The following is a 57,671-nucleotide window of genomic DNA, read 5'->3' on the forward strand; positions in this document are numbered from 1 at the left end:
ACAAGCTGTAATTCAGATAATTACTCACTCCCTTTGTAATCATTTGACTATCAACGTATTATATAATGAGTAAGAATTTCCTTTACGCTTTGCTCTTCGCGGCAACGTGTGGCGCGGCCCTACCAGCAGCGGCCCAAAGCAAGGTGAAGATCAAGAGCAAGCCGGGAAAAACGCAGGCAGCAACACCAGCGCCTGCTCCCGCGCCTGCCACCGATTGGTCGGAAACTTATGCCCAGACCATCACGCAGGAAGACCTGCGCAAGCACCTGTCCGTCATCGCTTCGGATGAGTACGAAGGCCGCGAAACCGGCGAGAAAGGCCAGAAAATGGCGGCTGAATACATTGCCAAGCAATTCGCTGCGCTGGGGCTAGTAGGTCCGGTGAAAAACTCGGATAATCCTTATATTCAGCATTTTAGCATGGAGCGCTCGCGCTGGAACAACGATATTTCGTTGCGCGTGGGCAAGCAAAGCTTCAAGTGGCTCGAAGACTTCTATTCGATTGCCGACTCACCTTTCGCCGCTGATACGGAGATTCAGCCCGTGTTTGTGGGCTATGGCATCGAGCAGGACGGCTACTCCGATTATGCTACCGCTGGCGACCTGAAAGGCAAGGATATCCTGATGCTTTCGGGCGAGCCGATGTCGGCCGACGGCAAAGCGGTGTTGGGCACCGACGGCAAGCCTAGCAAGTGGGGCAGCAACCAAGCAAAAATAGCGCTGGCCGCCCAGAAAGGCGTTCGCAGCATCTTTGTAATTAACCCCAACGCCGAGGCTTTCTCCAAGGTCATGACGCGCGTGAAGCCGTATCTGCAACAGCCTCGCATGACCTTGCCCGGCGCCGAAAAGGCGCCGCAAGGGCCTACGCCGGCCATCTTTGTAGTATCGCCGGCCATTGGCTATCAGCTTCTTCGTACCGATGAAGCGGGCCTGAAGAAGTACCAAACCGGCGTGGCGCAAGCTGGCAAACCCGGAAAATCGCCGTTCAAAGTGGCAAAAGCCAACATCAAGGCCGCTCGTCAGAAGGAAACCTTCACGACGGAAAATGTGCTGGGCTACTTAGAAGGCACGGATAAGAAAGACGAAATCTTGGTGCTCTCGGCCCACTACGACCACTTGGGCATCATGGACGGCAAGGTGTTCAACGGCGCCGACGACGATGGCTCGGGGACGGTTTCGGTGCTGGAAATTGCCGAGGCCTTCACCAAAGCCAAGCAGGAAGGCCACGGTCCGCGCCGCAGCATCCTCTTCATCACCGTAACGGGCGAGGAAGAAGGGCTGTTTGGTTCGGAGTACTATACCAGCAACCCCGTGTTTCCGCTGGAGCAAACTATCGCCGACCTGAACATCGACATGGTGGGTCGCATCGACACCAAACACAAAGCCGGCGACAACTACGTGAGCCTAGTGGGCTCCGACAAGCTTTCGTCGGAGCTGCACGCCATCAACGAGGCGGCTAATGCCAAATACACGAAGCTAGACCTGGACTACCGCTATAATGATCCGAACGATCCGGAGCGCATTTATTACCGCTCCGACCACTACAACTTCGCCAAACATAAAATCCCGGTGATCTTCTATACCACGGGCGAACACGCTGATTACCATCAAGAAACGGACGAAGTGAGCAAGATTGAATTCCCGCTCATGGAAACCCGCGACCGGCTGGTTTTTCATACGGCTTGGGAGCTGGCCAACCGTGACAACCGCATCGTGGTCGACTCGAACAAACCGTAAACGCAGACGTTAGAGGCGCAAGACTTGCTTGAAGCGTGGCCGTTGGGAAAAAGCACAGTGCTTTACCAGCGGCCACGCTTTATATTTGTTATAATCCTGTTTCGCTACTTACCTGTGCTATGACTAAAGTTGCCCAATTTCTGACCGACGCCGAACGCAAGGCTTTCGACCTCGAGCATCGGCGCAAAATCCGTTTCAACATCGGCAAATACAATGCGGCTGTTGAAACCGGCATGGGCTGGTACCAGGATCACGAGTTGGCCCGGGCGCGCGCCTCTTATCTTAAGTCCAAGATTGTCAATAACTTAGACCACTACCTGCTAGAGTTTGAGAAGAACTTTACCGCGCGCGGTGGCAAGGTCATTTGGGCACAGGACGCCGACGAAGCCCTGCACGAGATCGGCAAAATCATGCAGCGCCGCAAAGCGCGCACCGTAGTGAAGGCCAAAAGCATGACCACCGAAGAGATTCACCTAAACCATTACTTGGGCAAGCTGGGCATCGATTCGTTGGAAACCGACTTGGGCGAGTACATCGTGCAGCTCAACGGCGAACGTCCTTACCACATCGTGACGCCGGCTATGCACTTGAGTAAGAAGGACATAGCAGACATCTTCGTCAAGCATCTGGGCATTGAATACACTGACGACGCCCAAAAACTCGTCCTGACAGCCCGGCACTTGCTGCGCGACAAATACACGTCAGCCGAGGTAGGCGTGACGGGCGGCAACTTCCTGATTGCCGACACGGGCGCCATTGCCGTCACCGAAAACGAAGGCAATGCCCGCTTATCGGCTACATTTCCGCGCACGCACATTGCCATCGTGGGCATCGAAAAGCTCATTCCGACGATGCAGGACCTGGACTTGTTCTGGCCGTTACTAAGCACCAGCGGCACCGGCCAGCAGGTGACGGTGTACAACACCATCTACACCGGTCCGCGTCAGCCGCTGGAAAAAGACGGCCCCGAGGAAATGTATGTGGTACTACTCGACAACGGCCGCACCAACCTGCTGGCCCAGCCCGATAAGAGGGAAGCCTTGCAGTGCATTCGGTGCGGTGCGTGCCTGAACATCTGCCCGGTTTACAAAAACATTGGCGGTCATACGTACGAGGCAACGTACTCTGGTCCAATTGGTTCGGTGATCACGCCCCACCTTTCGGGCATGGCCGAAAACAAGCACCTGAGCTATGCGTCGTCCTTGTGCGGCGCCTGTACCAGTGTATGCCCGGTCAAGATCAACATTCACGGCATTCTGCTGCGCAACCGCCAGCAAAGCGTCAGCGAACACCTCAACGACCGGGAAGAAAAGGTGGCCATTCAGCTCTGGATGCGCACGATGCTAAGCCGCCGATTGCTCAACCTGCTGCCGGCCCGCGCCAAAAACTACGCCCTCTTCCGCATGCTAAGCTTGGTAGGCTGGAGCAAGCGGCGTGAGGCGTTGGAAGTCGCCCCGCGGTCATTTAATAAGATGTGGCGCGAACGCAAGAAGTAAGTTAACGCAAGAAGTAAGTTATTGATTGTTAATATTTTATAAAAATCCATTGTCGCTGAAGTGACGATGGATTTTTTGCTTTTAGCCCGTGCCTCCTGCGCCAACCCAAGGCGGCTACGCTTGCGCCTCTAACTATTCTGCCGCAATCTTAGTACAAGCTCTGCCGCACGGCGCGGCTCCTATTAGCACTGCTATATGCCTGAGTATCTGTTTCGTTTCCTGGCTTTCGTGGGCGGCGCTTTTCTAATTATCAGCACCGTGCTGGCGGCGGTGCGCTCCTTTATTCTGCCGCGCAACGAATCGGTGCTGATCAATAATGTCGCTTTCACCGGCGTGCGTTATATATTCAATTTGATGGCCTCGTGGCAGAATACCTACGCTCGCCGCGACCGGCTCATGGCCCTATACGCCCCAATTGGGCTGGTGACGCTGCCCATTGTGTGGCTGGCGCTGGTCTCTTTTGGATACATCTTGATTTTCTGGGCTTTAGGAGAAGAAGACATCATTCAGTGCTACCGCCTGAGTAGCAGCGCCTTGCTCACGTTGGGCGCCGAAAATGCTGAATCAGTCTGGATTAGCGCGTTTTCTTATTCTGAGGCAGGCCTGGGTCTGCTGCTGATTACGCTGCTGATTTCGTATTTGCCCACGATGTACCAAGCGTTTTCGCGGCGCGAACTGGTGGTAGCGCGGCTGGAACTGCGCGCCGGCGCCGACCGCTCGGCCTGCGACCTGATCATGTGGCTCAACCGCACCGGTTCGCTTACCGACGACGGCATTCAATGGGAGCGCTGGGAAGAATGGTTTGTCGAGATTGAAGAAACGCACACTTCGCTACCGATCCTGTCGTTTTTTCGGTCGCCGCAGCCCGGCCGCTCGTGGGTGATGGCCGCCAGCATCATTCTGGACGCCGCCGCTGTCATCCTCAGCAGCGTAGACCAAGCCCGCGATCCGCAGATTGAACTGACCTTTAAAGCCGGCTGCGTAGCCATCAACCGGGTATTTCGGTTTTTTCACGTATCTGCTCAATCCGAGCCCTCCAGCCTTGTCGACACGGATCACACGGTAGAAGACCCGACCCAAGCCGATTTCTTCAAAGTGTACGATCAGTTGGTTAAAAATGGCGTTGGGGTTAAGCCCGACCGCCAAGAAGCGTGGAACCACTACCGGGAATTGCGCTCCCGCTACGCCGAAGCCATTGAGTATATGGCCAAGCTCACTATGGCTCCGGAAATGAAGTCCATTAGCGGCCGGTAAGCTATCCTTCGGATAGAATTTTACCCCTTTGGCATAGTTCAACTGGCAGTTGAGCAACAGACTTCCTAACTTGCGATATTATTTTTTTCCAATTTATCACCCGTCTTTTGCTCTTGCTACCTACTTCTTATAGCAACTACAACTGCGCTATAACGCTTCCAACAACAATACAAGTAGCTAATAATCAATTATTTACATAACTACATCCTGCCTAAGCGGCGAGATCTATACTATTTATGGAGCAATCTTAACGGCTCCGAAAAACGCCCCTAAAACGTTTTATCCTATTTCTTCCTCCACAGCATTAGCTGTGGAGCGCTCCCCCTTGTTTCTCCACACTTACCTATAGTTCATGATAAATTTTTTACCCGCAATTTCTTTCTACAAAACCATCCGTAACCTGCCCCATCCGACTCGCGCTTTGGCGCTTCGCATTGGTATGGGCAGTGTATTCGTCCTAGGCACCTCGGCGGCTTGGGCCGCGCCGCTCAATGGCACCTACACCATCGACAAGACCCAACCAACTGCCGGCACCAACTTCCAGACGATGAATGAGGCCTTCGGCAGCCTGAATTCGGAAGGAATCACAGGCAACGTTGTGTTTGAAGTAACTGCTGGTCAAGTATTTGACGTAACCCCACTTATACTGGCTGCCTCAGGTACCAGCGGGGCGACCATCACTTTTCGCCGGACGGGCAGCGGCACCAATCCCTTGATTCAGGGGAGCAATGGCAGTGGTGCGGCCGATGCCATTATCACACTCCGAGGCAGCGACTATGTGACATTCGACGGCATCGATCTGAAAGATAAGGCGACTAACTCTACCGACGTGCTACGCATGGAGCGGGGATTGTTGTTGCAAGCCATTGCCGCAGACAATGGCTGCCAGCACGTTACCTATAAAAACGGAACTGTAACGCTTACGAAAACCAATGCCAATACTACGACGGGCATCGGCTCGGAGTGGTATGTATCCAACACGGGTGAGGCAACTGTAGCCGCTGGCACCAACAGCTATTTATCGTTTTTGAGCAACACCGTGCAAAGCTGCCAGCGTGGCTATTCGCTGAGTGGTGGCAACGCTACAGTGCCCGACAACAGCAATTATATTGGTACGGAAGGCGCGCAAACCAGCAGCATAACCGATCTGGCTGGCGGTACCTCTGGCGCTAGCGGTGTGGCGGTGGTTGGGGTCAATTATTCCAACCAAACGGAGTTGCAAATCCTGAATACAACCATCAGTTCGGGCACGGCGGCGGGCCATATGTACGGCATCAACAGCGGCGGGGGCGCCAACAACACGGTCAGCATCAAGAACAACGTGATCTCTGGCCTGACCAAAGCCAAAACCAGCGGCGCCGGCGACGTGTGCGGCATTAACCTCGGCTTTGGCTCCGCGGCTGTCATTGCCGACAACACCATCTCCGACCTGACTAACTATCACGCCGGCGGCGTGCAAGGCATTTCCGTTACCAAGGGCCGCGCCGACATCTACGGCAACGGCATCCACGATCTGAGCACCAATCTGGCGGGTTCGAACAGCGGAGCACTTGCCGGCATCGAGCACACACTCGTTACGGGGCAAACCAGCAACATCTACCGCAATAAGATTTTCAGCCTGACGCATACAACGACTTCAACCGGCGTGCTCTACGGCATTCAGATCAACAGCGGGGGCGGATCTTCTTCCGCCTTAAATCTCTACAACAACCTGATTTCGGGCCTGCGCAACGATGCTTCGACTGGCGCCCCTTGTATTCGCGGCGTTCAGGTATTAAGTGGCGGAACTAACAACTTGTATTATAATACGATATCCATGAGTGGTACAGCCACTAATACCGGACATCAATCGGCAGCGCTGTATTTTAACAGCTCCGCCAAAACGCTCGACTACAGCAACAACATTTTGGTTAATGCCTATGAATTGCCCGCAGGTGCGGCAGCCACTGCGTATGCTGTAGCCATTGCTCGCAATACTGGCACCAGCATTACCTTGTCGGCTAACATCAACAACAACTTGGTGTACGGACGCAGCGGCGTTTTCTTCGACGGCACCGCGCTCCAAGCTTCTTTAGACAATTACCGTACGGCGATGGGTGGCAACCGCGAGTCGCGGGCCGTATCCGAGATTCCTACTTTTGTAGATGCCGTGACCAATCCGCATTTGAATCCCAAATCAACTAACCTGGCAAAAGGCGGAGCCAAGCCAATTACGGGATATGAGACTGATTATGATAACGACACACGTGATATCACGACCCCGGACATAGGTGCCGACGAAATAAAAGCAACCTTGCCCGTCTCGCTGGTTAGCTTCCTGGCCGTTCGCCAAGGCACCAACGCGTTGCTTACCTGGACGACAGCGCAGGAAAAAAACTGCCGTGGCTTCGCCGTGCAAGTTTCTATTGACGGAAACCACTACCACGAGTTAGGCTTCGTTCGTAGCGAATCGGCTAACAGCGGCACGCAACGCTCTTACCGATTTCTTGACACGGAAGCGGGCAAGCAAGGACTGCGCTACTACCGCTTGCGCCAACTTGATGTTGACGGTGCGGAAGTGTTTTACAACCCCAAAGCCGTTGTCTTTCAAGTTATTGATAATCAAATATTTGCAACACCCATCCCTTTTAGGCACGATCTGACGCTGACCGTACAAACTCGTTCGGCCGCCACCGTTACGGCAGTATCGCTGACGAACGCGGCGGGTCGCACCGTAATAACCCAGGTGGTTAACCTTCCGCCCGGAGCTTCGCAAGTGACTCTGCAGGATTTAGACAAGCTGCCCAGCGGCGTTTATATCCTGCACCTTGATCTCGACGGCCAGACGCAGCACCTGCGGGTAATGAAAGAGTAAGCAATTTTTATTTCAAGCAAAAAGCCTCCCGCTGTGCACAGCGGGAGGCTTTTTGCTTGATGACACCTACAAAATCTATTGCTGACTTTCCTCATCCGGCAGAATGTCAATGTCCTGCACGAGCACGCGTTTCTCGATTTGGCGACCCATGGGGGTGTTGGCCAGCCCGCCGAGGGCAGTCTCCTTATAGCGGGTTTCCATGCTTTGGCCAACTTCGCCCAGCGCCGCCACGCACTGATCGACGGGAATCACGGGGTTGACGCCGGCAATGGCAATCTGGGCGGAGGAAAACGCGATGGCTGCCGCCGAGGCGTTGCGCACCACGCACGGCACTTCCACGAGGCCCGCCACCGGATCGCAGATCAGGCCCAGCATGCATTGAATCGTGATAGCTACTGCCGCAAAAGTTTCCGGCACGCCACCACCCAGGCAGTACACAATAGCTCCCGCGCCCATTGCAGCGGCGCTGCCCGTTTCAGCCTGGCAACCGCCTACCGCCCCGGCCAGCGAAGCATTTTGTTCGATGATAAGGGCAATACCCGCTGCCACTAGCAGGCCTTCCAGAATACGCTGATCCTCAAGCTTATGCAAATCCTGCAGAGTCACCAGCACGCCGGGCAAGATGCCCGAAGCGCCAGCCGTAGGCGCAGCCACCACGCGGCCCATGCAGGAGTTTACCTCTTTAGCCCCTAAGGCTCTGGTAATAAGCTGCTTGAACTCAGGCGACAGCACCGTAACGGGCGAAGCCGCAATTTTTTTGGCGCCGTTGTTAATCATGCCCGAGCGCGAAGTCATGTCTTCGGTCAGGCCGGTATGCACGGCATCGCGCATCACGTCGTAGGCCCGCTGCAACCCCGCCCAGATTTCGGCTTCGGTGCGGCCTTTCTGCTCGATCTCATAATCGAGCACGGGTTGGTACAGCGGCTCGCCAGTTTGGGTGCAGTGTGCTTCCCAGCTAGCAAAATCAGTGAATAGTAAGGACATAGCGGGTGGGAGCTGGTAAAGGGTGGATGTAGAACGAACAAGTTGCGGTGAGAGAGGGTGCGAAAATCGGCATAATTTCCTCGCCACCGCGTTGGCGCTGTGCTTCCCTGCTTCTCCGCCTTTACGTACTTCTCTGCTGTCGTTAAACTACAAAAGCGACTGGCCGGGCCAATCGCTTTTGTAGTAAATAATTCATAATCAACTACTTATACTAAGCTTCTTTTTCTTCAGCTACCAACTGAATAGAAGCCGAATTGATGCACAACCGCAAGCCGCCGGGCGGGGGGCCGTCGGGGAAAACGTGGCCTTGGTGCGCATCGCAGACGTTGCAGAGCACTTCCACGCGGGTCATGCCGTAGCTCGTGTCTTTCTTGTACTTGATGGCGTTTTCCTTCACCGGCTGCGTGAAGCTAGGCCACCCCGTGCCCGATTCGAACTTGGTGCGGGAATCGTAGAGCGGCGTGCCGCAGCAGATGCAGGCGTAGAGACCCGCTTCGTGCGCCTCGCAATATTCGCCGGTGAAGGCCCGCTCAGTACCGTGCTGGCGGGTAACGTGGTATTGTTCGGGAGTCAGCTGTTGCTTCCATTCGGCATCGGTTTTCTCGACGCGACGGTCGGGAGCAGGGCTGCCGTGGTTGGCAAGGCGAATGACGTCGTTCCAGGTTTGCATGGTTTGGGGGAAATGAGGCTGGGCAGTATTTCTATGAAAACGCAGATGTTGGATCGGATGTTTTAACGCGCCATTTTGGCCATACCAGTAGGCCTTCATCACTTGCCCAAGCCGTGCTGCGCAACTGTTTGCCCGCCGTTCACGCTACACAGCACTATGAAAATCCTGACTGCCGACCAGACTCACCAAGCCGACCAAGCAACCATCCGAGAAGAAAAAATCACGTCGGAGGTCCTGATGGAACGGGCCGCAACGGCCTTCACCGATTGGCTGACGGCTCGGCAATCGCCGGCGGAAGCGGGCGAAATCATGGTGCTGTGTGGCCCCGGCAATAACGGCGGCGACGGGCTCGTGGCGGCGCGGCGGCTGCACGAGCGCGGCTACCGCGTGCAGGTGGGGTTGCTGCCCGCCAGCAAGCATTCCGATGACTTCACAATTAACCGCCAACGTCTGCCCGCCGCGGTACCCGTTACAGATTTGGCGGCGGGCCTCCCTTCTATTCAACCGAATGCACTGGTGCTTGATGCGCTGTTTGGAACTGGCCTGAGTCGTCCGCTGGATGGAGCGGCTGCGGCCATCGTGCAGCAACTAAACGCAGCCCAAGCCCGCGTAATAGCCATAGATATTCCGTCGGGCTTGCTGGCCGATGCGCCGCAACCCGCCGACAGCGCCGTGGTTCGGGCCCGCCATACCGTGAGCTTCGAGCTGCCCAAACTGGCTTTTCTGTTGCCCCAAAATGCGGAATACGTGGGCCACTGGCACTTATTACCCATTGGGCTGAGTCGTGAATTCATTGAGGAAACCGACGCGGCCATGCACTTTGTGGACGCTACAATGCTGGCGGGTTGGCTGCCCGAACGACCAAAATTTGCGCACAAAGGCACGTACGGGCATGCGCTGCTGCTGGCAGGCAGCCATGGCAAAATTGGGGCCGCCGTGCTGGCTACGAAAGCCTGCCTGCACAGCGGCGCGGGGCTGCTTACGGTACGTGTGCCGGGCATTGGCTACGACATCCTCCAGATTTCCGCCCCCGAAGCCATGACGCTCACCGATCCGGCCACGGACTTTATCACGGAACTGCCGGACCTCAAGCCCTATTCGGCCATCGGCATAGGGCCAGGGCTGGGCAAAGAAAAGAGCACTAAAGATGTATTAGTCAAGTTGTTGCGCGAAGCTCAAGCACCGCTGGTTATCGACGCCGATGCGCTGAACCTGTTGGGAGAAAACCGCGAGTTGCTAGCCCAGTTGCCCGCCGATTCCATTCTGACTCCGCATCCGAAAGAGTTTGAGCGCCTTACCCAACCGGCCCGCGACGATTACCATCGGCTGGAGTTGCTGCGCACGTTTTGCCAGCAATACCGCTGCTACACCGTCCTGAAAGGAGCTTACACTTGCCTCGGCGCCCCCGAGGGCACGTTGTATTTCAATAGCACCGGCAACGCGGGCATGGCTACCGGCGGCAGCGGCGACGTGCTGACGGGCGTAATTACGGCCCTGCGCGCTCAGCACCTAAGCCCGCTGCACGCGGCCGTGCTGGGCGTGTACGCGCACGGTCGGGCTGGCGACTTAGCAGCGCAGGAAACCGGAGAAGCCGGCCTGCTGGCGGGCGATATTGTTCGGTTTCTGGGCCCGGCTTTTCGGGAGGTCACGACACGAACGGAGTTCTGAAAAGCTTAATTCACAACCTATTAATAATCAAATTGTTATGAATCAGACTTTTCAGAAAGTCAGGTATACGGCGATGAACTGAATGACCATGATGCCGTCGGCTAGGATGGAAAAGTAGTAATCGGGCCGGCTTTCTTCGGCAAACCACACCAGGATGGCCGTGAGCAACAAGGGCAAGGTGAGCACCACAATGTGAACGGCGCTAAGCCCTTCGGGGACAAACACCGCCGCCAACGCCAACGCTGCCAACGCCAACAACTTAGCCCATTTTACTCCCAGCAATACCGGAAATGTGCGGGTGCCGCCCAGCCGATCTTTGGTGTAATCGCGAATGTCAAATACCACCGCGATGGCCAGAATGAAGAAGAAGCGGCGCGCAAATAGTAGCATCACTACCGCCGAGCCCACTGGCTTGCCTAAGTATAAGGCTGGCACCCAAACGGTTACGGCCGACCACACATAAGCAATCAGGAAGGCCTTGAGCAGGGGCACATCGCGCAGGCCACGCCATTGGCCTTGGCGCTTCACAACGGGCAACGAATAAAAAAGCGAGATAGCAGCTAGGTGTCCCAGAAAGCCCGTGAGGTGCGTCCAGCCATCTCGCAAAAACAGCACGCCCGCCACCCCCAACGACAGCAGCGCCAGCAACAGCAGTTGGCGGCGGTGATGGAGCATCCAGAGCTTGCGCGTAGAAAGCACCTGCTGCTCCGTGTACTTGTAGGGTAGTACGCTGTCGAGGTTATACAGAAACAGCGTAGCCGAAAAGATCATGGCGGCCAGGTGCAGCGGAATGTGCACGTGCCAAAACAGAAACGTTGCCCAAGTAAGGGCCATGGCGGCCGCCGCTACCAGCCCGCTGCTGTACAGCACAGCATCGGTGCAGCGCCTGACGGAGGCGTACGCCGACCTGGCGGACGGTTGGTCGCTGCTGAGGTGCATGGGTACCGGAATGCTAATTGGCGAAGCGTGAGGAGAAAGTAAGCACAACAAATAACGCTAAGCCGCCGCAACAATTCACCCAAGCTTTCGGCCTTGCACACCTTGGCCTCGTTTGGTGCGGGCAGTTAATTACCGGTTTCGTCGTTGGCAGCATCTACCGCCTTGGATTCCGGAGAATGTTGCTGCCGCAGAAAAATAGACAGGACTACAATGGATACAATGGACAAAAATTCGCTCTGCCAGTTCTGAAACGACTCAAACCAGAACCGCGAAGTTCCCATATACTCCAGCGTGGTTACTGTGGGCTTGCCTTCGTGCGCCTGTTCGATGCTGTATACCTCGGCACCGCCCTTGGCATGCAGCCAAACGGAAACGAAAAAGAGCAAAAAAAACGCCAGGCTCAGCGAGTTTTTGTAGAGGAGCAGCCACAGGCCGCCGGCTTTAACGGGCCACGGCGCATCGGGCTTGTTGGGATCGGGCTCTTTGTCGCAATCCTCATCCTCGTAGAGCTTTTTCGATTCGGAAGAGCCTTTCTGCCGCAGTCCTACCGTGAGCAGCACGTACAGGCCCATTTGCAGAAATTCGCTTTCCCAGTTCTCAAAAGTCGCTTCCAGAAAATGCCCCGAGCCGAGATATTGCCCCAAAGTAAGTTCGGGCAGGTCCATTTCCTGGCGGTCGTCGTTGTTGTCGTGCCAGCCCGTCAGGCACTGCCCCAGTAACGTGCTCAATACCAAGACAATACCCACAAGGGTCAGACTATTCTCGTAGAGAAATCGCTTAACGGGCGACGAGGAAGGATGTTTGGGCATGTCGGCCCTTACGCGGGTCCGCGCAAAAAGGTATGGTTGAGCTTTCTGCCCTGAGTACAAAAAAATCCCCTGGCTGCCTTGACAACCAGGGGATTACTGCCGAAAACGGCTATTTATTCGGTAAGCAAACGGTATGCTTTACAATTCTATACCAGCTGTCTGAGTTTCGGGCGAAGCCGAGCTGTTTTGGCGGAACGTTTCGTCGTAGAGTTTAATGCTCTTCTCGATGATGCCGTAGGCATCCTCGCGGCCCATAAACCGCTCTACTACTACTTGCTTGTGTTCCAAGGCTTTATAGTCTTCGAAGAAGCGCTGCATTTCCAACAGCGTATGCGGGGGCAGGTCGGCAATGTCGTTGTAGTGGTTGACGGAGATGTCGTTGGCGGCCACCGCAATGATTTTGTCGTCTTCCTCGTTGCCGTCGATCATCTGCATGACCCCGATCACTTTGGCTTCCACCAAGCACATCGGCACGACATCAACCGAGCAGATCACCAGAATATCAAGGGGGTCGTTATCGTCGCAGTAGGTCTGCGGAATGAAGCCATACGCTGCCGGATAGTGCACAGCCGAAAACAGTACGCGGTCGAGTTTTAGCAGGCCGCTTTCTTTGTCCAGCTCGTATTTGCCTTTCGAGCCTTTCGGAATTTCTATAATGCCTGTAACGGTTTGGGGAGCATTATCGCCAAGTGCTACGTCGTGCCAAGGGTTGAAGTGAGCCATTTTTCTTGAGAAAGTGTAGGGGCGCGTTGTACGCACCCACTGTTAAAGATGTTGTGGTAAACTAAATATAACAAGCTCGACGGGCCGGTGCCAGCGTCGCGCTTACCGGCCCAAAACTTCTTGGAGTGGTTGGCCCGTGCAACCATTGGGTTCCTGAATGTGCAGCCACCGCGCTACTGTAGGTGCAATGTCGGTAATCTTGGCCGGCGCATTGGATTCGCCCTTGCGCACATGCCACCCCCAGAAGACGAGCGGCACGTGGGTGTCGTATGTATTCATAGACCCGTGCGTAGTGCCTTTGTTTACGGGATACGAATAAGATTCCAGCCAGCCCGGCTCCAGCACCAGCATCACATCGCCGCTGCGCTTGGGGAAGTAGCCATTTTCAAGGTACATCAACATGCCGCTTTCCCAATGCGATTTCTGCAAATCGTCGGCGGCAATGGCGCGGTTGACGCCCGTGAGCCGAACGGCGGCATCCACGACCTCATCCTGCACTTTACGCAGGTCCAGTTTCCGTTCTGCGATCAGGGGGCGGTTCAGATACACCTGCTGATTTTCGTACGACAGCACCCAATTGCCAGCGCCGTGGCGCCGCACCAGCATTTGCTGCAGGGAATCGCGCATGAGAGCCGGCCCTACCGAACCAGCAGGAATATGCTTATCACGCATAAAATCAGGCGATTGCGCCGCCGCGTGGTCGGCCGTCAGGAAAACCAACGCATTGCCTTTTCCGACCGTTTTGTCTAGAAACGCCAGAAAGCGCGCCAAATCCTGGTCGAGGCGCAGGTAGGTATCTTCTGTTTCGATGGCCGTGGTGCCAAACTGGTGGCCAACGTAATCGGTCGAAGAGAAACTCAGGGCCAGAAAGTCGGTTTGGCCGCGCTGCCCGAGCTTTTCGGCTCGTACGGTTTCCATGGCAAAGTCAGCCGTTAGGGAATTCCCGAAAGGCGTCGAGCGAATCAGGTCGTAATTGGCTGATTGAGTGGCCGCCGACGCATCGACTCCCGCCCGCTCCCCGGCTTTTTCCGCCGCAATGTTGATCCCGCTGAGCAAAGGCAGATTGTGCGGAAACACCGGTTTTGCTTCGCCCTTGAAAGCACCTTCCCAGGCAACATCATCGGCCGAACTTTCCGTGTATTGCTCAATGGGCAACAGCGTTTCCCAAGGCTTCGAGAGGTACTTTTCGGCTAGCTTCCGGCTATTAAATTGCATAACCCACTCTGGCAGAGCACTTTGGTAATACGTACTGGTAATAAAGGCTCCGTTGGCACCGTCGTACCAGTACGCAGCATTGGCTGAGTGCCCGGCTGGCAGAATGGAGCCACGGTCTTTGATGCAGACACCAATTACTTTGCTCTGGAAGTTTGTAGCCAGGCGCAGTTCATCTGTGATGGTGGTGGTGAGCATGTTGCGCGGCGACTGCTGCCCGGCCAGCGCCGTTCCGCCCACGGGCTGTACGGTTTTGTCCTCGGTTACGTACGTTTCCCGGCCCGCTGCGCGCACATACCAGTTATTGCCCACGATGCCGTGCACCGAGGGCGTAGTGCCCGTATACACGCTCGCGTGGCCTGGGCCAGTGTAGGTTGGCACGTAGTTGTAATGCGTGTTTTCGTAGCTAAACCCCTGCCCTAGCAAGCGCTTAAATCCATCGTTGCCGTACTTGGCCCAGTAGCGGTACAGATAATCGTAGCGCATCTGGTCGACAACGATGCCCACCACCAGCTTGGGGCGGTCAACCGCCTTGGGGTTCTTTTGCGCGAGCGCAGGCCCCGCCAAAGCAGCGGCCAGCAGCAGAATCAGGCACTTTTTCAAATCAAAGCAAATTTTAAACGGTCCAACGCCCGGAAGCAGCCGTTGGTAATGGCTGTAAATATAATTCGCCGCCGCTGTACTCACCCCAGCGGCAGCTATTTCCAAAGGGTTCGCGTACAGGATACGAGTATTTTCCTCAGGTTGTCCAGTCCCTTTTTTTGCCTCGCCAATGCCTACAGAACTTCCTTACGCGCTCATTTTCGACATGGACGGCGTGCTGATCGACAACACGCCGTATCAGGCGCGCGCTTTCCAGCTGCTTTTCCGCGACCTCGGGCTCACTACCAACGCGCGCAAGCTGCTGGCCCGCTTGAATGGGATGCCGGCTACCAACATCCTAAAAACGGTTTTTCAGCACCCAGTACCCGAAAAGGACCTGAAGAAGTACGCCGATCAGCGCGAATTTCTGTATCGCGCGCTTTATTGGAGCAAGCGGAAAGAAGTCAAGGGATTAAGTGATTTTCTGCAATCGGCCCGTGATGCGGGGTTCAAGATTGGTCTCGGAACCAGTTCGCCGCCCGAAACCATCAGCTACATCATCGACCACCTGCACTTACGTCGTTTCTTCGATGTGATCACGGGGAAAGAGGACGTCGACAAAGGGAAACCCCACGCCGATACGTTCAGCGTGGTAGCTCAAAAGTTAGGCGTTGAGCCGGAGCGCTGCGTGGTATTTGAAGATGCCATTCTCGGAGAACAGGCGGCGTATAAAGCCCAAATGCATTGTATCTGCCTGAGCACTTTCGTGAAAGCCGAAAAGTTTCAGGCACCCCTGCGCGTGATCAACGACTTTACTGCAATTACTCCCCAACAAGTGCTCGACCTCTTGGCACAGCACCCCCAAACGCCTAAGCCCAGCAAGCAACGGGCTCAGCGGAACTACATGAAGCTGTAAAGCAGCGAATTGAGCAAAACAAAAAGGTCTGCCCAAAACGAGGCAGACCTTTTATAACTATTTGACAGTCAATTGCTTACCTACTAGCAGCCAAAGCTTCCGCGCCGCCTACAATTTCGAGAATCTCGGTGGTAATGGCAGCTTGACGAGTACGGTTGTACGTCAGCTTGAGCGACTTGAGCAATTCACCGGCGTTTTCGGTGGCTTTGTCCATGGCCGTCATGCGGGCGCCATGCTCCGAAGCGTTGCTTTCCAAAACTGCTTTGTAAAGCTGCACTCGTATCGACTGCGGAATCAACTCACGCACGATTTCTTCCTTTGAAGGCTCAAAGATGTAATCGATGCTTGCGTTGGCCGCAGTAGTATTAGCGGGTTCTTCTGATGGCAGAATGGGCAACAGTTGCTCAACCCGTACAACCTGCGTTGCCACGTTTTTGAACTCATTGTACACCAGCGTAACCTCATCGAACTGGCCATTGCGGAAGCCTTGCATGGCTTCTTCAGCCGCAACGCGCACCGTATCAAAGGAAAGTTGTGTGAATACGTGCGTGTAATTGCCAAGTACCGGCCCGCGCTTCGAGAAATACTCGTGCGAACGGCGACCAATGGCTAACACAGTGAGGTTGCCAGCAGCAGCTTGCGCAGCATAACGCTCCGCAATCAGCTGATTAACACCTTTGAAGATGTTGCTGTTGAATGCCCCAGCCAAGCCCCGGTCCGAGGTAACGGCAATGATAAGTACGCGGCGCACTTCGCGTTGCACGGCGTATTCACTGATTACATCGTCGCTTATCTGGCGGGTCAGGTTGCTCAGAATGCTGTTGAGCCGCTGCGCGTAAGGACGCATGCGCAGGATGTTGTCCTGCGCGCGACGCAACTTGGCAGCCGCTACCATTTTCATGGCTTTGGTGATCTGCTGCGTGCTTTGCACCGATACGATGCGATTCCGGACTTCTTTTAAGCTAGCCATTCTTGGGTGGTAATAATATCAGTATCAGCCGTTTGCAATTTTTATGCTGCAAACGGCTGATAGAAGCTTACTTCGCGTAGGCAGCCGACAGGTCTTTGGCTACCTGACGAATTGCGGTAGTCGCCTCGTCGTCGAGCTTGCCAGCCTTCAGCGCCTTCAGCACCTCAGGATAACGGGTGTTCATCACCTGACGGAATTCTGTTTCGAACGTACGCACCTTGTCAACGGGTACGGCGTCGAGCAGACCGTTGGTAGCCGCGTAGATAATGGCAACTTGATCTTCTACCTTAACAGGCGAAAATTGCGGCTGCTTCAGGATTTCAAGGTTACGACGGCCGCGCTCAATGGTGAGCTTGGTTGAAGCGTCGAGGTCGGAACCAAACTTGGCGAAAGCTTCCAGTTCGCGGAACTGTGCTTGGTCAAGTTTGAGTGTACCAGCCACTTTCTTCATCGACTTGATCTGGGCGTTACCACCCACACGCGATACCGAGATACCTACGTTGATCGCAGGGCGAACGCCTGAGTTGAACAAGTTGGTTTCGAGGAAGATCTGACCGTCCGTAATCGAGATTACGTTGGTTGGGATATAAGCCGAAACGTCACCCGCTTGAGTTTCGATGAGCGGCAAAGCAGTCAGCGAGCCGCCACCTTTTACAAGGTGCTTGATGCTCTCGGGCAAGTCGTTCATATCGCGAGCGATGGTGTCCGAAGCGTTGATCTTCGCGGCACGCTCGAGCAAGCGGCTGTGCAGGTAAAATACGTCACCCGGATATGCCTCACGTCCTGGAGGACGACGCAGAAGCAGCGACACCTCGCGGTATGCTACAGCTTGCTTCGACAAGTCATCGTACACCACAAGAGCCGGACGGCCCGTATCGCGGAAGAACTCGCCAATAGCTGCACCCGTGAAGGGAGCAAAGAACTGCATAGGAGCCGGATCAGAAGCCGAAGCGGCAACTACTACGGTATAGTCCATTGCGCCACCACGCTGCAGCGCACTTACTACCTGAGCTACGGTCGAGGCTTTCTGTCCTACTGCAACGTAGATGCAGAAAACTGGCTCCCCACGCTCAAAGAACTCACGCTGATTCAGGATAGCATCAAGAGCTACCGTCGACTTACCTGTCTGACGGTCGCCGATGATTAATTCACGCTGACCACGGCCAATCGGAATCATGGCGTCGATAGCCTTGATACCGGTTTGCAGCGGCTCGGTTACCGGCTGACGGTAGATAACACCAGGGGCTTTACGCTCCAAAGGCATATCGTACGTTTCGCCGGCAATGGGACCACGGCCGTCGATGGGCTGACCGAGCGTGTTTACTACACGTCCGATGATGCCGTCACCAACTTGAATGGAAGCAATTTTATTGGTGCGGCGCACTGTTGCACCTTCCCGAATTTCGCTGTAGTCGCCGAGCATTACGGCACCTACGTTGTCTTCTTCCAGGTTGAGCACAAGGGCCTGCAGGCCATTTTCAAATTCGAGCAATTCCCCCGACTGGGCTTTACCCAGACCGTAAATACGGGCTACACCGTCGCCAACTTGCAGTACCGTACCAACCTCTTCGAGTTCGGCTTCGGTCTTAAAGTTGGACAACTGCTCCCGCAGGATGGCGGATACTTCATCCGGGCGTACTTCTGCCATGAGAGTTATACTAAAGGTTGGTAGGGGTTCTTCGAAAATTCGTTGCGCAACTTGCGCAAACGATAGCGTACGGAGTCATCAATTTGGCGGTCACCCACGCGTAGGATAAAGCCACCGATTAGGGCTTCGTCCACTTTTTCGTTGAGCGTAACCTGCTGCAAACCAGTTTGTTCGCGCACTAATTTGGTTACTTCGGCACGTAGCTCGGGCGTGAGCGGGGTAGCCGTGGTTACCTCTGCCACCTGAACGCCACGAAGCACATTATATTGGCTAAGAAACTCAGTACCAATAAACTCCAGTGCGCTTTCGCGGTTTTTCTGAGTGATGATGGTGAAAAACTTCTCCGTCAGTTCGCTCACTTTACCGCCAAACACGGCGCGTAGGATGGCAAGTTTCTTATCGTGCTGTACGATCGGGTTACGCAGCAACAAGCGCAAGTCACGGTTCTGCTCGAGCGTTTTGCTGAACAGATCCATATCCTGTTTTACTTGTTCCAGCGTTCCACGCTCTTCGGCCAGATCCAGCAACGATTTGGCGTAGCGGGAGGCAACTCGTATTTCAGACATTGGTCTAGGATAGAGTAGCTAGTAGAGGCATTAGCATTTCCGGGCTTTCAGAACCCGGCTAACACGCTCTACCCGTTACTAATTCAGTTTAACAGCCTTAAGGTAGGAGTCCACCAGTTGCTTTTGCGAGTTAGCGTCCGTCAACTCACGGCGCAAAATGCGCTCCGCAATGTCGATAGAAAGCTGAGCAGCCGTGTTTTTCACTTCGGCCAAAGCAGCGTTCTTTTCGTTTTGGATGGCTTCGCGAGCTTGGGTAATCATGCGGCCGCCCTCTTCGGTTGCTTTGGTTTTGGCCTGCTCGATGAGCTTGTTAGCCAAATCCGTAGCTTCCTTCAACACACGGTCGCGCTCCAAACGGGCCTCAGCAAGCAGCTTCTCGTTGCCAGCTTTCAGCTGTTGCATTTCCAGCTTGGCTTGATCGGCCATGCGCAGAGCGCTTTCAATGGAGTCTTCCCGCTCCTTCAGCGAGCTGAGGATGGGCTTCCAAGCAAATTTGGCCAGCAAGAACAGCACGATGAGAAAAATCACCAGCTGCCAGAAAATCAGGCCTAAGTTGGGGGTTATCAGTTCCATAATGGTAGGTAGTGCCGCGTACTGCGAGTAGAGGAAGTGAGCAAGCAATCATGCCAAAGCCCGGTTTAAAGAACGCAGCCTGGGCATAGCGCTCTTGCATCTGGCCACTTCGAAAAGCTAAGTCAGCCCGCTACGCCGTGCGCCGAAGCGACGCGCAGCGGGCTGCCAAAGGAATGCCCCTATCCCTAGAGGTTGAAGGAAATCAGCAGGCAGACTACAACTGCGAACAGACCCAGACCTTCAATAAGAGCAGCTACGATCAGCATAGCCGTTTGAATGCGACCTGCTGCTTCTGGCTGACGGCCGATAGCCTCCATAGCGCTACCACCGATACGGCCGATACCCAGACCAACACCAAGTGCAACGAGACCAGCACCGATGCCAGCACCCATTACAGCTAAACCAACAGAATTCGCAACCTGCAACAACAGAGAAAGAAGCATAAAAAAGAATTTGAGGGGAAGTGAAAAACGAAAAAAGTCTGGGTGAGAGAAATGATCTTAGTGACCGTGGGCAGGCGCTGAAGCGTCGCCACCGCCCATCTGCAAGTCGGCGTCGTGGTGCTCTTCTACTGCACCGCCAATGTACATGGCCGTCAGCAGCGTGAAGATATAGGCTTGAAGAATGGCTACCAACAGCTCTAACACGTTGATAAACAAACCGAAAGCCAGCGTTACGGGACTAATAAAAATACTCTTGAAAATAAAGATCAGGCTGATGAAGCTCAGAATTACAATGTGGCCCGCCGTGATGTTGGCAAAAAGACGAACCATCAGGGAGAAGGGCTTTACTACTACGCCGATCAATTCAACCGGGATCATGATGGGCAAAAGCAATTTCGGTACGCCAGGCGTAGCAAAGATGTGTGCCCAGTAATTCTTATTTGAGCTAAACAACGTGATGAACAAGGTCATCAGCGCCAGCGTCATGGTCACGGCGATGTTGCCGGTAAGGTTGGCGGCGCCCGGCATCAAGCCCAACAAGTTGTTAAACCAGATAAAGAAGAAAATCGTGAGCAGGTACGGCATATAGCGCTCGTACTTCGGCCCGATGGACTTCTTGGCTACTTCATCACGAATGAAGGTGATAATGACCTCAAAGAAGGACTGAATGCCTTTCGGGGCGCTGCCGTGATTTTTGCGGTAGCCGCGGGCCACAGCCGTAAAGATCAGCAGCAACAGCGCGGCGCTGAGGATCAGCGAAGCCACGTTTTTGGTGATCGAGAAGTCGTATACCTTGCTGCCGTCTTCGGAAACGAGGTGCTCGTGCTCCAGCTTAAGACCGTTGTAAGCCTTGCCTTCGGCGAGATTAGAAGACGAAAATACGCTTAGGCCTTTGCTGGGCTGGTAAGCAATAACGGGCAGCGGAATTGAGAAATGAGTACCGGTTTTCTCATCGCCCAACGTGGCAAAATGCCACTCGTGCGCATCACCAATGTGGTGCAGAATCATTTCGCCGGGGCTGAAAGCCTCCGCGTCGGTAGCTTCGGCTTGGGTGGCGGCTGGTTCTTGAGCAAAAACAGGAAGCGAAAGAATACAGAATAGGAATATCAGTAAACGCTTCATTCAGAGTGGGTTAGGGTGGCGTTCACAAAACCTTCATTTGGGGTTTATACCCGGTTTTGAAAACGGGCGCAAGTTACTCAGAACAGACCAGACTTCAAACCCGGCAAATAGAAAATACAGTACGAAGAAGCTTCCCAGAAAGGTCCAGCGCCCCGGACGCTCGTGTGCGCCTCCTTTATATAAGAAGACCATCACCAGCCCTACCGAAAGCAATAGGCGCACGACCATCGAGCCGAAATAAGCAGCCATGAAATTGTTGGCATCGGCCCGAACGGCGCGGGCCGTGATCCAGTAGGTGATCACGGATATGACCACGAAGAACCCAAACACATAGCCTGTGAGAGGGTGAATCAGGGCCGCCCCAAACTGACTATGCAAGGCGTAAAACACGCCTCCAAGTAACAAACTGAATATCAATAAATTACGAAAAAAGCGCGCCACAGATAAAAATGATTAATCGCGGGTAACAGAACGAATGACTTGCACCAGTGCCCCCACAACGCCCAGCAGCATCAGGCCGATCGTGTACCAGGGCCGAGCATTGTGAAAATGCCCGTCGAGCCACGTACCGGCCCAAGCACACAGCCCAATCGTAGCCAGCATCTGAAAAGCGATGCCCGAATATTTGGCAAAGTTGCGCAGCCGATCGGAGTCGGATTTGTCGGGCTTCTCAGGTGCTGGCGGATGGGGGACCATGGGCGGAGGAAAACTTGGGGCTGCGAAAGTATTGATTTTCGGGCCAGTAGCAGAACTTTGGCTTACTTCTGATACGCAGGAAAACGACGGCGGCCAAGAAAATCCCGTAATTTTACCCGACGCGATACGTTATAGATAAGGCATGGCCGAAGCTACCGAACGAATCGGCGGGCCGGGCACGTTTCCGCTGCAACTCTTGCTTTCGACTTTTCTTGCCTTGACGAAACATTCTCTTTTACGTCTGCTTCTTGTTGCCGCCGCGTTTGGGCTGGGCGTTATCGGGATGGTTGCGTGTTCTTCCGAGCGCAAATCCTTTACAGGCCGCGCTTACGAAAATGTGGTAGCCCGCGACAATGGGTATTTCCTGGCCCGCGAAAAGTTACGGGCAGTAGAAGAGATTTTATATAAAGGCCGCGTGAATGACTACAACCGCATTCTGCCGCTTTTCCCAACCCTAGACGATGCCTCGGTAGCCAAAGTCACCGCTGACCTTGACGACATCATCAAGAAGGCTTCCATTCCGATTCAGCACCGCCCCGGCAGCGACTGGACCGACGACAGCTATATCGTGATTGGGAAGGCCCGCTATTATAAAAAAGAGTACGAAGACGCGATCAAAACCTTCAAGTATGTAAATACCACCAGCCAAGACGCCAACGCCAAACACCAGGCGTTGATCTGGTTGATGCGAAGCTTTATTGCTACCAAAGAATACGAAAGTGCCGGCGCTGTTTCAGATATCCTTGATAGAGAGCAAGGTACGGAGCAAAACGCCCGAGAGTTGTTTCTCACACGCGCCGAATATTATCTGGTTACCGGCGATCAGAAACTGGCCATCGATAATCTCAACAAGGCCATTCCTTATATAGAGCCCAAAAACGAGCAGTCGCGTACGCGCTACATCTTGGCGCAGCTCTACCAAGCCAACGGCCAGGACAAAGAAGCGTATGCCGAGCTGAACAAGATCCTGAAGCGCAATCCGCCCTACGAGCTGGATTTCTTTTCGAAACTCATGTTGGGCCAGGTTTCCGACCTAAACACGACGGATCGGGCGCGGTTGAATAAGTACTTCGCGAAGCTGCTGAAGGACACTAAGAACAAGGAATACCGCGACAAGATCTACTACGAGATGGCGCGGCTGGACTACCGCCAGCAGCGCTACGACGACGCATTGGCCTTGCTCCAAAAATCGGCTCGTACCCAAAGCCCCAATCGTGCGCAAAAGGCCTACACTTACTTATTAGCCGGCAAGATTTACTACGAGAATCTGCAGAAATACCGTCTGGCGGCTGCTTACTACGACAGCACAGTACAGAACATGCCTCGCGAATCTCCTGATTATGTGGCTATTGCGGAACGAGCTGCTATTTTAAAGGACTTTGCCAATCAGATCGGGGTTGTGGAAACGCAGGATAGCTTGCAGCTGCTGGCTAAGCTGGATACTGCGTCACTTCAGGCGCGGCTGACCCACTATGCGCAAGCCGAGCTGGATGCTCGCCGGGCAGCCGAGGCGAAGCTGGCCGCGCAGCAAGAGCGTGCCCAACGGCAGCAATCGTCGCTATCGTCGGCGGCCGCTACCAGTGCTTTGCAATCTGGCAATGCTGCCATCGACCCAACGGCTTTTGCTAATGCCAGCACAGGAGCTCAGTGGTATTTTGATAACCCCACGGCGCTTACCACCGCCCGCGCTGATTTTATCAGGCGTTGGGGCGACCGCCAATTACAGGACAACTGGCGCGTAACCAGCCAGGCAAGTGGTTCGCCAGTTACCAACCAAGGTGGCAATGTGCCCGTTTCGGTTGCTGGTGCTGGCACTACCAATGTCAATACGCCAGCGAGCGGCGCGGCACCTGCCGCCGCGACTCCGGCTATGCAGCTTCAGACGCTGGTGGCGCAGTATCGGCAGAATATCCCGCTCACGGCGCCCCAGCTTCAGGCATCTAATAAGCAGGTAGAAGAGGCCTCTTACGCTTTGGGCGGCATCTATAGCCAGCAATTGCGCGAGCCAGTGCGGGCAATCGAAACTTACGAAGGCCTGATTGCGCGCTTTCCGCAGAGTAGCCATTCGGCAGAGGTGTTTTATAGTCTTTATCTGCTGTATAAAGAGCAGAACGAGCCGGCGAAAGCGGAGGTGTACGCGCAACGTCTGCGTCAGGCCTATCCCAATTCCTCGTACGCGCGCTTGGTCGCCGATCCGGAGTATTTACGCCGTACGTCGCTGGTCAACGCCAAGGTATCCGCGATGCTCGACTCGGCTTTTGCGCTTTACAAAAAGCAAGAGTTCACCAAGTCGTCGGCTGTGCTGGCCCGCACACGCAAGCAATATCCGGAGAACGACCTCACAGACCGGGTGGCTTTCCTGAATGCCCTTCTTACCATTCGTACCCAGCCCCCAAGTACGGCCAAGGCTGCTGTGGCGAAGTTTTACAAAGACTACCCGGAAAGCCCATTGGCTAATCAGGCGGCTACGTTGATGGAAACGTATAAGAAATACGACCAAGGCCAGATTTTCGGCGCTCTGGCTTCCAACGACAAGCCGGTCGTGTCGGTGTTCAAGCCAGGTGAGGTTGACACCCGAATGCGGACACTATATGCCAAACCGGTACTTGATCCGGCTCCTGTAGCCCCAACTAAGCCTGCCCCGGTCACACCGCCGGCCCCAGCCCCAGTTACCAAACCTACCGGCACGGCGCCAGCATCGCCCCCTGCGGTTCCGGCTCCCATTTCAGAGAATGCTAAACCAACTACGGATTCGGCTGGGGTAGCCAAAACCACATCCCCTGCGGCGCCCACCGTCGATCCGGCGAAAGCAGCTCGGATGGCCGCCGCACAAGCTCGTGCCCGCGGCAAGAAAACGCCAGCACCAATCAAAGGAACTACCGCAGCGCCACCTTCCACTGATACTGCTCAGCCCACTTCGCCAGTGGCAACGACCCCGGTTATTACCCCGCCGGCACCCGACAAGGCACCTTCCAACTCCACAACGCCGGCCCCTACTTCTGCTCCCAATACTGCTCCGGTAGTGACTAGTCCGGCGCCCACCAAACCGGCTACTCCTTACAAGACCGATTTAGCCGCGGCGCACGTTGTAGTACTGGCCTTTCCCAAAGGCGCCGCGCCGCTCGCCGACCTGCCGACCCAGCTTAGTACTTACAACAACCGCTATTTCAAAACCAGTAACCTGCAAGTCCAGCAGCAACCCCTAGGCGATGCCTTCGACCTGGTGGTGGTACAGTCCTTGCCCAATGCGAAAGTAGCTCAGAGTTACGCTCTTAAATTGCGAGGCCCGCAGTCGCCGCTCAACCGACTGCGCGGCGCGGGTTACCAAACCCTTGTAATCGGTATTGATAATCTGCCGCTGTTGCTCCAGAGCAAGGATTTAGAAGAATATCAGCGCTTCTACCAACAAACTTACACGAAGTGAATGACGAAGTAGGATTCCGAGATAAGGATTGATAATTTATTGATTGTCAAACGAATACGTATAATCTATTCATATACGCCCTATTTCCTACCTTATGATTCAGCATTCATAATTTCATGCATAATGGCTTACCCTGCCACCAAACCCAAGACTCCTTCCCGAAAACCCCAACGCAGCGGTCGTTTTGCTGCCATCACCCGCACGATGTGGGTGCTATTTGGGGGCGGACTGGTAGCGTTTGTCTTTTACATTCTGGCGGTTAGCGTCAATTTTCTAAACCTGTTTGGGCGTATGCCCAACCTCAAGACGCTCGAAAACCCAAAGAGCGAGTTGGCTTCGGAAATTTATTCGGCCGATGGAGTTTTAATGGGCAAATATTTCCGCGAGAACCGGACGCCGGTCGGTTATAAAGACTTGCCTCAGAACCTCATCGATGCTCTTGTGGCGACGGAAGATGCTCGCTTCGAGGAGCATTCCGGCATCGACCCCAAAGCCATGGGCCGCGTTGCGACGGGCTTGCTTACGGGCGGTAGTGGCGGTGGCGGCTCTACCCTGACGCAGCAAGTAGCGAAGGTCTTGTTTCGCACCCGAGCCGACTTGAACGACGGGATCCTCAACCACGTGCCGGGTCTGCGCATGCTGGTTATCAAAACCAAAGAATGGATTATGGCTGTGCGGTTGGAGCGCAACTATACCAAGCGCGAGATCATTGCTATGTATCTCAATATCAATGACTTCGGCTCCAATGCTTTTGGCATTAACGTAGCCGCCAAAACCTTCTTCAACAAGTCGCCCAAGCAGCTGAACCTTGAAGAGTCAGCGACTTTGGTAGGCGTGCTGAATGCGCCGTCGCGCTTTAGCCCCGTCACGAATCCAGAACGCTCGAAAAATCGTCGCAATTGGGTGCTGAGCCAGATGAACAAGTATGGCTACATCGATCAGCGCACGTACGAACAGGCAGTTGCCAAGCCCATTGTGCTGCACTACAGTGTCGAGAACGCTAACAAAGGCATTGCGCCGTATTTCCGCACCGAGGTGAGCAAATCGTTGCTGCAATGGGCCAAAGAAACTGACCACGATCTTTATGCCGACGGCCTAAAAATCTATACCACGATTGATTCGCGGATGCAGAAGTACGCCGAAGCTGCCATTGCCGAGCACATGCAGTTGCAGCAGAAATGGTTTATGCAACACTGGAAAGGCCAGTTGCCGTGGCGCGACGAAACCGGCCGGGTCATTCCAAACTTCCTCCAGACATCTATCAAAAGGACAGAGCGTTACAAATCGCTCTTCAATCGTTTCGATGGCAACAAAGACTCCATCAACTACTACCTGAACAAGAAGTATAAAATGCAGGTGTTCTCGTGGCAAGGCGAGAAGGAAATGATGATGTCGCCGATGGATTCGCTGGCCTATTACAAGCGCTACCTTCACGCGGGCTTTATGGCTATGAACCCCATCAATGGCCAAATCAAGGCGTGGGTGGGCGGTACTAATTTTAAGTATTTCAAATACGACCACGTAAAGCAAGGCAAACGCCAACCGGGCTCTACTTTCAAACCCATCGTCTATACGGCTGCCATCGACCAAGGCTACTCGCCGTGCTACCAACGCCCCGATGTGGCTACTACTTTCCCGGCGGTAGCAGGCCGCGCACCTTATACGCCCAAAAACTTTGAAGGCGGCTTCTCCGGTCGGAGCTTCACGCTACGCCAGGCCCTGGCCCGCTCGATGAACTCCATTACGGCATGGCTGGTGCAAAAGCTTGGTCCTGAGACAGTTGTAAGCTATGCCAAACGCCTGGGTATCACCTCGCCCATTGAGGCCGTTCCGGCGGTAGGGTTTGGCTCGAGTGATGTGAGCATTCTGGAGCTTTGTGGCGCATACAGCACCTTCGTCAACAAAGGCGTCTGGACCGCCCCAATGATGGTGACGAGCATCGCGGACAAAAACGACAACGTGCTGCGTGAGTTTGTGCCGCAAACCCGGGAAGCGCTGAGTGAAGAAACGGCTTACATCATGACCTATATGTTGCAGGCCTCGACTACCGAGCCCGGCGGCACCTCCGTAATTCTAAAAACAGGCTTCAAGTTTCCCTATGAGATGGGCGCCAAAACGGGTACCACGTCCAACTACTCCGATGCTTGGTTTATGGGCATCACGCCCGACCTAGTGTGTGGCATGTGGGTAGGGGGCGAAGATCGTAGCATTCACTTCCGTACGGGTGCATACGGGCAAGGTGCTCGCTTGGCGCTGCCGATTTATGGCCTGTTTATGCGCAAGGTCTACGCTGATAAGAGCATTGGCATCAACACTAACCCGTTCCCTAAGCCACAGCAACCGCTCAGCATCGAGATCGATTGCTCGAAATACTACGGCGGGCAACGTGATACGATTCCCTACGATCAGAAGCTTAACCAAACGGACCTAAATGATCTGAACAATCAGGATATTTAAGCGCTTTTTGGTGCAAATTAGTGGTGGCAGGTGTTCTTCACCTGCCACTTTTTTGTTGCTATCTACGCAGAAGGGGGTGATCTGTGACCCTATGCGATCCGCCACTGCTTACCTCCGCGGGAACCCTGTCCTACGCCGTTTTAGTTAGTTTTATATGGCTGCCAACGATTACTTACAAGAGCAAATTCGCCAGTTGCCGCATCGGCCCGGCATTTACAAATACTTCGATGATGAAGGCATCATCTACGTTGGCAAGGCCATCGACCTGCGCAAACGGGTCAGCAGCTACTTCACTAAGCAGGACCATAACAAGAAAACCCAACAGCTGGTCAAGAATATCAAGCGCATCGAGTTCACGATTGTGGACAGCGAATCGGATGCTTTTTTGCTTGAAAATAACCTGATTAAGCAACACCAGCCCAAATACAACATCCTGCTGAAGGACGGCAAAACTTATCCGTACCTACTGCTCACCAACGAGCGTTTTCCGCGTCTGATCCCGACTCGCAACAAGCGCCCCGGCGACGGCCGTTATTACGGTCCTTATGCCAACCTAACGGCTATGAACGTGCTGTTGGAACTCATCCGGGCTCTATACCCGCTGCGAACTTGTACGTTCAACCTATCGCCGGAAAACGTGGCAGCAGGCAAGTTTAAAGTGTGCCTAGAGTACCACCTCGGCAATTGCAAAGGCCCGTGCGAAGCCAAGGAAGACGAAGCTACTTACAACCAATACATTGCCCAGATCAGGCAGATTCTGAACGGCGATTTGCGTTTGCCCAAACAATATTTCCGCGAGCGTATGACCCAAGCCGCTCAGGATCAGCAATATGAACTGGCGCATCAATTCAAGCAAAAGCTGGATAAGCTAGACGACTTTCAGGCCAAGAGCACGATTGTCAATGCAAGCCTCACCAACATCGACGTGTTCAGCATTGCTTCAAATGAGAAGAATGCCTTCATCAACTACCTCAAAGTGATGAATGGCTCCATTATCCTGACGCAATCGCTGGAAGTTCAGAAGAAGCTCGACGAAACCGACGATGAAATATTGGCGCCTTTGGTGATGCAAATGCGTGAGGAATTTGAGAGTCAGTCGAAAGAAATCCTGACCAATGTGGCGCTGCCCGACCTCCCACTGCCAGGAGTTTCAGTAACGCAACCGCAGATCGGTGACAAGCGCAAGCTCTTGGAACTCAGCATCAAGAACGTAATGTACCTGCGCAAGGAGAAGGAAAGCATGAATGATCGTTCCAAGGACCTCAACGAGGTACGGATTATGGAAACGATCAAAAAGGACCTGCGCCTGACGGAGCTACCTAAGCACATTGAGTGTTTCGACAATTCCAATTTCCAAGGCGATAACCCGGTGGCGGCGATGGTGTGCTTCCGCAATGCTAAGCCTAGCAAAAAGGATTATCGGCACTATCACATCAAAACGGTAGTCGGTCCTAACGACTTCGACTCGATGTATGAAGTGGTAACTCGCCGCTACCGTCGTCTCGTCGACGAAGGAGCCTCTCTGCCTCAGCTCGTCATTGTGGATGGTGGCAAAGGCCAGTTGAGCATGGCCGTAAAGGCGCTCAAGGACCTCAATTTGTGGGGCCAGATCCCGGTCATTGGCATTGCCAAGCGGTTAGAGGAAATCTATGTTCCCAACGATCCGCTGCCGCTTTACATCGATAAAAAGAGCGAATCGCTACGCCTATTTCAGCGCATGCGCGACGAAGTGCACCGTTTTGGCATCACTTTTCACCGTAGCCGTCGCGATGCGGCTACCCTCAAAACAGAGCTTACAGAAGTAAAAGGCCTGGGCCCTGCTACCGCTGACAAGTTATTGAGCAAGTTTAAATCGGTAAAGAAAATACGAGAGCTAAGCGAAGCCGAACTAACTGCTGAAGTCGGTAAAGCCAAAGCACGTATTCTGTTGAATTACTTTCAGGAGCAGCCTGCTGAATCTTAAAAATCTTTGATATATAAACCACTGATAATCAAGAATTTACAACAAAAAAGCCCTTCCTAAACAGGAAGGGCTTTTTTGTTGTAAACACTCAGAAACTAGAAGCTCCAAAGATTGTATTCGTATTCGATCAGATCAGCGGCGGCTTGCTGCGAGGCCAAGATGCCTTGTTGCTGACTACCGTAGATTTCATCGAGACGCGAATCGTTCGGGTTCGAAATCTTTACGATGTAAGAGTTGAACAACCACAGTTCGAAAGCATCAGCTAGGTTCTTGTGCTGGGCGTCGTTCTGGGGATTAAACCAGATCGCTTTGTCCGGATTGTTACGGAACACGCGGACCAAATCACTGTACTTAAACGTACCGATAGGCTTCTCAATGCCCGATGTGTTTGAGGCCAGCGTCGAAGGCAACAGCAACGTAATGGTTTTGATATCGTGATACATCCGCGACCGTTTCTTGTCGAAGATCATATCCTCTTTCAATTCCATCTGGTATACATCTTTAGGACGCACCTCATAGCTCGGTGGTGCCACTGGCTTAGGGGGTGCTGCCTTGGCAACAGCCTTACCTTTAGCGCCCTTCGCGCCTTTCGCAGTGCTCTTTTTCGGAGCACCCCAGCCATCATCATTGCCCCATCCGCCACCGGGGTTAGCATCGGCTTCGGTAAAACCAGCTGCTTTTTCCTCTTCGCTTAGGCCTGCAGAAGCTTCGGCAATAGACATATTGCTGGAAACCTCAGTGGGCGTATAAGTAGAAGTCAGCGAGTCGTTTTTATAAGCCTGTAGCTCACCGCGCTTAACCGCATCTAAGATTACTCGGCTTATTTCCTTGCCTTCCGAGAACATGGGCTTGTTCTGCTTTTCACGCAGATCAATAGCACGCCATATCGTTTTGCGGAACATAATGTCCGAATTCGGAATCGGCCGATACGAGCCGTTGCTGCTCGCGGTGGTAGCTTGTTCCTGGGCTGAAGCTGCCACCGACAGCGTCAAACCAGCCGCGAGTGCGGCGAAGGAAAGAAATTTGTTCATACCGTTGGTAATCAAAAAGCCTCGCGGTTAGTTCGATTCTTATAACGCTTAGAGCAGCGGAATATTGAGTTGCTTAGAAACGTTAACCGTTTCCGTGTTGCCTTGGAAGTTCATGCGCTGAACTTCTTTCACATCTACGAACAGACGGTCGCCTTCACGGGCCGAATTCACCACATCAGTCAGGTTTGCATCCGGACCGCTGATAGTACGAGCGGGCATTGCTGGGCGCTTGCCACGCACGAGCGTGATTTCGTAACGTGTAACGCGGTAACGCGCATCTTCAGGCAAGAAGGTAGCAAAGCCAGCATCCGGAATGGCACGCAAAGACATGTTGCGTACAGCTGTGATAGGCGTACCCTGCTTCTCATTAGCTTCCCGGCCGCCCACGATGCACTTAATGTCTGGCTTAGGAATCGGACGCACCTGGAAGGTTTGTGAACCGATAGCGTTACCACCGCTGCTTACGTTCAGCGTTACTTCCCGACCATTCGGTACCAGAGTTACTTCACCTGTCTTTGACCCCGGAATTACTGAAGCACCCGAAGCTGAGAAACCAGGCTTGTATTGTGCCCCCAGAGCAGGTACTTGCACACTGAGCTTGTTACCACACTTGAAGTACAGGGCCTGTACCGACGCAGATTGAATCTGCATAACAGGTTTAGTCACTGTATAAGGCACGTTCACCTTGAAGGTGGTATCACGGCCGTTCTGCTTGAAGCGAATCGTACCAGTCCACTGCTTTTTAGCGTTACCAGCAGCGTCGAAACCACCAGGAGTAGCGGTGAACTCAATCTTACCATGACCGTCAGGGCCGACCTGTAATGGGCTGCCATTCAAAGTCATGCTAGGACGCAGGTTTGAAGCTGAGGCTGTTAGAAACAATTCTGCTTTGTACTTCGTACCAGCAGCAACCGTATTAGACTCAGCACTGGCGAAAGCACCTACTTTGTCAAATACGATGATGTTGCCACCTACTTTGCGTGACTGCTCAGCCAGCGCATCAGATTCGTACTTCAGTACTTCAGCTTCCTTCTGTGACAATACAGCCAGCGCCGCTACTAAAGGGGTGTTTTCGAAGTTTAACTCGGCGAAATTTTTGCTGCGCTGAGATTGCTCCGTTACCATTGGATCTTCTTTAGCATCCAATGCAAGCGCAGGAGCGTTGGGCACGTACTGTTTGATGTAAGCAGAGTACTTATTTAACTCGTCCTTCATCTTGTAGGCCTCGCCATTGCGGCTTGGTCCCAGCATCGTGATCGCCACCTTATCTTCGGCGCTCATGTTTTTGTATTCGCTCTTATTCTTGTTTTCAGTAGCAGTCAAGAGCTTTTCCCGTACCTCGCTCATGTAAGCAAGCATTTGCTTAGTACGTTCCCGAATTTCTTCGCTCTGCTTCAGGACATTAACGTCGGCGGCTTGGTTACGGTTCTTTTCGACTTGCGCCTGAATCCCTTTTACCGTCCCCTCGTTAGCCGTCGAAACCTTATTGTTGATGCTCGACAAGCTGTCGTCCAAAAACTTGAACTTGAGCAATATTGCTGAATTCACCTGTAGGGCTAGAAGAGCAGTCAGTACCAAGTACATCATGCCAATCATCTTCTGCCGTGGAGTCTCTTTTGCTCCCGCCATCGTGTTCTTTCCTAATCTATAACTGTGTGGGACAGAAACGTCTCTCTTGTCAAACTAAGCTCTATAATAGCTTAGCTAGTAGCACGCATCGCGTTTAGCATGTTGCCGTACACGCGGTTCAACGAATTCAGGTTCGAAGTGAGGCTTGTTACCTCCTGCTTGAACTGATCGGTTTCTTTGCCTGCTTCGGTCAGGTTTTCCATGGCTTGGCTCAAAGTGCCATAGAATTTGTTCATGGATTTGAGGTGCGTGTTAGCATCCTGCAGCTCCATCTCATACACTGCATTCAGCGCGCCCAAATTTTTGGTCACGTTCTGCACTTGCAGGTGATAAGCTTTGGCATCGGCCGTTGCTTCCGACATGGCGCTCATAGCCTGAGCCGTGTTAGCATATGCTTCGTTGATACGCTCCAGCGATTGAGCAGCAGAACGCACTTTCGTAGTATACTCGTCAGTAGCGTTGGTAGCATCACCTAAACCAGCAAGTTGCTGGGTTGTCGTGCTCAAACGGTTCAGTCCTTGGCCAAGTGAAGCAATAGCCTCAGGCGTTACGTTTGCATCCTTAAGCATGTCGTCCAGCTTGCGGGTCAGGCCTTGGCTATTGTTGCTGGTAGAGAAACTGTTGCTGTTGGTCGACGGGTCGTAGCCTTCGCTCAGTTCTGGATAAACCAATGACCAATCTGGCTCTTTCGACTGAGGTTGAAACGCACTCAAAAAGAAGATGATAGCTTCTGTGCCTAGACCAGCGATAATCGCTACGTCAGCGAAGGGCCAGTGTTCAATTTTAAATAATGCTCCAATGATTACAACTGCTGCACCGATACCGTATACTTTGGGCATCAATACATCAAAGAGGAAGCTACCGCCTTTTGCTGCCATTTTAATTTGGGATTGTAAAGAGTTTGTTTGAGTAATTAGAGAACGTGAGTTGATGATCCGAAAAGGACTTAGTTCAGTCGATTGTTAGAACCCATGCCAATTTGAATCATAGCCGTGCGGAACCCGATATAAGAACGGGCCGAATCTTGGTACTCAAAGTTGCGGGTACCGGTCTCAAGGAAGTAAGCAATATCTTTCCACGAACCACCACGAACTACTTTGCGGGGTTCGTTATCGTCTGGGTTAGTTGGGTTCATGTCCCATACTACCGGCACAGAAGCTTCCATGTAAGCATCGTCGCACCACTCTGACACGTTGCCAGACATATCGTACAGGCCGAAGTCGTTCGGGAAGAAAGCACCAACTGGCGAAGTATAAGCGTAGCCATCGGAAGCATAGTCGCCACGGCCAGGTTTGAAGTTAGCCAGCATGCAGCCCTTCGAGTTGCGCAAATAAGGGCCGCCCCAAGGGTAAGTAGCTAAGTCACGACCACCACGAGCGGCGTATTCCCATTCTGCTTCGGAAGGCAAGCGGAAGTTTGGAGTAGGAGCAAGACCAGCTTCAGCGTTGGCTGCGTTCTTGTTCTTAGTGCGCCAGTTGCAGAAATATTTTGCTGCGAACCAATCTACACCAACTACCGGGTAATCATCAAACGCTGGATGAGTATAGTAGTACTCCATCAGCGGGTCACCCATATGATAAGTAAAGTCCCGTACCCAGACGGTCGTGTCAGGATAGAGTTCCGTCATCACATATTCTTCGCCCAACACGTCAATCGAATCCTGACGGATAGCGTTCATGAACTGCCGATACTCATTGTTGGTAATCTCAGTCTCATCCATGTAGAAGCCGGCAATGGTTACCTGCTTATTCATGTTGACCATTGAGGCAGAAATATCTTGGTCGGTCTGACCCATATGGAAAGTACCTCCTGGGCAAGGAACCATACCGAAGGGCACTTCCTGCGGATTGAACTCGGGGCGATCCTCCGCTCCGACCAGGTCACCCTGCGGTCCTTTACCAAAACCACAGCCCCCCAGAAACAGCGCAGTCAAGGCTACGAGAGGCAAAACGAGAAACTTGTTCATGTTAGGAAAAAAAAGACGGTTCAGGCGGCGATACCAGAAGATTACAATTTTTCGAGTCTGCAAATCTAACGAAAGTTATGTTCGTGCACAAGCATTTCGCCCAACGCTTTGCGATTGTCTACCAACACCTTCAATTATCCGCTAAACGATAACTCACAGCAAGTTATTACATATTGCTTACAAAGCTATTAACAGCTGTCTGTAAAGCAATTATTAAGCTTATTTAAACTCTAACATCAAAAACTATAACGAGGAGTATGGATAGCTGGACGGGTAGTTAAGGATGGTTTTGGGAACCGATATGAGATCATAATCTCGTGTGAACTCAAAGCACGGGCATCTTGATTAAATGCAATTACATCAAAGGCATATCCCAAACGCACAGCGTTATCTTTGAACAAACTCAGGCCCACCAAACCCGTGAACGATTCATCATAACGGTACCCAACGCCGGCCCAATACTTGTCATCAAGAGTGGCTCGAACACCGGCTTCGTACGAATTGTTCTTGAAAGTAAACTTATTGCTGTCGCCGAATTTGCCGGGCAGCACCATCTTCATCAATACTGTAGGGGTAACCACAACGGAAGAAGAAGCTTCGATATTATAGCCCGCCGTAAGATAGGCGTGGTTCTCATTTAGAAATTCGGCCGTTGTACTTCCTGCGTCGCTATTGAATCGGTAGTTGGAGCGCAGTAGGTTATTAAGGCTAAGACCAGCATATAGCTTTTCCGACTCGTACCAAACTCCAGCGCCCAAATCGAATTTATGATCTGAGCCGCTACGGGGCACTCGCGGATCTCCTTCATCAATAGGGCGGTAGATGCCCTGGCCCACATAATTCAGAATCCCCTGAATCCCTATACCTAACCGTCCTTCCCCTATCTTAAAGTGCTTAGAATAAGACACTTGCGCGTTAGTGATTTTTAGCTGGGCTATCTGATCGCGAAAAACATGAAACCCTATTCCTCCACCTAATGCTCGCACAGGCATGGACCCTGTTAGCATAATGGTTTTGGGCGATCCCCCGTCGTCGAAGGAGGCGGAGTAATTCAGATATTGAATACGTCCGAAAGAAGAGATTTCAGCCTGCCCCTTAATGCCTGCATAAGCAGGATTTAGGTACATCCCATTGAATCCGTAATGGCTAAACTGAGGCTGTTGTTGCGCGAAGGCGGTGCCAGTTGCTGCGGTGAGCAAAGCAGCGGCAAGTATAATTCCCTTCATAGAGCGACGGCTTTAGAATGCGATACGGACGGCAGAAAATAGAGTTGATATTCTCAAATGTAAAGAAAAAACTCTGCGAAAAATTCCCGCTAAAGCCGGATTTAACGCGTTTATTCCTTCTTTACTACCGCGCCTTAAGCACTCTGCTTGCCGCTCTTATTTTTTTCTTTGCCGGCATCACTTCCGTGATGATACCGTATGTAAGCTTCGATTGCTCCGGTCATGGAAGGAGCGTTAGGTTGCGGAGCTTCAATGTCCAGCTCTAGACCGGCATCCAACACAGCCTTAGCAGTAGTAGGGCCAAACGCTGCAATTCGCGTGCCGTCTTGTTCGAAATCAGGGAAGTTGATGAATAAGGAGCTAATTCCGGAAGGGCTGAAAAAAGCAATGCAGTCGTACTTCACGTCCGAGAGATCGGAGAGGTCACTGGCGACCGTACGATAGATAACAGCTTCCGTAAACTTGAAATTATTCGCCCGCATAAACTCCGGGATATCGTCTTTGCGGATATCTGAGCACGGATACAGAAACTTCTCGCCCTTGTGCTTCTTGATCACATCGAAAAGATCAGCCGCAGTACGTTGCCCCACAAATAGCTTCCGCTTGCGCAACACAATGTACTTCTGCAGGTAATTAGCAGTTTGCTCAGAGATGCAGAAATATTTCATCTCGGCTGGCATTTCCAACTTAGCCTCCTGACAGATACGAAAGAAGTGGTCGACAGCATTACGGCTGGTAAAGATGACCGCCGTATGGTCGAGGATGTTTACCTTCTCTTTGCGGAAATCCTTATAAGAAACCGGATCGACCTGGATAAACTCACGAAAATCTACTTTGATGCCGTATTTCTCGGCAATGGCAAAGTAAGGAGAAACGTCGCCCGTCGGCTTAGGCTGGGTGACAAGAATGCTGGAGATGCGCTTGGCGTGTCGGCCCGTCCCCGGTTTGTCTTTGCTCTCGGCCATAAGGTATGAAAAAGGGTAAATCTAGTGCAATAGGGAGCTTCGCGGAAAGCACCAGCGGGCAGCCGGCGCCAATATTCAAAAGGTAAAAACGATAAGCTTTAGCAGAATGATCAACGGGATGACTTCTGTGGCGCAAAGGTAAGAAAACAAATGCAGATTTAGCAGCGATGTCCTACGGTGCAAAGTGCGTGCAATTCGCACTACCGTTCCCACCAACATCAAGGAAACCACTCCGTTGGATACCCACAATACTGTCTCAGGCAACGTTTGATTTAGCCCCAAGTACAGCAGCATTACGAACGGCAGGAAGAGGCCCATAAACAGAATGGTGCGCACAAACTCCCGGTACTGCACCATAACCAAGGGCGTAACATCAAAAATGTACCCCATAAGTTCTAGAAACAGGTATTTGCCCAGCACGAAGCCTGCTACCAAGCCCGCATACAGAAATACCCGAAGAACGATAGCGGATTCGGGCACGTCGAAGAGGCGCCGTAAGATTACGATGCTCTGAATATTGGTATGAATGGCCACCAACAACAGCGCAAACGAGAGCGAAAAAACCAACATCAACAGCAGATTAAGCCAAGTAACCGTTGGCTTAATAAGGAATTCCTGGTCTTTTGAGGTTTTACTCCACAGCCCCTCAAACTGGTAGATACGAGCAAACCCTGGCTGATACGTAGCACGAATGCCCCCGTAAAGCAGGCCGATCAGCAGCAAGAAGCATAGAAATACGTTTTGACCCTGATGCCCTCTCGGTCGCGGCTGCGCTACCAAAGGGTGGGATGCAGCTTTGCCCACGTGAATAACAGGCGAGGGCACAAAATTCGTGAAAGAAGCTAAGTTAGGACTTACTTCCGGATGCCATACGCAGAGTAGGTGGGGGCCTGGCGGAGCGGTAGCGGGTACCAGCTTTGCCAAATCAAGTTTGTAGGAGGCCGGGGCTTTGGCGGTAAACACCAACCGATTATCCAGAAAAATGCTGAAGTCCTTGCGCGCCGCGAAGGTTATCAACAGCGGCCGATTGGGCCGGATGCTGATCCACTGGTAGTAGGTATGAGCCGGCGTGTGGTAGTCGGGCAGATATAAAATCAGCCGATTATGAACGGCATCATGAATGAGCCACTCGGAAGATAGTCCGGCTTTGGGCGCGGGAGGCAGAGGGCGATATTCGGCCGCCTGCAAAGCAAGTGGCAGCAGTGCTATCCAAAGGCACAATGCCCAAAAGCGCCGGCTTTTTGTCTGAACTGCCCGTTTCACGCCGCAATAAGTTAGGACGCTACTCGCTGTTGAGCGCTACGGCTATGATAGACGCCAAGAAAAACGCTCAGCAGCAATGAAAACAAAACTAACACAATGATTAACAACGTATTACCTATGTATGAGAAGTTAATCACAAACAGAATTACCACCAGATTGAGCAAGGCCAACAGCATCACGGTGCTGATCTGCTGAAAGCCCATTGCCAAGATGCGGTGATGGATGTGGTTTTTGTCGGGAGAGAAAGGCGAGCGTCCAGCCATCATGCGAACTATAAACACCCGCAACGTATCGAACAGTGGCACGAACAAAATGCCGGCGGCCACCGAAGGAGCAGAAGAAGCAAAGGGACTATCGGCCCGCAGGCCCATCTCCACAAACTGGATGGTCAGGATGGAAACGATGAAACCACATACCAGCGAACCGGTATCGCCCATGAAGATGTTGGCCCTGTGAAAGTTATAGCGCAAAAACCCCAATATGCCGCCAATCAGACACACGGATACATACACGTAATTGCCATAGCCAGCGCCCCCATATCGGGCAAAGTAAAAGCCGTAGGTACTGGCGATAATCAGGACAATGGTGCCCGCTAAGCCGTCGAGACCGTCGATCAGATTGATCGCGTTGGTGATGCCCACAATAGCCAGAAAGGTGACGGCATAGCTGATTCCAACCGGCAGCTCATGAATCCCCAGAATACCCTGAAAACTGGTGATGCGGATGTCGGCCATAATCATGACCACACCGGTCGCCAGCAGTTGGCCCACAAACTTCTTCATCACCGAAATCGTGACGAGGTCATCCTTCAGGCCAACGAAGAAAAGCACAATACAGCCCGCTAACAGCTGCTGAATGCCGTTGCTGAGATCGGCGAAGATGGTGAGAGCCGACATGAAGCCTGCAAACACTGCCACGCCCCCCAAACGGGGCGTCAAAGATTCATGCACTGTACGCACGTTGGGCGTATCGAGCATGTTTTTCAAATGAGCAATATAGATGATAGATGGCACTGCAAAGAGTGCCACTAAAAATGCCCAAAGGAAGGACAAGCCCAACGGTATAGCGTATGCATTCATCACGTGGGGACAAAATTACACAAATAGCGGTGGAAGTCGCCTTCGAGTTTCGGCAGATTTCCTCAGCTATGCAAAACCCCCTCCCGATTGAGCAGTCCAATGTGAATCAGGTTGGCTGGCACAATGGAATCGGGCACGAAAATGAATTTCTTATCAAAGATTTGAGGGCCGCGGTAGTAGCTCACCCAATACTGGTTGTTGAGGTGAAAAAGGTCGGGGTCGATGGGCTCGACGGGAATGGCGCTCTGCGGTTCGACTTCCAGAATAACGTGGCGCAATGTGGAGGTGCGTACTACTTCGCCGTCGTCTTTGGTGCCGTAGCCATTGGAGCTGATGATTACGTTGCGCAAGGGATAGCTATTGTGGTTGAGCAGGTACACCTGCCAGCCCGGTTTGCCTTCTTCCGTAGCCGCTGCTTCGTCGGGTACCACAGCCACGGATACCCCTTCTACTGGGTCAAAAGTGATATCTTCTTTCATGCGTTACATAGTACAAAACTCCGCGCCCAGTAGTTCGGCCAGATGCGGTAGCAGGCGCTCCTGCACTTCTTCCACCGAAACGGCGTGACCTAACTCCTGCTGGAGCGAAGTCACAGCTTTGTCGGTGATGCCGCAGGGCACAATGTGGCCGAAATACGTGAGGTCGGTATTAAGGTTGAGGGCAAACCCGTGCATGGTCACCCAACGGCTGCACTTCACCCCCATGGCGCAAATCTTACGGGGGTTAGGCGCACCCTCCGCAAAGTCGAGCCATACGCCCGTAAGCCCGGCAATACGCCCCGCCGAAAGGCCATAATCAGCTAATAATCTGATAATTGCCTCTTCCAACACCCGCAAATAGCGGTGAATATCAGTAAAGAAATTGTCGAGGTCCAGGATAGGATATCCTACCAGTTGGCCCGGCCCGTGGTAGGTAATGTCGCCGCCGCGGTTGATGCGGTGAAACGTGGCGCCGTGCTGCGCAAGCTGCGCTTCGTCGAGCAGCAAGTGCTCAGGCTTGCCGCTCTTACCTAAGGTATACACGTGCGGATGCTGGCACAGCAGCAAGTAGTTGTCCGTCAAGAGCTTAGCCGAGCCTGTTTCTTCGGCTTGCCGATTCTGCGCTTTGATAGCCAGTGTTTTAGCCAATAGTTCTTCCTGGTACGCCCATGTCGGTTCGTACGCAACCAAACCCAGCCGCTGCACCAACACCCGCCGATTTTGCCCGGCCGTAGCCGGTGGCGTTGGAGCTACGATTAAGTCAGGAAGCGTTGCTACTGAAGCAGGACTAGCGCAGGGGTTAGGCAGTAAATCCATCAGAATAAGGTTCAGATAATCGAATGGTTAGCTAGACCAAAATAAGTGAGCCTTTCCGCATAGCAGCCAAGCATAAGCGTAGGGCGTGATGGCGGTAGCCAACCGAATCTTTGAGGGTGAAAAGACGCAGGCGGCACCGAGCGCCGAGTGGTTTCCAAACGCCTCAGAAGACTATCAAATGTACTAGATTTGGGGCCGCTCCCCAATCCCTGAGCTTTCCGTTATGCCTTCGCCAGCCCACCAACTTGGCCATGCCGGCGAAACGGCGGCCGCTCAGCATTTCTTGGCGCAGGGCTTCGAAATAGTCTACCGAAACTACCGCTACCGCCGCGCCGAGGTCGATTTGATCGTGCGGCGCGATCGCTCCCTGTTGGTTTTTGTAGAGGTAAAAGCGCGCTCGTCGGTGCAGTTTGGGTTTCCCGAAGAATTCGTGACCGAACGCAAACGCCAGCTGTTCCGCTTGGCTGCGGAGCACTACCAGGAAGAAATCAACTGGCATGGCGATATCCGCTTTGATATTCTGGCCGTTACGCCCGCCGCCGACGGCTTACGCCTTAAGCATTTTGAAGACGCTTTTTATTAGCCTATATTATAAGCATTTGACTATCAAGTACTTATAACAATCATTATTTGCCTGCCGGTTGATCTGCCGTGGAGGGGCGCTTGTCGAGCTTTCCCTTCTGGTAAACCGGCTTGAAGTCCCGGCTATATTCCTCGATCAATTCGGGCTCCAGTACTTCGGGATCATAGCCTGATTCGCCGTATTGATACACGTAGTGCGGCCGATTGCGCGTGCGGAAGCCCCAGTACTTGGTCCACTCGCCTACCCGCTTGCCGTTTTCAAACTGGCCCTTCCAGTCGAGCTCGCCGTTTTCAAGGTAGCGCGCATAATCGCCTTCCAGCTTGCCATTAATATAGGGCACGACCTCCTTGATGTGCTTGTGTTCGGTGTCGTAGTAGGTAATGTTGGCATCGCGCGGAAAGCCCATTTCGTAGTGGGTTTTGCTGAGCAGAATGTTGTCGGGGGTATATTTTTCCCAACGCAAATGCTTGGTTCCGAAGGCATAGAAGCCTTTTTCTACCACTTTGCCGCCTTGCCGTTTGGTATAAGGCCCGTGCAACACTTTATCGGTCGCCGGATTCAGTTCGGTAGTAGCCGGCGAAATGCGGCGCTTCCGCGGGTTGAAGTAATACCGGGCCGGCGCGTAGGGGTTGGGCTGCTGAAAGGTGCGCAGGTAATAAAATACCTCCACGACTTGGTTGCGCCCCTTACCCCCCGATTTTACATAGCCTTTCTTGATGCGTTCGCCCAAGAAAATATTCTTTTTGCGCTTGGGCTTGCGCTGAGCCGATTTTTCCTTTGCCTGCGCTATCCGTGCTTGCTCTTTGGTTACGTTGGTGCGCTTGGCCACCAAACCGGTCGTGTCGCGGTTGCTGGTCAGCGAGTCGTTGCTGAGTGCGGCTATGCCAAACTGATCGGGTTTGCTGTTGAAAGAAACTGTCTTCTTGGAACAGCTTCCCAACCACACAGCCACAAACGCAAGCAGAAAAAAAGGCAGACGAAACGAACACATTGGGAGGTACACAAACAGGGGTTGTAGCAACGAACGTAAAGATAAAGCGATTTGGTGCCCAAGGCGAGCCTACATCGCACGGCTACAGGCTACGCCATAAACAGCAAAACCTGCCGACTCATGAGCCAACAGGTTTTGTACTACTTAAAACTACGTATACTATTTAAGACTAACCAGCTGCTTATTCGGCGGCCAGCAAATCAGCGCTGCGCTTTACAAACGCGGTCAGGGCCTCGCCTTTCAGCATATTTTGCGCGAGCAACGCCAGATCGAAGGCTTGACGGGCAAGTTTCTGGCCGGCTTCGTCTTCGGCGTTCAGCACGCGTTGGGCTACCGGATGGTTGGCGTTCACGCTTACGGTGTAGCTGTCGGGCATCGAGCCGAACATGGCCATGCCACCGCCACCGCCCACTCGCTGCATATCCTTCATGCGGCGCATAAATTCGGGCAGCGTAATGACAACCGGCGCATCCTGCGGCGAAAGCGCATCGACCTGCACGTGCATATGCTCGTTGTTGATGGACTTGGTGAACAGTTCCTGCAAACGCGTTTTGTCGTCGTCGCTGAGCACGCTTTCGGTGGTTTCGTCCTTCTCGATGAGCTTGCCTACTGTATCAGCATCCACGCGCTTGAAGGTCGTTTTCTCCAGCTTTTGCTCCAGTTGCCCAATAAAGTGCGGATCGAGTACGGCATCGAGTTTCAGCACGTCGTAGCCGCGGTCGGTGGCGGCTACCACAAACGAGTGCTGCGCCTCCGGGTCGGTGCTGTACAGGATCACCGTCTGGTCGTTTTTGTCCTTCTGGTTGACTTGCACGTGTTCTTGGTACTCAGTGAGAGTGAAGTACTTACCAGCAGCGTTTTGCAGCAGGACGAAGTCCTTGGCTTTGTCGTAAAACTTCTCGTCCGAGAGCATGCCGTATTTCACAAACAGCCCAATGTCACTCCACTTCTCCTCGTAGCCGGCCCGGTCTTTCTTAAACAGCTCGTTGAGCTTGTCCGCGACCTTCTTGGTGATGTAAGTGTTGATTTTCTTAACGCTTGAGTCGGCTTGCAGAAACGAGCGCGACACGTTCAGCGGAATATCGGGCGAGTCGATGACGCCGTGCAGCAGCATAAGGAACTCGGGCACCACGTCTTTCACCTCGTCGGTGATGAATACTTGGCGCGAATACAGCTGAATCTTGTTGCGCTGGAACTGCATTTCGTCTTTCACCTTCGGGAAATACAGAATGCCCGTCAGGTTGAAAGGATAATCGACGTTGAGGTGAATCCAGAACAGCGGCGGCTCTGAAAACGGATACAGCTCCTGGTAGAATTTGGTGTAGTCCTCGTCGGTCAGCTCAGCGGGCTGCTTGGTCCAGATGGGCTGCGTCTGGTTGATGACCTGCCCCTCAAACTCAATCTCGATGGGCAGGAACTTGCAGTATTTGGTCAGGATGGTCCGCAGTCGCGCCTCTTCCAGAAACTCGTCCGAATCGGCGGCTACGTGCAATACCACGTCGGTGCCGCGCTCAGCTTTCTCGGCATCTTCCAGCGTAAACTCCGTGCTGCCGTCGCAGGTCCAGTGCGCGGCCGTTGTGCCTTCCCGATAAGATTGCGACCAAATTTCGACTTGCTCGGCCACCATAAAGGCCGAGTAGAAGCCCAAACCGAACTGCCCGATTATCTGATCTTTAGCGGCGGCATCTTTGTCTTTGTACTTCTCAACAAACTCAGTAGCGCCGGAAAACGCAATCTGGTTGATGTACTTTTTAATCTCCTCGCCCGTCATGCCCAAGCCGCGGTCGGAAATCGTGATTTTGCGGGCTTCTTTATCTACGGTTACCCGCACCTTCAATTCGCCCAAGTCGCCCTTGAACTCACCGAGCTGCGCGAGGCTTTTGAGCTTCTGGGTGGCGTCCACGGCGTTGGACACGAGTTCCCGCAGAAAGATCTCGTGGTCGGAGTAGAGAAACTTCTTGATGATGGGGAAGATGTTCTCGGTGTGAATCGAGATGCTACCTGTCTCTTGCATAGCGCCTTAGTAAATGAGTCTTGAAATGTAAAAACGGACAGAATCGCCGGCTCAGCGGCCGCAACTCCGTGAAGCCGCCGGTTTCAAAACCTGTTCCACGCTTGCTGCGGCTGTCAGTTTGGCAGCACCCCAACGGCGTCCCCGCGAAGTCGGTTTGCGCAACAAAAAAGGCGACCACTTACGGCCGCCCTTTCCTATATCCAACACAAATAATTGATTATAAACCTGTTATAGCGCTATACAAATAACTCTTCCGAAGCTCGGGCCGAGGCAGCTTTGGAGTCGGACCGCAAGGCGGCCACAATACGGCGGAGAACGAAGGCATAGAGGGTTTTCATGGCTTTCCGAGGTCAGTGGAAGTTACGGCACAAACTAACGCACCAACTATTACCCCAGAATTACGGACGCATTATCATTGGGTAAAAGCGTCGCGCAACCTTGGCGGCCTTGATTAGTCCTTGGGGGCAGCGGCAAAAGCGTACCTTTGTGCCGGCGTCATTTTCCTGTTCATGCAAGCCCTCCGCTCCCATCTGGCTCTTTTGCTGCTGCTCTGCTTCGTGCGAGTGTTGCTGCCAGATACCTGGATTCTGGCCTTGCACTGGCACCGGCACACCACCGAGGAGCCGGCCCAAAACGCCCGCCGCCACTCCTCGAAAGGCAAGGCCCTCCTGACGGCCAAGCACCAACACTGCGGCACCGATCACTTTTACAATGCAGCTTTCCAGGCGGCTCCGCCCCTGGAGCTTCGCTTTTTTGCCCCGTACGCGCCGCTCGCACCGATCACGGCCAAATCGGTATGGCTGGCTACGGCCGCTTCCGCCTCGTATCTGCGCGGCCCGCCTGCCCGGTCATAACCGCTTGGCAATTAAAGCTTTACTGCTTAACAGTAACTGTTTCCCGCCGCTCAACCCACACATAACGGGCCCGACAAGAGGAGAAAATTGGTTATCACCTCTCCGATCTTTTCTGAGTTGCCGGGGTACGCTTTCTCGTGACAGAAGCGCGGGGCACTCAAGCGGAAGCGACGCCGACAGAACGGCAAGACATTTGTTATGAGGGAGTTAACAAGAAACAACTCCCGCTGATTTCTCCTGGTTTGGTTTTGGAGAATTGATGGGAAGGCACCGGCCGTTGGCCGGTGTTTTCTTCCCGTCGGGCTTTTGCCGAGCCTTTTGCTCGTGCCCTAGCTGCTTACGCGCACTGTCTTCCCGACTCTGCTGCTGTGCAGTAACCAGCTGCAACGAGGCAACCAGCGCCCAACCGCCACCCGAGCACCAACTTCAATCGAAAATGAGCGCATCCAAACGCCTTATTTCTCGTTCACTCGCTACTTGCATTACCTTCTATATGTCCCGATTGCCTATCACGCTTAGCTTGCTGCTTGCGGCGGGCGCAGCGGTGGCCCAGCGCCCAGCCGCTAAGCCTGCTTCACCCACTCGCCCACTTGTCGTGGCTGTGCCCGTTACGGGCCGCGTTTTCGACCAAGCTACCCACGAAGCGCTGCCGGGCGCTACTGTATTATTTCCCGATCTCAAGCAAGTAAGCAGCACAGACGTCGACGGCACGTTTCGGTTTGCGAACCTGCCTCGCGGCCGGTTTCTGATGCAGGTCACGTTTCTGGGCTACTCGACGGTAGCCCGCACCGTGGATACCGGCACCGGCCAACCGCTGGAAATTGCGCTCGTGCCGGCCAGCACCGAAATCGGGCAGGTGGTAGTGACGGGCGTGTCGGCGAGCACAGAAATGCGCCGCTCGTCGGTCCCGACCACCGTCGTCAACCGCACGCAGCTCAACCAAGCGGCAGCCACCAACGCCATAGACGCCATTGCGCACACGCCCGGCGTGTCGCAGATCACGACTGGGGCCGGCATTAGCAAACCCGTTATCCGGGGTTTGTCGTCGAATCGGGTGATCACGCTTAATAACGGCGCCAAGCAGGAAGGCCAGCAGTGGGGCGACGAGCACGGCATCGAAATCGACGAGTTTAGCATCGACCGCGCCGAGATCATCAAAGGCCCCGGCAGCCTGCTCTACGGCTCCGATGGCATGGCCGGGGTAGTGAATTTCGTGGCCCCCGACCCCGTAGAAAACGGCAAAGTCATTGGCTCACTAGCCAGTAACTATCAGTCAAACAATCACTTACAGGGTTATTCCGTGATGAATGCCGGCAACCTGAACGGGTTTAACTGGCTAGTACGGGGCAGTGGCAAAATCGCGGGCGACTACCGCAACCGCTACGACGGCCGCGTGTACAACTCCGGTTTTCGCGAGCTCGACGGCAACGGTTACGTGGGCCTGAACAAAAGCTGGGGCTATTCGCACCTCACCTTCAATACTTTCAACCAGCAAGTAGGCTTGGTGGAAGGCGACCGCGACTCGCTGACTGGGCGCTTTATCAAGCAGACCAGCAACGGGCTGGATGCTGTGGTAGAGGAGCCCGTTTCGGATAGCGACTTGCGCGGATATGGCCTTGCCGTGCCGCAGCAGCAGATCAACCACATCCGCATCGGGACTGACAACAACTTTATTCTGGGCCAAAGCCGCCTGACCCTCAACGTAGGCTGGCAGCAAAACCTACGCCGCGAGTTTGGCAACGCGTTGGATATCAACGAGACTTCGCTGTTTTTTCAGCTGCGCACCTTCGACTACGCGCTGCGGTATTTCCTGCCCGAAATGAACGGCTGGAACACAACCGTCGGACTCAGCGGCATGGATCAGAGCAACGTCAACAAGGGCGTCGAATTTCTGATTCCGGCCTATCGCCTGCTTGATGGCGGCGTGTTCGGGGTGACCAAAAAGTCGTTTGGCAAGTTCGACGTGAGCGGCGGCCTGCGCTACGACATGCGCCGCATCACCGCCGACCCGCTGTACCTCGATCTCTACCAGCGCCCAACGGCGGCGCCGGGTGAGCAGCAGAAATTTGCGGGCTTCCAATCGACTTTCCGCAACGTATCAGGCAGCGTGGGCGGCTCGTTTAGCGCCACCGACAAGCTGGTGCTGAAAGCCAACCTTTCGCGCGGATTTCGGGCGCCTAACATCGCCGAACTGGGCTCCAACGGCAAGCACGAAGGCACGATTCGCTACGAAATCGGCGACCCCACGCTCAAGGCCGAAACCAGCCTCCAGCTCGACGCCGGCATCAGCTACGTTTCCGACCACGTAAGCCTGAACGTGGACGCCTTCCAGAACAGAATTCATAACTACGTGTTTCCCAGAGCGTTGCTAAACACAGCCGGCACAGGCGATTCCATAGCCATCACCGGCGACCGTGCGTTTCTCTACGAGCAAGGCGATGCCCGGCTCTACGGCGGCGAAGCGTCCATCGACATTCACCCGCACCCGCTCGATTGGCTGCACTTCGAAAGCAGCTATTCGATGGTGCGCGCTGTGCAGCTTAACCAACCCGAAGGCCAGCGCTACCTGCCCTTTATTCCCGCCGACCGGGTGCAGTCGGAAGTGCGGGTAAACTTCCGCAAGGTGCCCCATTCGCGGCTGGGCAACCTGTACGCCCGCGCCGGCATTGAGCACACTTTTGCCCAGAACCGCTTCTATTCGGCCTTCGAAACCGAAACGCGCACGCCGGGCTATACCTTGTTTAATGCCGGCCTCGGCACGGATGTGCTCAACGCCAATGCCAAAACGCTGTTTTCGGTGTTTCTGACGGGCACCAACCTGTTCGACGTTGGTTACCAGAGCCACCTGAGCCGCCTGAAATACGCCGCTTATAACGCCAGCAATGGCCGCACGGGCGTCTTCAACATGGGCCGCAACATGAGCGTAAAACTCGTTATACCCTTGTCGTTTAAGTAATTACCAAGTCAGAGAGCTTCCCAGAACAACCTGAAATTCAAGGTATAGCGTTAGATAAAGCTCAGCTTTAACTTTTATAAATATTTGATTATCAATATATTACCTAAACAACCAGAACGTATTGTTATTCGTGCGTTGTTAGCGTTACTTACTGCCTGTTAATCATCCTTTCCTATGGCGCACAACCACAGCCACGGTCACGACCATCACCACGGCCCCCCCGAAAATCAGCATTACGGCTGGGCTTTTGGCATTGGCATTGGCCTGAACCTTCTGTTTGTGGCCGCGGAAGCGGCCGGTGGGCTGTGGGCTAATTCTTCGGCCCTGCTCTCCGACGCGGGCCACAACCTGAGCGACGTACTGAGTCTGGCGTTGGCTTGGGGTGCTACGCATCTGGCCCGGCGCCCTTCGTCGGCTCGGTATACGTACGGCTTCAGGGGCGCCACCATTCAGGCGGCGTTGCTAAATGCGGCGTTGCTGTACGCGGCGCTGGGCATTATTCTCTGGGATACCATCGACCATTTGCGCAACCCTGAGCCGGTAAACGGAAAGATGGTGATGCTGCTGGCCGGCTTGGGCGTGGTGGTAAACGGGTTCACAGCGTGGCTGTTCCGACACGGGCAGAAAGGCGATGTGAATGTGCGCGGGGCCTTTTTGCACATGCTCACCGACATGCTTGTTTCGGTGGGCGTAGTGGCGGGCGGCGCACTGGTCATCTGGACGGGCTGGCGATGGCTCGACCCTGCCATCAGCTTCGTGATTCTGGGCATCGTTGCTTATGGCTCGTGGGGTTTGATGCGCGAGACGATGCAGCTCAGCCTGCAAGCCGTGCCGGCCAATATCGACCTGGACGCCGTGCGCGATTTTTTACTTCGACAACCCGGCGTAACGCAAGTACATGACCTGCATGTGTGGCCCCTTAGCACCCGCGACACGGCGCTCACTGCCCACCTCGTCCGGCCGGGCGGCGACGGGAATAACGCCTTTTTAAAGGAATTACAACACGCTATAAATCACGAGTTTAGCATTGGACATTGCACCGTGCAGCTCGAAGACACTGTGCCAATTGCCGACGAGCAAGGCTGCTGCGACGGCGTAGCCATGAGCAAAACGGTTTCGCACACCTGATTTCAGGGCGGCTGCGCTACTCAGAAGCTACGCCCAACGCAAACTTTCCGGGAATTCTGCTTAATCTGCACTCCTACTCACCCGGATTGTCATGCAAACCTCTTCCGCCCCTCCTACTCTTCCCAAAACAGCTTCCCTGTTCAGCGCCATCGTCATTGTAGCGTCGCTGGGCTATTTCGTCGATATCTACGACCTGATTCTGTTCAGTATTGTCCGGGTCAAAAGCCTTAATGAACTGGGCATCACTGCCAACGACGCCGTGCGCGACCTGGGCCTCTACCTCATCAATATGCAGATGGGCGGCATGCTGCTTGGCGGCATCTTGTGGGGCGTGCTAGGCGACAAGCGCGGCCGCTTGTCGGTGTTGTTCGGCTCGATTCTGCTGTATTCGCTGGCCAATATCGCCAACGGTTTTGTGCACACCATCGACCAATATGCTTGGTTGCGTTTGGTAGCCGGTGTAGGCTTAGCGGGCGAACTGGGAGCCGGCATTACGCTGGTAGCCGAAAGTCTGCCCAAAGAAAAGCGCGGCTATGGCACCATGATCGTGGCTACGGTGGGCGTGTCGGGGGCGATGCTGGCCTACTGGGTGGGCGAAGCTTTTGGGTGGCGCAACGCCTACTTCATTGGCGGCGGACTGGGGCTGGCGTTGCTGGCGCTGCGCGTCGGCGTCTATGAATCGGGGATGTTTGAGCAGGCCCGCCGCGAAGAAGTTGCGCGCGGCAACTTCCTGAGCTTGTTTACCAACGGGCCTCGGCTGCTCAAGTACCTCAAATGCCTGCTCATCGGGGTGCCGCTGTGGTTTGTAGTCGGCATTCTGATTACGCTAGCTCCCGAGTTTGGCCGGGCATTGGGCGTGCAGGGCGAAGTGACGGCGGGCCTGGGCGTATTCTGGTGCTATTTCGGGCTGGTGTTCGGCGATTTTGCCAGCGGCTGGATCAGCCAGATGTGGCGCAGCCGCATTCGGGCGTTGCAGCTATTCTTGGTACTGTGCGCCACGTTGGTCGGCGTGTATCTGTATGGCTTGCGCGGCGCTACGCCAACTGTTTTCTACACGGTCTGCTTCATTTTGGGCCTTACGGTGGGCTTTTGGGCACTTTTCGTGACAGTGGCCGCCGAGCAGTTCGGCACCAACCTACGGGCCACGGTAGCTACCACAGCTCCCAATTTTGCCCGCGGGTCGGTGGTGCTGCTTACGCCGCTGTTTAAGGCCATGGTCGGGCCGCTGGGCATCATCGGCAGCGCCACTGCGTTGGGCGTGGTTTCGCTGCTGATCGCATTCTGGAGCGTCAGCACACTACCTGAGAGCTACGGCAAAGACCTGGATTACTATGAATGATAGTTTTGTATTTATCTAATAAACAGATATTTACAATATTCATTTTATGAACATGCTCCTCTGGCCTGCGTATTAGGAGAAACCAACCCCCTACTGCCATGAAAAAGATATTCGGAGCCATATTTTTAGTACTGCTGACGGCCGCCGCAGCTTCCGCCCAAACCACACCAACCGCGGCCGATACCGCTCAGATGCGCTTGCAGCAACAGCAACAGCGTGCTGCCGACGCTAAAGCCACTTTGGATGCGCAAAAAAGCCAAGCCAAGGATAGCCGCGAGGCTCTGAAAGACAGCAAAGCCCAAATGCGGGATCAGAAACAGCAGCTGCGCACGCAGAAAAGCCAACTCAAGGAGCAGAAGCTAGCCGACCGCGAAGCCCAACGCCAAAAAGAACTAGCTCAGAAGCAAGCGCGCGATGAGAAGCGCTTACTGAAAACGCAGAAAAAGATGGCAAAAGAAGCTTCCAACTAAGCGACTCGCCCTTGATTTTCGTACAGCAAAAAACTCCAGCCCGCTAGCTGGAGTTTTTTGTATGCTTTACTCCCGCTTTCAATTCTGCTCGCATGGCTGATCTGCCAACCAAAAACACGCCTAAATACTCTGTCTGGCACCATTTCATTTTGCTGCCCGCTGCCTTTATTATTGCTGCTTACGGCGTGCGGCGCTATCTCAACGTCGCCGGCGACGACTCCGAGATTTCGCGGTTGTGGTTTTCGGTCATGGTGCTGGGCGTGGTGGGCCTGGGCGTGCTCTTGCTGCTACGCCAGCATTACGCTCTCAAGCTCCAAGACCGCCTTATTCGGTTGGAAGTGCGGCAGCGATACTTCGAGGTTACGGGCCAGAGCTTCCGGCCGCTGGAAAAGCAACTGGCACTGAAGCAAATCCTGTCGTTGCGCTTTGCAGGCGATGCCGAATTAGCTGCATTGGCACAAGCTACTGTCGGTCAGAAGCTTACGCCAAAGGATATTCAGGGCCGCATTACCGACTTCCAATTCGATACGATGCGCGTGTGAGGCTTACCTTTGCGGCATGTTCATCCTGTTGCTTACCTACACGGCCGAGCTCGCCGAAATCGAGCCGCTGATGCCCGCGCACATGGCTTGGGTGGAGGCGCATTACCACGACGGCACGTTCCTTATTTCCGGGCGGTTGGTGCCGCGTACCGGCGGTGTTATTTTGGCGCGTGCCGCCTCACGCGACGCCGTAGAGACCTTGGTAGCCGCCGATCCGTTTACAGAAGCAGGCGTCGCTCGCTACGACGTGCTGGAGTTCATGCCGTCGCGCACGGCTACGGGGTTCGAAAACCTGCTGAACTAAGTCTTTCTTTTATTTCTTTTGCGCTCATGATTCTTTACAATGTTACCAGCAGCCTCGACCCCGAAATAGCCGAAGAATGGGTCGATTATATGCTCGATACCCACATGCCCGAAATTATGGCCACGGGGTTTTTCCTGCGCAGCCAACTGTGCCGCCTTCTCAACGAAGAAGAAAATGGCATTACGTATGCCGCTCAGTTTTACTGCATTAGCGTCGAGCAGCTGGAAGAATACCAGCGCGTAATCGGCCCCGGCATCAGCGCCAACTTAGAAACTCGCTTTCCGGGCCAGTACGTTTCGTTCCGCACTGTACTGGAAGTAGTTGAATAGCAATTAGTTACAATAAACCATTCTATCTACTATATCCGTCCGTCATCCTTCGCTGCGCTCTGGATAACGGGCACGAAGGTGGGCAACCGTCGAATACCCTTGTTCTTCTATTGAGGAGTAATGTTGGTCACAACGGTTTCGATAGCTGGGTCGCAGGCGTAGGCTTGCAACTGCTCTATGGTGAGGTTGCCGTTGTGCCATTCGGGGTCGAGGTTCGCACCGATTTTTTTGTAAAAGCCAATGGCTGGCTCGTTCCATTCCAGCACCTGCCACTTCATGCGGTTGGCACCCGTAACGCGCGCTTCGGCCACTACCGCATCAAAAAGTAGCTTGCCGATGCCCGTGCCCCGCGCGGCTTCGGTCACGACGAGGTCTTCTAAATACAGCATCCGCCCTTTCCAGGTAGAGTAAGCCGTGTAGAAAAGCGCCAACCCAATAATGCCCTCGTTCTCGCGCTCAGCCACGAAGAATTTGAAGATGGGCTCGGCGCCGAAGCCATCGCGCTGCATGTCGGCGAGCGTATTGGTGACTTCCTCCGGCGCGCGTTCGTACACGGCGAGTTCCTGAATTAAGCCCAGTACCTGCGGCAGATCGGCCTCTACTCCGCGCCGAATGGAAATAACTGATTGTGACATTGTTACAAGTAGTTTATAAACCCCTGAGAGCGGTGGCTACTGTCGGGCTGATGGGTGTTAAAGCACATCGCCCGGCCGCGGCTTATGCTACGATCGGGCGATGAAAATTGGGAGCTTACAAACCCAAATTACATCTGGGGCTGCATCTTTTTAATGTCCTGCGTAGCGTTCACCGCGTTGATTTCGCGGGGCTGATTGGTAGCCGGTTTGCCGCCGGTTGTGTCGGCCGCAGCCGGAATGGGGGGCAACGGCTTCACAGCCACGTCGTCGTTGGTTTTGTAATCAGGGTTGCTGCACGAGGTGACGGTCAGCGTTAGCGAAGCGCCGGCCAGCAGACCGAGCAGAAGCGATTTCTTCATATGGAGGTAGCCGAAAAAGAACAGGCAGTTGGGTTTTCGGGCCGCAAGATACGAAGCCGCCCGCGAAAGACTCCTACGTGCTTAACGCCCGGTCGGATACGGATTGATGCCCATATTCTGATACGCAAACGCCCAAATATCGGCCCACTCCTGAATCTGGAGCGCCGTGCTCTTGCCCGCGCCGTGCCCGGCGTTCACATCCACCCGAATCAATTGCGGGTTGGGGCCGGCATTTCGCTCTTGTAGGGTAGCCGCGAACTTAAAGGAGTGAGCCGGCACCACACGATCGTCGTGGTCGGCGGTCGTGATCAGGGTAGCGGGGTAGTCAGTGCCTGCTTTCAGATTGTGTAGCGGCGAGAACTTATACAGATTCTGAAACTGCGCGTAGTTGTCAGACGAGCCGTATTCGGGCACCCAGGCGTGGCCAATGGTAAACTTCTGAAACTTAAGCATATCCATTACCCCTACCGCCGGGAAAGCGACGCGCGCAATGTCCGGCCGCTGCGTCATGGTAGCACCTACCAGCAGACCGCCATTGGAGCCGCCGGCAATGGCCAGCCGTTGCGGATTGGTGTAGTTCTGCACCGTGAGGTATTCGGCGGCGGCAATGAAGTCGTCGAACACATTTTGTTTGTTGGGGGTCATGCCGGCTTTGTGCCACGCTTCGCCGTACTCGCCGCCGCCGCGCAGGTTGGCCACGGCCAGAATGCCGCCGTTTTCGAGCCACAGCATGCGCGCCACCGAGAAAGCCGGCGTCACCGACACATTGAACCCACCGTAGGCAAAGAGATAGGTAGGGTTCTGGCCGTTGAGCTTGATGCCCTTCTTGTGCACAATGAACATCGGGATTTTCGTACCGTCTTTGCTGGCGTAGAAAACCTGCGTCGTCGCGTAGTCGTCGGGCTTCACATCGACGGTGGGCGCCCGAAACACGGTGCTTGTGTTGCTGGCGAGGTCGTAGCGGTAAATGGTCGTCGGGTAGGTAAACGACGTGAAGGCGTAATACACTACTTTGTCGGCGCGCCGACCGCCAAAGCCCGAAGCCGTGCCAATGGCGGGCAACGCGACGTCGTGCAGAAACTCGCCCTTCTCAGTGTAAACTTTCACCAGGCTGCTGGCATCTTTGAGGTAACTGGCCACAATGCGGCCGCCTACGTGGCTCACCTCAACCAGCGTATTGTCAGACTGCGGCACCAAATCTTTCCAGTTGGCTTCCTGCGGTTTCTTCGGGTCGACGACCACAATGCGGTAGCGGGGTGCTTTGTAGTCGGTGTAAACCAGCAGCTTACCGTCTACATTGCCCACCACGCTAGTATGGTACTCGTAGCTGCTGCCGATGTTGACAAACTTGCCGGCTTGCTTGGAGTCCGTGAGGTCACGGACGGACAAGCGGGTACCGTCGGTGCCATTGGCGCGGGTGATAATCAAGAAACGCTCATCTTCCGTAACCCCGGCATGATGCGAGATCAAGGGCATGGCTTTGTCCTCGTACACCAGCTTGTCCGACGACTGCGCAGTCCCCAGCTTGTGGAAGTACACTTTGTGGTACTCATTTTTGCCAGCCAAGCCGTTTTCGCCCTTTTTGGGAGCGTCGTAGCTGCTGTAATAGAAGCCGTCTTTCCCCCAGGCGGCGCCCGAAAACTTCACCCAGTTCAGCTGGTCCTTTAGTGGTTGCCGGGTTTTCAGGTCCATCACCTTAAAGGTGTTCCAGTCGGAGCCGCCGCTGCTGGTGGCATAGGCCATGTAGCGGTGGTCGTTGGAGAAGAAGGTGCCGGCGAGTGCCGTGGTGCCGTCGGCCGAAAACTTATTGGGGTCGAGTAGCACTTCGGGCTGGCCTTCTATGCCTTTCTGCACATACAGCACAGCTTGGTTTTGCAGGCCGTCGTTTTTGCTAAAATACAGATAATCACCCTCTTGCTCGGGCACACCAAAGCGCTCGTAATTCCAGATTTTGGTGAGCCGGTCGCGGATGCGGTCGCGGAATGGTATTTTCTCCAGGTAGCCGAACGTGACTTTGTTTTCGGCCTCTACCCACGCTTTGGTTTCGGGCGAATCGAGGTTTTCAAGCCAAGAATAAGGGTCGGCGACGGGCGTACCGTGGTAGTCGTCGGTGTGGTCGGTTTTACGGGTTTTGGGGTATTCCACAGAGAGGCGAGGTGCATTAGAAACTGCCGTATACGAGCCCGAAGCGGGTTTTGCCGGGGAAGAGACAGTCGGCTGAGCCGAACGGCAAGCCGCCAGCGCCGAAAGCGCCAGTAGCGGATAGGTGAGTTTTCGCATACAATAGGGTGCAGAGCAGATTTGGGCGAAGATAGCCCCGGCAAAATCGATTGACTCACCTTTAGTGCAAATTAACCCTATTTAGATGCTAAATCAAACTAGCCTTTTAAATGTAACGTTTTGACTATAAGAAGATTACAAACAAGAGCCGAAATCACTTCAGCAACCCTATACTTCACGCTGAAAAGCCGCCGACTTGTTTATCGGCCTCCAATGCGGCCTACCTTGGGGATTACCTGAATCAAAAAGCGTTTGTTTTCGTCTTCGCGGGCGGCGGTGTAGCGACCCGTGCCATAAAAACCACTGCCCCCGATGATCAGCTCAATGCCTTTGTCCTGGCTGAAATTGAGGCCGTTCTGCTTCCACAAGTTCAGCAGGTTGAGGGCGCGGCGATAGCTGAGCTGGTACGTAAGCTGCTCCTGTGCCCGGTTGCGCGGATCGCCCTGGGGGTAACGCGCCGCCATGCCCTCCACGATCACGAGGTAGCGCACGGGCTGCTCGGTTTTGATGCTTTTCAGCACCGAGCGCAACGTGCGCCCGGCTTGCAACAGCGCCGGCTTGTACTGCTCCTCGATCTCGTCGCGGCCCGCTTTGAACTGCACTGGCACGAGCAACTCATGCCGCTCGTTTACGGGGTCATATTTAAAGTACTTACCCTCAAGGCGTTGCAACGAGCGTCTGATTTTGGTAATCTGCTCTAGTTCCTCGGCTTTGGCCTTCAGTTCGCCGTTGGCGTTCTTCAGGTCGTTTTCTCGGTCTTTAAAAAGCTTGAAGCTGTAGACGAACAACACCAGCATCACCACAAACAGCGACGTCATCAGGTCCACGTAACTGGGCCAGAAAAAGTCGTTGGATTGGCGGTTGTTAGAAGTTGAATTGTTCATGAAAACAGATGGAATGTGGGGTTACTGCGGCCTTACCCCACCAAACAACTGATCCATGAACCGTTGAAAACGGTTTTTGGAAGTAGCCTTCACCAGCACCGTATTCAGGTTTGATAGCTCCGAGAGCAGCTTGGCCTGAATCTGCGAGTCCAAGTCGATTTTGCGCATGAGTTCGCGCTGGGTGGCGGTCACGTCGCGCGACAAGGCATCTTGCTGACTATTAAGGCCTTGAAACGGCTCCAAATACCGCACGATGCGCTCGAATATGTTGTCGTGGTTGAGCTTTTGAAAGTATTGCCCCCACTTTTCGTAGGCCTGCTGGGCATCGCGTTCGTGGTAGCTGAGGCGGTGCTGCATCAGGTCGGTGAGGCGCAAGCTGGCGTCGTCGAAGTATTGCTCGGTGCGGGCCGCAAGGTTGCTCATCTCCTGCTGGTGGCGCTGGAAAAACTCAAGCTGATGCTGGATGAGGTTGTCGTGCTGCCCAATGTACTGGCCCACGTTGTTGATGCCCCGCTCGAAGCCCACTAGCCGGTCCAGGATGCTGCTGACTTGCTGAGCCGTCTGGGTACCGTCGGCCAGCATCTTATTTAGTTGTTGCTGATAGCCAGTGAATTGCCCAAATAGCTCCGCCGACTCCCGGACTTTCTCAAATACGGCAATGTTGGCCTTAGCCATCTGGTCGTACCCGATTTTGTCGAGCGCTTCCAGGAAGTTGCTTTGCACCCGAATGTTGTCGGTGAGCTTGTCCATGATGGGCTCAAACAACGTGACCTTGCCCACAAAATCCTGATTGAACGCGTCCAGCACGGCCTTCAGGTTGGTGAGGCTGCTGGCCATGTCGCTGTGCAGAATGGGCAGCAAGCGCGCTTGCAGGAACGTGTAGTAATTGTTCTGGCGCTGATCGAGCTGGTGGCGCGCGGCGCGTACCAAGCCGTTACCGAGCAGCGTGAGCAACAGCCCCACAAAACTACCCGTCATGGCGATGAGCACACCGGTCAGGAAGGGCGTAAGGGCGTTTTCGTCGGTTACGCCGTTGCGCGCAATGCCTACCAATCCCAGAATCACGCCCAAGAATGTGCCCAGCAAACCCAGATACAGTGGCGTCGCGACGTTGGCCAACACCGCATTTTCCAACACCTCCGACTGTCGCTCCGAGATGTCCTTCAGAATGCCGAAATCGGCCGCGGCCCCTTTGTTGTGGCGCAGGTAGTCGTTTGTGTCAACCAGAATTTCGCGGAACTCGTCCGTGGCGGTATCTGCTTTGATGAGGTCGGCCGGATAGGCATCGGCGGGCGCGTCGGCCGCATAATCGGGCAGATCGTGCCCGTCGGGCGTTACCAGTCGATGCTCAACCCGCAACGTGCCCTTCGGCGGGTACAGTTGCCCTAGTCGTTGGGCATTGGCTTTGGTGCTAAGAAAAGTGCGTACCTGTAGCCCCACCACTACCAGCACAACGACAATTTCGAGCAGAATTTCAATCATGAACGGAAGCTATAACCACGCTAAAGTTAGAGCTAAAAAGCTAGCTCCCCTCCTTTTTTCAAGGAGGGGTTGGGGGTGGTTATACTAGAAGTAGAAAACTAAAGCTAGTCTTCGTTCAACGGGTTTTACCACCCCCAGCCCCTCCTTAAAAAAAGGAGGGAAGCTAGCTTTTTAGCTCTTTATATATAATTGATCGTCAATCAATTACTCAAAGTGAATAGCTGCCTTCTGATCGATTTGCCAAGCGCCACTGGACTTGCGCAGGGTTCCGTCTTCATCTGTTACGATGCGCGAAACGGGCGTACTAGGCTGCTGGTAACGACAGGCATCGCGCAGCGAATATTGAGCGCTTTGGATGGCGT

The 57,671-nt window shown here is 53.9% G+C and carries 51 protein-coding genes (2 of these 51 only partly in view); 19 read left to right on the top strand and 32 right to left on the bottom strand.

Going from position 1 to position 57,671, the window contains the following annotated elements; all coding sequences use genetic code 11:
* The 5 genes from FHG12_RS06525 to FHG12_RS06545 all read left to right on the top strand — a co-directional run.
* Nucleotides 1-11, top strand: the 3' portion of a protein-coding gene (locus tag FHG12_RS06525) for a M28 family peptidase (RefSeq protein ID WP_139514960.1). 1,669 nt of this gene lie to the left of the window's left edge; the window shows 11 of its 1,680 coding nt (coding positions 1,670-1,680); the start codon falls outside the window, past its left edge; it ends in the stop codon at nt 9-11.
* A 54-nt stretch (nt 12-65) separates the two neighbouring features.
* On the top strand, nt 66-1,736 hold the full coding sequence (locus FHG12_RS06530; RefSeq protein WP_139514961.1) for a M28 family peptidase: 1,671 nt from the start codon (nt 66-68) through the stop codon (nt 1,734-1,736).
* Between the two features lie 119 nt (nt 1,737-1,855).
* Entirely contained in the window at nt 1,856-3,232 is a 1,377-nt protein-coding gene (locus tag FHG12_RS06535; protein ID WP_139514962.1) for a LutB/LldF family L-lactate oxidation iron-sulfur protein, read from the top strand.
* Between the two features lie 195 nt (nt 3,233-3,427).
* Complete coding sequence (locus FHG12_RS06540; protein WP_139514963.1) at nt 3,428-4,486, top strand: hypothetical protein; 1,059 nt, start codon at nt 3,428-3,430, stop codon at nt 4,484-4,486.
* Between the two features lie 352 nt (nt 4,487-4,838).
* Entirely contained in the window at nt 4,839-7,340 is a 2,502-nt protein-coding gene (locus FHG12_RS06545; RefSeq protein ID WP_139514964.1) for a T9SS type A sorting domain-containing protein, read from the top strand.
* 75 nt (nt 7,341-7,415) lie between these two features.
* Here FHG12_RS06545 and sdaAA read toward each other — a convergent pair whose 3' ends face one another.
* Together sdaAA and msrB are read right to left on the bottom strand one after the other, a co-directional pair.
* Nucleotides 7,416-8,324, bottom strand: a complete 909-nt coding sequence (gene sdaAA, locus FHG12_RS06550) for an L-serine ammonia-lyase, iron-sulfur-dependent, subunit alpha (protein WP_139514965.1) — start codon at nt 8,322-8,324, stop codon at nt 7,416-7,418.
* Nucleotides 8,325-8,535: 211 nt separating this feature from the next.
* Complete coding sequence (gene msrB / locus FHG12_RS06555) at nt 8,536-8,994, bottom strand: peptide-methionine (R)-S-oxide reductase MsrB (protein ID WP_139514966.1); 459 nt, start codon at nt 8,992-8,994, stop codon at nt 8,536-8,538.
* 156 nt (nt 8,995-9,150) lie between these two features.
* Between msrB and FHG12_RS06560 the strand changes: the two genes are divergently transcribed.
* Nucleotides 9,151-10,662, top strand: a complete 1,512-nt coding sequence (locus FHG12_RS06560) for an NAD(P)H-hydrate dehydratase (protein ID WP_139514967.1) — start codon at nt 9,151-9,153, stop codon at nt 10,660-10,662.
* 51 nt (nt 10,663-10,713) lie between these two features.
* On the opposite strand, the gene FHG12_RS06565 is transcribed toward FHG12_RS06560, so the two are convergent.
* From FHG12_RS06565 to pafA, 4 genes are all read right to left on the bottom strand, one after another.
* Complete coding sequence (locus FHG12_RS06565; protein WP_139514968.1) at nt 10,714-11,601, bottom strand: UbiA prenyltransferase family protein; 888 nt, start codon at nt 11,599-11,601, stop codon at nt 10,714-10,716.
* Between the two features lie 125 nt (nt 11,602-11,726).
* A complete protein-coding gene (locus tag FHG12_RS06570) occupies nt 11,727-12,410 on the bottom strand; it encodes a DUF6766 family protein (RefSeq protein ID WP_139514969.1) in 684 nt (227 codons plus the stop codon).
* Between the two features lie 138 nt (nt 12,411-12,548).
* On the bottom strand, nt 12,549-13,133 hold the full coding sequence (locus tag FHG12_RS06575) for an inorganic diphosphatase (protein ID WP_139514970.1): 585 nt from the start codon (nt 13,131-13,133) through the stop codon (nt 12,549-12,551).
* 102 nt (nt 13,134-13,235) lie between these two features.
* Nucleotides 13,236-14,948, bottom strand: a complete 1,713-nt coding sequence (gene pafA, locus FHG12_RS06580) for an alkaline phosphatase PafA (protein WP_139514971.1) — start codon at nt 14,946-14,948, stop codon at nt 13,236-13,238.
* A 169-nt stretch (nt 14,949-15,117) separates the two neighbouring features.
* On the opposite strand from pafA, the gene FHG12_RS06585 reads away from it, so the two are divergent.
* Complete coding sequence (locus tag FHG12_RS06585) at nt 15,118-15,843, top strand: HAD family hydrolase (RefSeq protein WP_139514972.1); 726 nt, start codon at nt 15,118-15,120, stop codon at nt 15,841-15,843.
* Nucleotides 15,844-15,919: 76 nt separating this feature from the next.
* On the opposite strand, the gene atpG is transcribed toward FHG12_RS06585, so the two are convergent.
* The 8 genes from atpG to FHG12_RS06625 form a co-directional block, all read right to left on the bottom strand.
* Nucleotides 15,920-16,813, bottom strand: a complete 894-nt coding sequence (atpG, locus tag FHG12_RS06590; RefSeq protein WP_139514973.1) for an ATP synthase F1 subunit gamma — start codon at nt 16,811-16,813, stop codon at nt 15,920-15,922.
* Between the two features lie 67 nt (nt 16,814-16,880).
* Entirely contained in the window at nt 16,881-18,461 is a 1,581-nt protein-coding gene (atpA, locus tag FHG12_RS06595; protein WP_139514974.1) for a F0F1 ATP synthase subunit alpha, read from the bottom strand.
* A 5-nt stretch (nt 18,462-18,466) separates the two neighbouring features.
* On the bottom strand, nt 18,467-19,027 hold the full coding sequence (gene atpH, locus FHG12_RS06600; RefSeq protein ID WP_139514975.1) for an ATP synthase F1 subunit delta: 561 nt from the start codon (nt 19,025-19,027) through the stop codon (nt 18,467-18,469).
* A gap of 78 nt (nt 19,028-19,105) precedes the next feature.
* Nucleotides 19,106-19,600 carry a F0F1 ATP synthase subunit B gene (locus FHG12_RS06605; RefSeq protein ID WP_139514976.1) on the bottom strand — a complete coding sequence of 165 codons (495 nt, stop codon included), beginning with the start codon at nt 19,598-19,600 and terminating at the stop codon, nt 19,106-19,108.
* 185 nt (nt 19,601-19,785) lie between these two features.
* Nucleotides 19,786-20,043: an ATP synthase F0 subunit C gene (gene atpE / locus FHG12_RS06610; protein WP_139514977.1), complete on the bottom strand. Its 258-nt coding sequence runs from the start codon at nt 20,041-20,043 to the stop codon at nt 19,786-19,788.
* 57 nt (nt 20,044-20,100) lie between these two features.
* Entirely contained in the window at nt 20,101-21,165 is a 1,065-nt protein-coding gene (gene atpB, locus FHG12_RS06615; protein WP_139514978.1) for a F0F1 ATP synthase subunit A, read from the bottom strand.
* Nucleotides 21,166-21,198: 33 nt separating this feature from the next.
* Entirely contained in the window at nt 21,199-21,555 is a 357-nt protein-coding gene (locus tag FHG12_RS06620) for a hypothetical protein (protein ID WP_139514979.1), read from the bottom strand.
* Between the two features lie 63 nt (nt 21,556-21,618).
* Nucleotides 21,619-21,861 carry an AtpZ/AtpI family protein gene (locus tag FHG12_RS06625; RefSeq protein ID WP_139514980.1) on the bottom strand — a complete coding sequence of 81 codons (243 nt, stop codon included), beginning with the start codon at nt 21,859-21,861 and terminating at the stop codon, nt 21,619-21,621.
* 142 nt (nt 21,862-22,003) lie between these two features.
* Between FHG12_RS06625 and porW the strand changes: the two genes are divergently transcribed.
* The 3 genes from porW to uvrC all read left to right on the top strand — a co-directional run bounded on the left by porW (nt 22,004) and on the right by uvrC (nt 29,705).
* The gene (gene porW, locus FHG12_RS06630; protein WP_139514981.1) at nt 22,004-25,285 is read left to right on the top strand and encodes a type IX secretion system periplasmic lipoprotein PorW/SprE; all 3,282 of its coding nucleotides are present in this window, start codon (nt 22,004-22,006) and stop codon (nt 25,283-25,285) included.
* Nucleotides 25,286-25,489: 204 nt separating this feature from the next.
* On the top strand, nt 25,490-27,742 hold the full coding sequence (locus tag FHG12_RS06635; protein ID WP_139517713.1) for a transglycosylase domain-containing protein: 2,253 nt from the start codon (nt 25,490-25,492) through the stop codon (nt 27,740-27,742).
* A gap of 154 nt (nt 27,743-27,896) precedes the next feature.
* Nucleotides 27,897-29,705 (top strand): excinuclease ABC subunit UvrC, encoded by a 1,809-nt coding sequence (uvrC, locus tag FHG12_RS06640; protein WP_139514982.1) that lies wholly within the window; start codon nt 27,897-27,899, stop codon nt 29,703-29,705.
* A gap of 95 nt (nt 29,706-29,800) precedes the next feature.
* On the opposite strand, the gene porN is transcribed toward uvrC, so the two are convergent.
* The 10 genes from porN to lipB form a co-directional block, all read right to left on the bottom strand.
* Nucleotides 29,801-30,736: a type IX secretion system ring subunit PorN/GldN gene (gene porN, locus FHG12_RS06645; protein ID WP_139514983.1), complete on the bottom strand. Its 936-nt coding sequence runs from the start codon at nt 30,734-30,736 to the stop codon at nt 29,801-29,803.
* Nucleotides 30,737-30,784: 48 nt separating this feature from the next.
* A complete protein-coding gene (porM, locus tag FHG12_RS06650; protein ID WP_139514984.1) occupies nt 30,785-32,365 on the bottom strand; it encodes a type IX secretion system motor protein PorM/GldM in 1,581 nt (526 codons plus the stop codon).
* Between the two features lie 71 nt (nt 32,366-32,436).
* Nucleotides 32,437-33,243, bottom strand: coding sequence for a type IX secretion system motor protein PorL/GldL (porL, locus tag FHG12_RS06655; RefSeq protein WP_139514985.1), 807 nt, complete (start codon nt 33,241-33,243; stop codon nt 32,437-32,439).
* A gap of 68 nt (nt 33,244-33,311) precedes the next feature.
* Nucleotides 33,312-34,331 (bottom strand): T9SS ring complex lipoprotein PorK/GldK, encoded by a 1,020-nt coding sequence (gene porK / locus FHG12_RS06660; RefSeq protein WP_139514986.1) that lies wholly within the window; start codon nt 34,329-34,331, stop codon nt 33,312-33,314.
* A gap of 236 nt (nt 34,332-34,567) precedes the next feature.
* Nucleotides 34,568-35,557, bottom strand: coding sequence for a PorP/SprF family type IX secretion system membrane protein (locus FHG12_RS06665; RefSeq protein ID WP_139514987.1), 990 nt, complete (start codon nt 35,555-35,557; stop codon nt 34,568-34,570).
* 134 nt (nt 35,558-35,691) lie between these two features.
* Nucleotides 35,692-36,522 carry a uroporphyrinogen-III synthase gene (locus tag FHG12_RS06670; RefSeq protein WP_139514988.1) on the bottom strand — a complete coding sequence of 277 codons (831 nt, stop codon included), beginning with the start codon at nt 36,520-36,522 and terminating at the stop codon, nt 35,692-35,694.
* Between the two features lie 75 nt (nt 36,523-36,597).
* Nucleotides 36,598-37,785, bottom strand: a complete 1,188-nt coding sequence (locus FHG12_RS06675; protein ID WP_139514989.1) for a DUF4271 domain-containing protein — start codon at nt 37,783-37,785, stop codon at nt 36,598-36,600.
* Between the two features lie 11 nt (nt 37,786-37,796).
* The gene (locus tag FHG12_RS06680) at nt 37,797-38,762 is read right to left on the bottom strand and encodes an MraY family glycosyltransferase (protein ID WP_230471370.1); all 966 of its coding nucleotides are present in this window, start codon (nt 38,760-38,762) and stop codon (nt 37,797-37,799) included.
* 164 nt (nt 38,763-38,926) lie between these two features.
* Nucleotides 38,927-39,343 carry a hypothetical protein gene (locus FHG12_RS06685; RefSeq protein ID WP_139514991.1) on the bottom strand — a complete coding sequence of 139 codons (417 nt, stop codon included), beginning with the start codon at nt 39,341-39,343 and terminating at the stop codon, nt 38,927-38,929.
* Between the two features lie 3 nt (nt 39,344-39,346).
* Nucleotides 39,347-40,159, bottom strand: a complete 813-nt coding sequence (gene lipB, locus FHG12_RS06690) for a lipoyl(octanoyl) transferase LipB (protein ID WP_139514992.1) — start codon at nt 40,157-40,159, stop codon at nt 39,347-39,349.
* A gap of 223 nt (nt 40,160-40,382) precedes the next feature.
* Between lipB and FHG12_RS06695 the strand changes: the two genes are divergently transcribed.
* Nucleotides 40,383-40,742 carry a YraN family protein gene (locus FHG12_RS06695; protein WP_139514993.1) on the top strand — a complete coding sequence of 120 codons (360 nt, stop codon included), beginning with the start codon at nt 40,383-40,385 and terminating at the stop codon, nt 40,740-40,742.
* Nucleotides 40,743-40,785: 43 nt separating this feature from the next.
* Here the strand turns inward: FHG12_RS06695 and FHG12_RS06700 are convergent, their stop codons facing one another.
* Together FHG12_RS06700 and htpG are read right to left on the bottom strand one after the other, a co-directional pair.
* A complete protein-coding gene (locus FHG12_RS06700; protein WP_139514994.1) occupies nt 40,786-41,733 on the bottom strand; it encodes a toxin-antitoxin system YwqK family antitoxin in 948 nt (315 codons plus the stop codon).
* Nucleotides 41,734-41,914: 181 nt separating this feature from the next.
* Nucleotides 41,915-43,747, bottom strand: a complete 1,833-nt coding sequence (htpG, locus tag FHG12_RS06705; RefSeq protein WP_139514995.1) for a molecular chaperone HtpG — start codon at nt 43,745-43,747, stop codon at nt 41,915-41,917.
* Nucleotides 43,748-44,256: 509 nt separating this feature from the next.
* On the opposite strand from htpG, the gene FHG12_RS06710 reads away from it, so the two are divergent.
* From FHG12_RS06710 to FHG12_RS06745, 8 genes are all read left to right on the top strand, one after another.
* Nucleotides 44,257-44,601, top strand: a complete 345-nt coding sequence (locus FHG12_RS06710) for a hypothetical protein (protein ID WP_139514996.1) — start codon at nt 44,257-44,259, stop codon at nt 44,599-44,601.
* A gap of 493 nt (nt 44,602-45,094) precedes the next feature.
* Nucleotides 45,095-47,557 (top strand): TonB-dependent receptor, encoded by a 2,463-nt coding sequence (locus tag FHG12_RS06715; RefSeq protein ID WP_139514997.1) that lies wholly within the window; start codon nt 45,095-45,097, stop codon nt 47,555-47,557.
* 174 nt (nt 47,558-47,731) lie between these two features.
* Complete coding sequence (locus tag FHG12_RS06720) at nt 47,732-48,685, top strand: cation diffusion facilitator family transporter (protein ID WP_139514998.1); 954 nt, start codon at nt 47,732-47,734, stop codon at nt 48,683-48,685.
* 91 nt (nt 48,686-48,776) lie between these two features.
* On the top strand, nt 48,777-50,024 hold the full coding sequence (locus FHG12_RS06725) for an MFS transporter (RefSeq protein WP_139514999.1): 1,248 nt from the start codon (nt 48,777-48,779) through the stop codon (nt 50,022-50,024).
* 98 nt (nt 50,025-50,122) lie between these two features.
* A complete protein-coding gene (locus FHG12_RS06730) occupies nt 50,123-50,494 on the top strand; it encodes a hypothetical protein (RefSeq protein ID WP_139515000.1) in 372 nt (123 codons plus the stop codon).
* A gap of 92 nt (nt 50,495-50,586) precedes the next feature.
* On the top strand, nt 50,587-51,036 hold the full coding sequence (locus FHG12_RS06735; RefSeq protein WP_139515001.1) for a DUF6526 family protein: 450 nt from the start codon (nt 50,587-50,589) through the stop codon (nt 51,034-51,036).
* Between the two features lie 16 nt (nt 51,037-51,052).
* Nucleotides 51,053-51,340 carry a YciI family protein gene (locus tag FHG12_RS06740; RefSeq protein ID WP_139515002.1) on the top strand — a complete coding sequence of 96 codons (288 nt, stop codon included), beginning with the start codon at nt 51,053-51,055 and terminating at the stop codon, nt 51,338-51,340.
* 26 nt (nt 51,341-51,366) lie between these two features.
* Nucleotides 51,367-51,669 (top strand): DUF4286 family protein, encoded by a 303-nt coding sequence (locus FHG12_RS06745; RefSeq protein ID WP_139515003.1) that lies wholly within the window; start codon nt 51,367-51,369, stop codon nt 51,667-51,669.
* A 107-nt stretch (nt 51,670-51,776) separates the two neighbouring features.
* On the opposite strand, the gene FHG12_RS06750 is transcribed toward FHG12_RS06745, so the two are convergent.
* From FHG12_RS06750 to FHG12_RS06775, 6 genes are all read right to left on the bottom strand, one after another.
* Entirely contained in the window at nt 51,777-52,304 is a 528-nt protein-coding gene (locus FHG12_RS06750) for a GNAT family N-acetyltransferase (RefSeq protein WP_165699319.1), read from the bottom strand.
* A gap of 128 nt (nt 52,305-52,432) precedes the next feature.
* Nucleotides 52,433-52,663, bottom strand: coding sequence for a hypothetical protein (locus FHG12_RS06755; protein ID WP_139515004.1), 231 nt, complete (start codon nt 52,661-52,663; stop codon nt 52,433-52,435).
* Between the two features lie 81 nt (nt 52,664-52,744).
* Entirely contained in the window at nt 52,745-54,943 is a 2,199-nt protein-coding gene (locus FHG12_RS06760; RefSeq protein ID WP_139515005.1) for a prolyl oligopeptidase family serine peptidase, read from the bottom strand.
* A 200-nt stretch (nt 54,944-55,143) separates the two neighbouring features.
* Nucleotides 55,144-55,827, bottom strand: a complete 684-nt coding sequence (locus tag FHG12_RS06765; RefSeq protein WP_139515006.1) for a hypothetical protein — start codon at nt 55,825-55,827, stop codon at nt 55,144-55,146.
* Nucleotides 55,828-55,848: 21 nt separating this feature from the next.
* Nucleotides 55,849-57,309, bottom strand: a complete 1,461-nt coding sequence (locus FHG12_RS06770) for a hypothetical protein (RefSeq protein WP_139515007.1) — start codon at nt 57,307-57,309, stop codon at nt 55,849-55,851.
* Between the two features lie 204 nt (nt 57,310-57,513).
* On the bottom strand, nt 57,514-57,671 hold the 3' end of the coding sequence (locus FHG12_RS06775; protein WP_139515008.1) for a hypothetical protein. The gene runs 1,327 nt beyond the window's last position; only the last 158 of its 1,485 coding nucleotides appear in the window; its start codon lies off the right edge, out of view — the gene reads right to left on this strand; it ends in the stop codon at nt 57,514-57,516.

Origin of the sequence: Hymenobacter jejuensis (genome assembly GCF_006337165.1) — a bacterium.
Taxonomy (GTDB): Bacteria; Bacteroidota; Bacteroidia; order Cytophagales; family Hymenobacteraceae; genus Hymenobacter; species Hymenobacter jejuensis.

Bases quoted from the DNA above. Each gene is read 5' to 3' on its own strand.
- FHG12_RS06530 (WP_139514961.1), top strand. From the start codon at position 66: ATGAGTAAGAATTTCCTTTACGCTTTGCTCTTCGCGGCAACGTGTGGC.
- FHG12_RS06535 (WP_139514962.1), top strand. From the start codon at position 1,856: ATGACTAAAGTTGCCCAATTTCTGACCGACGCCGAACGCAAGGCTTTC.
- FHG12_RS06540 (WP_139514963.1), top strand. From the start codon at position 3,428: ATGCCTGAGTATCTGTTTCGTTTCCTGGCTTTCGTGGGCGGCGCTTTT.
- FHG12_RS06545 (WP_139514964.1), top strand. From the start codon at position 4,839: ATGATAAATTTTTTACCCGCAATTTCTTTCTACAAAACCATCCGTAAC.
- sdaAA (WP_139514965.1), bottom strand. From the start codon at position 8,324: ATGTCCTTACTATTCACTGATTTTGCTAGCTGGGAAGCACACTGCACC.
- msrB (WP_139514966.1), bottom strand. From the start codon at position 8,994: ATGCAAACCTGGAACGACGTCATTCGCCTTGCCAACCACGGCAGCCCT.
- FHG12_RS06560 (WP_139514967.1), top strand. From the start codon at position 9,151: ATGAAAATCCTGACTGCCGACCAGACTCACCAAGCCGACCAAGCAACC.
- FHG12_RS06565 (WP_139514968.1), bottom strand. From the start codon at position 11,601: ATGCACCTCAGCAGCGACCAACCGTCCGCCAGGTCGGCGTACGCCTCC.
- FHG12_RS06570 (WP_139514969.1), bottom strand. From the start codon at position 12,410: ATGCCCAAACATCCTTCCTCGTCGCCCGTTAAGCGATTTCTCTACGAG.
- FHG12_RS06575 (WP_139514970.1), bottom strand. From the start codon at position 13,133: ATGGCTCACTTCAACCCTTGGCACGACGTAGCACTTGGCGATAATGCT.
- FHG12_RS06585 (WP_139514972.1), top strand. From the start codon at position 15,118: ATGCCTACAGAACTTCCTTACGCGCTCATTTTCGACATGGACGGCGTG.
- atpG (WP_139514973.1), bottom strand. From the start codon at position 16,813: ATGGCTAGCTTAAAAGAAGTCCGGAATCGCATCGTATCGGTGCAAAGC.
- atpA (WP_139514974.1), bottom strand. From the start codon at position 18,461: ATGGCAGAAGTACGCCCGGATGAAGTATCCGCCATCCTGCGGGAGCAG.
- atpH (WP_139514975.1), bottom strand. From the start codon at position 19,027: ATGTCTGAAATACGAGTTGCCTCCCGCTACGCCAAATCGTTGCTGGAT.
- FHG12_RS06605 (WP_139514976.1), bottom strand. From the start codon at position 19,600: ATGGAACTGATAACCCCCAACTTAGGCCTGATTTTCTGGCAGCTGGTG.
- atpE (WP_139514977.1), bottom strand. From the start codon at position 20,043: ATGCTTCTTTCTCTGTTGTTGCAGGTTGCGAATTCTGTTGGTTTAGCT.
- atpB (WP_139514978.1), bottom strand. From the start codon at position 21,165: ATGAAGCGTTTACTGATATTCCTATTCTGTATTCTTTCGCTTCCTGTT.
- FHG12_RS06625 (WP_139514980.1), bottom strand. From the start codon at position 21,861: ATGGTCCCCCATCCGCCAGCACCTGAGAAGCCCGACAAATCCGACTCC.
- porW (WP_139514981.1), top strand. From the start codon at position 22,004: ATGGCCGAAGCTACCGAACGAATCGGCGGGCCGGGCACGTTTCCGCTG.
- FHG12_RS06635 (WP_139517713.1), top strand. From the start codon at position 25,490: ATGTGGGTGCTATTTGGGGGCGGACTGGTAGCGTTTGTCTTTTACATT.
- uvrC (WP_139514982.1), top strand. From the start codon at position 27,897: ATGGCTGCCAACGATTACTTACAAGAGCAAATTCGCCAGTTGCCGCAT.
- porN (WP_139514983.1), bottom strand. From the start codon at position 30,736: ATGAACAAATTTCTTTCCTTCGCCGCACTCGCGGCTGGTTTGACGCTG.
- porM (WP_139514984.1), bottom strand. From the start codon at position 32,365: ATGGCGGGAGCAAAAGAGACTCCACGGCAGAAGATGATTGGCATGATG.
- porL (WP_139514985.1), bottom strand. From the start codon at position 33,243: ATGGCAGCAAAAGGCGGTAGCTTCCTCTTTGATGTATTGATGCCCAAA.
- porK (WP_139514986.1), bottom strand. From the start codon at position 34,331: ATGAACAAGTTTCTCGTTTTGCCTCTCGTAGCCTTGACTGCGCTGTTT.
- FHG12_RS06665 (WP_139514987.1), bottom strand. From the start codon at position 35,557: ATGAAGGGAATTATACTTGCCGCTGCTTTGCTCACCGCAGCAACTGGC.
- FHG12_RS06670 (WP_139514988.1), bottom strand. From the start codon at position 36,522: ATGGCCGAGAGCAAAGACAAACCGGGGACGGGCCGACACGCCAAGCGC.
- FHG12_RS06680 (WP_230471370.1), bottom strand. From the start codon at position 38,762: ATGCTCGATACGCCCAACGTGCGTACAGTGCATGAATCTTTGACGCCC.
- FHG12_RS06685 (WP_139514991.1), bottom strand. From the start codon at position 39,343: ATGAAAGAAGATATCACTTTTGACCCAGTAGAAGGGGTATCCGTGGCT.
- lipB (WP_139514992.1), bottom strand. From the start codon at position 40,159: ATGGATTTACTGCCTAACCCCTGCGCTAGTCCTGCTTCAGTAGCAACG.
- FHG12_RS06695 (WP_139514993.1), top strand. From the start codon at position 40,383: ATGCCTTCGCCAGCCCACCAACTTGGCCATGCCGGCGAAACGGCGGCC.
- FHG12_RS06700 (WP_139514994.1), bottom strand. From the start codon at position 41,733: ATGTGTTCGTTTCGTCTGCCTTTTTTTCTGCTTGCGTTTGTGGCTGTG.
- htpG (WP_139514995.1), bottom strand. From the start codon at position 43,747: ATGCAAGAGACAGGTAGCATCTCGATTCACACCGAGAACATCTTCCCC.
- FHG12_RS06710 (WP_139514996.1), top strand. From the start codon at position 44,257: ATGCAAGCCCTCCGCTCCCATCTGGCTCTTTTGCTGCTGCTCTGCTTC.
- FHG12_RS06715 (WP_139514997.1), top strand. From the start codon at position 45,095: ATGTCCCGATTGCCTATCACGCTTAGCTTGCTGCTTGCGGCGGGCGCA.
- FHG12_RS06720 (WP_139514998.1), top strand. From the start codon at position 47,732: ATGGCGCACAACCACAGCCACGGTCACGACCATCACCACGGCCCCCCC.
- FHG12_RS06725 (WP_139514999.1), top strand. From the start codon at position 48,777: ATGCAAACCTCTTCCGCCCCTCCTACTCTTCCCAAAACAGCTTCCCTG.
- FHG12_RS06730 (WP_139515000.1), top strand. From the start codon at position 50,123: ATGAAAAAGATATTCGGAGCCATATTTTTAGTACTGCTGACGGCCGCC.
- FHG12_RS06735 (WP_139515001.1), top strand. From the start codon at position 50,587: ATGGCTGATCTGCCAACCAAAAACACGCCTAAATACTCTGTCTGGCAC.
- FHG12_RS06740 (WP_139515002.1), top strand. From the start codon at position 51,053: ATGTTCATCCTGTTGCTTACCTACACGGCCGAGCTCGCCGAAATCGAG.
- FHG12_RS06745 (WP_139515003.1), top strand. From the start codon at position 51,367: ATGATTCTTTACAATGTTACCAGCAGCCTCGACCCCGAAATAGCCGAA.
- FHG12_RS06750 (WP_165699319.1), bottom strand. From the start codon at position 52,304: ATGTCACAATCAGTTATTTCCATTCGGCGCGGAGTAGAGGCCGATCTG.
- FHG12_RS06755 (WP_139515004.1), bottom strand. From the start codon at position 52,663: ATGAAGAAATCGCTTCTGCTCGGTCTGCTGGCCGGCGCTTCGCTAACG.
- FHG12_RS06760 (WP_139515005.1), bottom strand. From the start codon at position 54,943: ATGCGAAAACTCACCTATCCGCTACTGGCGCTTTCGGCGCTGGCGGCT.
- FHG12_RS06765 (WP_139515006.1), bottom strand. From the start codon at position 55,827: ATGAACAATTCAACTTCTAACAACCGCCAATCCAACGACTTTTTCTGG.
- FHG12_RS06770 (WP_139515007.1), bottom strand. From the start codon at position 57,309: ATGATTGAAATTCTGCTCGAAATTGTCGTTGTGCTGGTAGTGGTGGGG.